This window comes from Candidatus Binatia bacterium (assembly GCA_036563615.1).
In the GTDB taxonomy this organism is placed as follows: domain Bacteria; phylum Desulfobacterota; class Binatia; order UBA12015; family UBA12015; genus DATCMB01.
Window position 1 is genome coordinate 343,571 of sequence record DATCMB010000006.1, and the last position, 56,856, is coordinate 400,426.

Annotated in this window: 49 protein-coding genes and 2 pseudogenes (2 of these 51 only partly in view); 30 read left to right on the plus strand and 21 right to left on the minus strand. The window is 71.5% G+C overall.

Annotation, left to right across the window (positions count from 1 at the left end):
- The 5 genes from VIS07_04425 to VIS07_04445 form a co-directional block, all read left to right on the plus strand.
- Positions 1 to 3,093: the 3' portion of an efflux RND transporter permease subunit gene (locus VIS07_04425; GenBank protein HEY8514745.1), read on the plus strand. The gene continues 90 nt to the left of window position 1, outside the view; the window shows 3,093 of its 3,183 coding nt (coding positions 91-3,183); its start codon lies off the left edge, out of view; its stop codon occupies positions 3,091 to 3,093.
- A gap of 190 nt (positions 3,094 to 3,283) precedes the next feature.
- Complete coding sequence (locus VIS07_04430; protein ID HEY8514746.1) at positions 3,284 to 3,868, plus strand: hypothetical protein; 585 nt, start codon at positions 3,284 to 3,286, stop codon at positions 3,866 to 3,868.
- A 40-nt stretch (positions 3,869 to 3,908) separates the two neighbouring features.
- Positions 3,909 to 4,511, plus strand: a complete 603-nt coding sequence (locus VIS07_04435) for a hypothetical protein (GenBank protein ID HEY8514747.1) — start codon at positions 3,909 to 3,911, stop codon at positions 4,509 to 4,511.
- 166 nt (positions 4,512 to 4,677) lie between these two features.
- The gene (locus VIS07_04440; GenBank protein ID HEY8514748.1) at positions 4,678 to 5,835 is read left to right on the plus strand and encodes an efflux RND transporter periplasmic adaptor subunit; all 1,158 of its coding nucleotides are present in this window, start codon (positions 4,678 to 4,680) and stop codon (positions 5,833 to 5,835) included.
- An 18-nt stretch (positions 5,836 to 5,853) separates the two neighbouring features.
- Positions 5,854 to 9,012, plus strand: a complete 3,159-nt coding sequence (locus tag VIS07_04445) for a multidrug efflux RND transporter permease subunit (protein ID HEY8514749.1) — start codon at positions 5,854 to 5,856, stop codon at positions 9,010 to 9,012.
- A 52-nt stretch (positions 9,013 to 9,064) separates the two neighbouring features.
- Here the strand turns inward: VIS07_04445 and VIS07_04450 are convergent, their stop codons facing one another.
- From VIS07_04450 to VIS07_04480, 7 genes are all read right to left on the minus strand, one after another.
- Positions 9,065 to 10,054 carry an LLM class flavin-dependent oxidoreductase gene (locus VIS07_04450; protein ID HEY8514750.1) on the minus strand — a complete coding sequence of 330 codons (990 nt, stop codon included), beginning with the start codon at positions 10,052 to 10,054 and terminating at the stop codon, positions 9,065 to 9,067.
- 47 nt (positions 10,055 to 10,101) lie between these two features.
- A complete protein-coding gene (locus VIS07_04455; protein ID HEY8514751.1) occupies positions 10,102 to 10,977 on the minus strand; it encodes a phytanoyl-CoA dioxygenase family protein in 876 nt (291 codons plus the stop codon).
- The gene (gene argC / locus VIS07_04460; protein HEY8514752.1) at positions 10,974 to 11,939 is read right to left on the minus strand and encodes an N-acetyl-gamma-glutamyl-phosphate reductase; all 966 of its coding nucleotides are present in this window, start codon (positions 11,937 to 11,939) and stop codon (positions 10,974 to 10,976) included. Before argC ends, VIS07_04455 begins: the two co-directional genes overlap by 4 nt.
- A 69-nt stretch (positions 11,940 to 12,008) precedes the next feature.
- Positions 12,009 to 13,619: an acyl-CoA synthetase gene (locus VIS07_04465; GenBank protein HEY8514753.1), complete on the minus strand. Its 1,611-nt coding sequence runs from the start codon at positions 13,617 to 13,619 to the stop codon at positions 12,009 to 12,011.
- Positions 13,620 to 13,653: 34 nt separating this feature from the next.
- A complete protein-coding gene (locus tag VIS07_04470; GenBank protein HEY8514754.1) occupies positions 13,654 to 14,037 on the minus strand; it encodes a DUF4345 domain-containing protein in 384 nt (127 codons plus the stop codon).
- Between the two features lie 126 nt (positions 14,038 to 14,163).
- On the minus strand, positions 14,164 to 15,138 hold the full coding sequence (locus VIS07_04475) for a lipo-like protein (protein HEY8514755.1): 975 nt from the start codon (positions 15,136 to 15,138) through the stop codon (positions 14,164 to 14,166).
- Between the two features lie 133 nt (positions 15,139 to 15,271).
- Positions 15,272 to 16,246, minus strand: coding sequence for an NAD(P)-binding domain-containing protein (locus VIS07_04480; GenBank protein HEY8514756.1), 975 nt, complete (start codon positions 16,244 to 16,246; stop codon positions 15,272 to 15,274).
- A 164-nt stretch (positions 16,247 to 16,410) separates the two neighbouring features.
- On the opposite strand from VIS07_04480, the gene VIS07_04485 reads away from it, so the two are divergent.
- Entirely contained in the window at positions 16,411 to 16,863 is a 453-nt protein-coding gene (locus VIS07_04485; protein ID HEY8514757.1) for a CBS domain-containing protein, read from the plus strand.
- Positions 16,864 to 16,953: 90 nt separating this feature from the next.
- Here VIS07_04485 and VIS07_04490 read toward each other — a convergent pair whose 3' ends face one another.
- Positions 16,954 to 18,408, minus strand: a complete 1,455-nt coding sequence (locus tag VIS07_04490) for a hypothetical protein (protein ID HEY8514758.1) — start codon at positions 18,406 to 18,408, stop codon at positions 16,954 to 16,956.
- Between the two features lie 268 nt (positions 18,409 to 18,676).
- Between VIS07_04490 and VIS07_04495 the strand changes: the two genes are divergently transcribed.
- The 3 genes from VIS07_04495 to VIS07_04505 all read left to right on the plus strand — a co-directional run bounded on the left by VIS07_04495 (position 18,677) and on the right by VIS07_04505 (position 23,146).
- Entirely contained in the window at positions 18,677 to 19,867 is a 1,191-nt protein-coding gene (locus tag VIS07_04495; GenBank protein ID HEY8514759.1) for a cytochrome P450, read from the plus strand.
- Between the two features lie 75 nt (positions 19,868 to 19,942).
- Positions 19,943 to 21,496 (plus strand): class I adenylate-forming enzyme family protein, encoded by a 1,554-nt coding sequence (locus VIS07_04500; GenBank protein HEY8514760.1) that lies wholly within the window; start codon positions 19,943 to 19,945, stop codon positions 21,494 to 21,496.
- 129 nt (positions 21,497 to 21,625) lie between these two features.
- Positions 21,626 to 23,146 carry an arylsulfatase gene (locus VIS07_04505; GenBank protein HEY8514761.1) on the plus strand — a complete coding sequence of 507 codons (1,521 nt, stop codon included), beginning with the start codon at positions 21,626 to 21,628 and terminating at the stop codon, positions 23,144 to 23,146.
- On the opposite strand, the gene VIS07_04510 is transcribed toward VIS07_04505, so the two are convergent.
- Positions 23,109 to 24,230: a lysylphosphatidylglycerol synthase domain-containing protein gene (locus VIS07_04510; GenBank protein ID HEY8514762.1), complete on the minus strand. Its 1,122-nt coding sequence runs from the start codon at positions 24,228 to 24,230 to the stop codon at positions 23,109 to 23,111. The genes VIS07_04505 and VIS07_04510 overlap by 38 nt on opposite strands.
- Before the next feature lie 182 nt (positions 24,231 to 24,412).
- Between VIS07_04510 and VIS07_04515 the strand changes: the two genes are divergently transcribed.
- Positions 24,413 to 25,051: a hypothetical protein gene (locus VIS07_04515; GenBank protein HEY8514763.1), complete on the plus strand. Its 639-nt coding sequence runs from the start codon at positions 24,413 to 24,415 to the stop codon at positions 25,049 to 25,051.
- Between the two features lie 96 nt (positions 25,052 to 25,147).
- Positions 25,148 to 25,408 (plus strand): hypothetical protein, encoded by a 261-nt coding sequence (locus tag VIS07_04520; protein ID HEY8514764.1) that lies wholly within the window; start codon positions 25,148 to 25,150, stop codon positions 25,406 to 25,408.
- Between the two features lie 6 nt (positions 25,409 to 25,414).
- Here the strand turns inward: VIS07_04520 and VIS07_04525 are convergent, their stop codons facing one another.
- The 4 genes from VIS07_04525 to VIS07_04540 form a co-directional block, all read right to left on the minus strand.
- Entirely contained in the window at positions 25,415 to 26,872 is a 1,458-nt protein-coding gene (locus VIS07_04525; protein ID HEY8514765.1) for a hypothetical protein, read from the minus strand.
- Between the two features lie 8 nt (positions 26,873 to 26,880).
- Positions 26,881 to 29,256, minus strand: coding sequence for a hypothetical protein (locus tag VIS07_04530; GenBank protein HEY8514766.1), 2,376 nt, complete (start codon positions 29,254 to 29,256; stop codon positions 26,881 to 26,883).
- 27 nt (positions 29,257 to 29,283) lie between these two features.
- The gene (locus tag VIS07_04535; protein ID HEY8514767.1) at positions 29,284 to 31,152 is read right to left on the minus strand and encodes a parallel beta-helix domain-containing protein; all 1,869 of its coding nucleotides are present in this window, start codon (positions 31,150 to 31,152) and stop codon (positions 29,284 to 29,286) included.
- Between the two features lie 152 nt (positions 31,153 to 31,304).
- Complete coding sequence (locus VIS07_04540; protein HEY8514768.1) at positions 31,305 to 31,760, minus strand: cytochrome c; 456 nt, start codon at positions 31,758 to 31,760, stop codon at positions 31,305 to 31,307.
- A gap of 90 nt (positions 31,761 to 31,850) precedes the next feature.
- Between VIS07_04540 and VIS07_04545 the strand changes: the two genes are divergently transcribed.
- Genes VIS07_04545 through VIS07_04570 form a run of 6 tightly spaced genes read left to right on the plus strand, consistent with a single transcriptional unit; the run spans position 31,851 to position 36,146 of the window.
- Positions 31,851 to 33,104, plus strand: a complete 1,254-nt coding sequence (locus tag VIS07_04545) for an amine dehydrogenase large subunit (GenBank protein HEY8514769.1) — start codon at positions 31,851 to 31,853, stop codon at positions 33,102 to 33,104.
- Between the two features lie 10 nt (positions 33,105 to 33,114).
- Entirely contained in the window at positions 33,115 to 33,657 is a 543-nt protein-coding gene (locus tag VIS07_04550) for a MauE/DoxX family redox-associated membrane protein (protein HEY8514770.1), read from the plus strand.
- The gene (gene mauD / locus VIS07_04555) at positions 33,654 to 34,280 is read left to right on the plus strand and encodes a methylamine dehydrogenase accessory protein MauD (protein HEY8514771.1); all 627 of its coding nucleotides are present in this window, start codon (positions 33,654 to 33,656) and stop codon (positions 34,278 to 34,280) included. The genes VIS07_04550 and mauD overlap by 4 nt, the downstream gene beginning before the upstream one ends.
- Positions 34,277 to 34,813, plus strand: coding sequence for a methylamine dehydrogenase light chain (locus VIS07_04560; GenBank protein ID HEY8514772.1), 537 nt, complete (start codon positions 34,277 to 34,279; stop codon positions 34,811 to 34,813). The genes mauD and VIS07_04560 overlap by 4 nt, the downstream gene beginning before the upstream one ends.
- Positions 34,810 to 35,295, plus strand: coding sequence for a cytochrome c (locus VIS07_04565; protein HEY8514773.1), 486 nt, complete (start codon positions 34,810 to 34,812; stop codon positions 35,293 to 35,295). The genes VIS07_04560 and VIS07_04565 overlap by 4 nt, the downstream gene beginning before the upstream one ends.
- A complete protein-coding gene (locus tag VIS07_04570; GenBank protein ID HEY8514774.1) occupies positions 35,292 to 36,146 on the plus strand; it encodes a patatin-like phospholipase family protein in 855 nt (284 codons plus the stop codon). Before VIS07_04565 ends, VIS07_04570 begins: the two co-directional genes overlap by 4 nt.
- Before the next feature lie 139 nt (positions 36,147 to 36,285).
- On the opposite strand, the gene VIS07_04575 is transcribed toward VIS07_04570, so the two are convergent.
- Positions 36,286 to 36,966, minus strand: a complete 681-nt coding sequence (locus VIS07_04575) for a TetR/AcrR family transcriptional regulator (protein ID HEY8514775.1) — start codon at positions 36,964 to 36,966, stop codon at positions 36,286 to 36,288.
- 90 nt (positions 36,967 to 37,056) lie between these two features.
- Between VIS07_04575 and VIS07_04580 the strand changes: the two genes are divergently transcribed.
- Entirely contained in the window at positions 37,057 to 38,247 is a 1,191-nt protein-coding gene (locus VIS07_04580) for a cytochrome P450 (protein ID HEY8514776.1), read from the plus strand.
- Between the two features lie 100 nt (positions 38,248 to 38,347).
- On the opposite strand, the gene VIS07_04585 is transcribed toward VIS07_04580, so the two are convergent.
- Both VIS07_04585 and VIS07_04590 read right to left on the minus strand, forming a co-directional pair.
- Positions 38,348 to 39,940 (minus strand): amidohydrolase family protein, encoded by a 1,593-nt coding sequence (locus VIS07_04585; protein ID HEY8514777.1) that lies wholly within the window; start codon positions 39,938 to 39,940, stop codon positions 38,348 to 38,350.
- A gap of 158 nt (positions 39,941 to 40,098) precedes the next feature.
- Positions 40,099 to 40,587, minus strand: coding sequence for a metallophosphoesterase family protein (locus tag VIS07_04590; GenBank protein HEY8514778.1), 489 nt, complete (start codon positions 40,585 to 40,587; stop codon positions 40,099 to 40,101).
- Between the two features lie 120 nt (positions 40,588 to 40,707).
- Here VIS07_04590 and VIS07_04595 point away from each other — a divergent pair, with 120 nt between their 5' ends.
- From VIS07_04595 to VIS07_04605, 3 genes are all read left to right on the plus strand, one after another.
- Positions 40,708 to 41,124 (plus strand): Fur family transcriptional regulator, encoded by a 417-nt coding sequence (locus VIS07_04595; GenBank protein HEY8514779.1) that lies wholly within the window; start codon positions 40,708 to 40,710, stop codon positions 41,122 to 41,124.
- A 91-nt stretch (positions 41,125 to 41,215) separates the two neighbouring features.
- On the plus strand, positions 41,216 to 41,749 hold the full coding sequence (locus VIS07_04600) for a peroxiredoxin (GenBank protein HEY8514780.1): 534 nt from the start codon (positions 41,216 to 41,218) through the stop codon (positions 41,747 to 41,749).
- A gap of 7 nt (positions 41,750 to 41,756) precedes the next feature.
- A complete protein-coding gene (locus tag VIS07_04605) occupies positions 41,757 to 42,278 on the plus strand; it encodes a carboxymuconolactone decarboxylase family protein (protein HEY8514781.1) in 522 nt (173 codons plus the stop codon).
- Positions 42,279 to 42,317: 39 nt separating this feature from the next.
- Here VIS07_04605 and VIS07_04610 read toward each other — a convergent pair whose 3' ends face one another.
- A complete protein-coding gene (locus tag VIS07_04610) occupies positions 42,318 to 43,547 on the minus strand; it encodes a CoA transferase (GenBank protein ID HEY8514782.1) in 1,230 nt (409 codons plus the stop codon).
- Between the two features lie 188 nt (positions 43,548 to 43,735).
- On the opposite strand from VIS07_04610, the gene VIS07_04615 reads away from it, so the two are divergent.
- Positions 43,736 to 45,193 (plus strand): M48 family metalloprotease, encoded by a 1,458-nt coding sequence (locus VIS07_04615; protein HEY8514783.1) that lies wholly within the window; start codon positions 43,736 to 43,738, stop codon positions 45,191 to 45,193.
- Between the two features lie 72 nt (positions 45,194 to 45,265).
- Here VIS07_04615 and VIS07_04620 read toward each other — a convergent pair whose 3' ends face one another.
- Positions 45,266 to 46,237, minus strand: a complete 972-nt coding sequence (locus VIS07_04620) for a sterol desaturase family protein (GenBank protein HEY8514784.1) — start codon at positions 46,235 to 46,237, stop codon at positions 45,266 to 45,268.
- Positions 46,238 to 46,467: 230 nt separating this feature from the next.
- On the opposite strand from VIS07_04620, the gene VIS07_04625 reads away from it, so the two are divergent.
- Positions 46,468 to 48,117 (plus strand): hypothetical protein, encoded by a 1,650-nt coding sequence (locus VIS07_04625; GenBank protein HEY8514785.1) that lies wholly within the window; start codon positions 46,468 to 46,470, stop codon positions 48,115 to 48,117.
- A 54-nt stretch (positions 48,118 to 48,171) separates the two neighbouring features.
- On the opposite strand, the gene VIS07_04630 is transcribed toward VIS07_04625, so the two are convergent.
- The 3 genes from VIS07_04630 to VIS07_04640 are packed head-to-tail and all read right to left on the minus strand — an operon-like array spanning position 48,172 to position 51,413.
- The gene (locus VIS07_04630) at positions 48,172 to 49,524 is read right to left on the minus strand and encodes a metallophosphoesterase (protein ID HEY8514786.1); all 1,353 of its coding nucleotides are present in this window, start codon (positions 49,522 to 49,524) and stop codon (positions 48,172 to 48,174) included.
- 48 nt (positions 49,525 to 49,572) lie between these two features.
- Positions 49,573 to 50,304, minus strand: coding sequence for a dienelactone hydrolase family protein (locus tag VIS07_04635; GenBank protein HEY8514787.1), 732 nt, complete (start codon positions 50,302 to 50,304; stop codon positions 49,573 to 49,575).
- On the minus strand, positions 50,301 to 51,413 hold the full coding sequence (locus tag VIS07_04640) for an LLM class flavin-dependent oxidoreductase (protein HEY8514788.1): 1,113 nt from the start codon (positions 51,411 to 51,413) through the stop codon (positions 50,301 to 50,303). Before VIS07_04640 ends, VIS07_04635 begins: the two co-directional genes overlap by 4 nt.
- Positions 51,414 to 51,654: 241 nt before the next feature.
- Here VIS07_04640 and VIS07_04645 point away from each other — a divergent pair, with 241 nt between their 5' ends.
- The 7 genes and pseudogenes from VIS07_04645 to VIS07_04675 all read left to right on the plus strand — a co-directional run.
- Positions 51,655 to 52,521, plus strand: a complete 867-nt coding sequence (locus VIS07_04645; GenBank protein HEY8514789.1) for a TIGR03619 family F420-dependent LLM class oxidoreductase — start codon at positions 51,655 to 51,657, stop codon at positions 52,519 to 52,521.
- Between the two features lie 89 nt (positions 52,522 to 52,610).
- Positions 52,611 to 52,913: pseudogene (locus VIS07_04650) on the plus strand (PaaI family thioesterase).
- 86 nt (positions 52,914 to 52,999) lie between these two features.
- Positions 53,000 to 53,239 (plus strand): hypothetical protein, encoded by a 240-nt coding sequence (locus VIS07_04655; protein ID HEY8514790.1) that lies wholly within the window; start codon positions 53,000 to 53,002, stop codon positions 53,237 to 53,239.
- Positions 53,240 to 53,468: 229 nt separating this feature from the next.
- A pseudogene (locus tag VIS07_04660) lies at positions 53,469 to 54,158 on the plus strand (amidohydrolase family protein).
- A complete protein-coding gene (locus tag VIS07_04665; GenBank protein HEY8514791.1) occupies positions 54,155 to 55,027 on the plus strand; it encodes a fumarylacetoacetate hydrolase family protein in 873 nt (290 codons plus the stop codon). Before VIS07_04660 ends, VIS07_04665 begins: the two are co-directional and overlap by 4 nt.
- A 240-nt stretch (positions 55,028 to 55,267) precedes the next feature.
- The gene (locus VIS07_04670) at positions 55,268 to 56,755 is read left to right on the plus strand and encodes a hypothetical protein (GenBank protein HEY8514792.1); all 1,488 of its coding nucleotides are present in this window, start codon (positions 55,268 to 55,270) and stop codon (positions 56,753 to 56,755) included.
- Between the two features lie 4 nt (positions 56,756 to 56,759).
- Positions 56,760 to 56,856, plus strand: the beginning of a protein-coding gene (locus VIS07_04675) for a gluconokinase (GenBank protein HEY8514793.1). The gene runs 1,406 nt beyond the window's last position; only the first 97 of its 1,503 coding nucleotides appear in the window; its start codon is at positions 56,760 to 56,762; the stop codon falls past the right edge of the window.

Consider the following 56,856-nt stretch of genomic DNA (forward strand, 5'->3'; position numbering starts at 1 on the left):
ATGCAGCTCGGCATCGACCGCTACCCCGAGGTCGACATCCCGCAGGTCCGCGTGCGCGCGATGCTGCCCGGCGCGGCGCCGCAGGAGATGGAGACCGAGGTCGCGCAGCGGCTCGAGGAGGTGGTCAACACCGTCGAGGGCCTCGACGAGCTGCGCTCGGTCAGCGGCAACGGCACCGCCAACATCATCGCGAACTTCGAGCTGTCGCGTGACACCGACGTCGCGACGCAGGACGTGCGCGACCGCGTGTCGAGCGTGCTGCGCGAGCTGCCGCCCGAGCTCGACCCGCCGGTGGTGCAGAAGTTCGACAACGAGTCGAGCCCGATCATGTCGATCGCGTTCTCGGCCGACCGCTCGCAGCGCGAGCTCACGGACCTCGCCGAGCGCGTCATCAAGGTGCAGCTCGAGCGCGCGCGCGGCGTCGGCGAGGTGCGCGTCGTCGGCGGGCTCGAGCGCGCGATCAACATCTGGGTCGACGCGGACCGCGTCGCCGCGCTCGGTCTGCCGATCACCGCCGTGCGCGACGCGATCCTGCGCCAGAACAGCCAGGTGCCGGGCGGCAACGTCACCACGCCGACGACGGAGTCGAACCTGCGCACCATGGGTCGGCTCGCCGACCCCGCCGCGTTCGACGACCTCGTGATCGCGACGCGCGACGGCGTGCCGATCCGCGTCCGCGACGTCGGCTGGGCCGAGGACGGCACCAAGGAGCAGCGCTCGCTCGCGCGCCTCGACGACGTGCCGACCGTGGTGCTCGAGATCCGCCGTCAGACGGGCGCCAACACCGTCGAGGTCATCGAGGCCGTCAAGAAGAATCTCGCCGAGGTCGCGAAGCAGATCCCGCCCGACGTGCGCATCCAGATCGTGCGCGACCAGTCGAAGTACATCTACGCGGCGCTGCACGAGATCACGCTGCACCTGGTGCTGGGCGCGATCCTCGCCTCGCTCGTCGTGCTCGCGTTCATGCGCAGCTGGCGCTCGACGGTGATCGCGAGCGTCGCGATCCCGGCGTCGACCATCGCCACCTTCGCCTTCATGTGGCTGCTCGACTTCACGCTGAACGGCGTGACGATGCTCGCGCTCGTGCTGATGGTCGGCGTGGTCATCGACGACGCGATCGTCGTGCTCGAGAACGTCTTCCGCTTCGTCGAGGAGAAGAAGATGCCGCCGATGGAGGCGGCGCGCGCGGCGACCGCCGAGATCGGCCTCGCGGTGCTGGCGACGACGCTGAGCCTCGTCGTGGTGTTCGTCCCGGTGTCGTTCATGTCGAGCATCTCGGGGCGCTTCCTCTACCAGTTCGGGCTCACCGCGGCGGTCGCGATCATGGTCAGCCTGCTGGTGTCGTTCAGCTTGACGCCGATGATGTGCTCGCGGCTGCTGCGTCCCGAGCGCGAGGGCGCCGCGGCCTCGCGCAGCGGCTTCTACGCGCGCCTCGACGATTGGTACGCGCGCGCGCTCACCTGGGCGCTCGCGCGGCCCAAGCTGGTCGGCACGTTCGGCGTCCTGGTGATCCTGTCGTCGATCCCGCTCTATACGGTGATCCGCCAGGAATACATCCCGACCGACGTCGACGAGGCGGAGTTCGAGGTCGCGGTGACCGCGCCCGAGGGCACGAGCATCGCGGCGATGGACGAGGCGATGCGCGCGGTGGCGGCGGAGATCCGCGCCACGCCGGGCGTCGAGACGGTGCTGACCACCGTCGGCGGCGGCTTCCTCGACGCGACCAACACCGGGCGCGCGACCGTGCTCTTGACGCCGCACGACGAGCGCACGCTGTCCTTGAGCCGCCTGGTGAAGGGCATCCTGACGCTCGATCCGCTCTCGGCGTTCCGCGGCAACTTCAGCCAGCGCGACGTGATGCAGGACCTGCGCGCGCGCCTCAAGCGCTTCAAGGACCTCCGCATCTCGGTGCGCAACGCGCCGGCGTTCAACCTCGGCGGCGCCTCGGTCGACATCGACTTCAACATCCGCGGCCCGGACCTCGAGACGCTCGCGCAGCTCTCGGAGGAGCTGCGCAACAAGGCGCTCGAGATGGGCGGCATCGCGGACGCGGACACGACCCTCAAGCTCGACAAGCCCGAGCTGCGCGTCGTCATCGACCGCGACCGCGCGGCCGACCTCGGCGTCGCCGTCGAGGACGTCGCGATGGCGATGCGCCTCATGGTCGGCGGCGACGACCGGGTGTCGCGCTTCATCGACCCGACGGTGAACGAGGACTACGACGTGCAGATTCGCCTCGAGGAGGGCGACCGCAACGACCCGGCGACGATCTCGCGGCTCTGGGTCGCGCGTCCCGGCGGCGGCATCGTGCGCCTCGACACGGTCGCGCGCCTCGAGCCCGCGACCACCGCCTCACGCATCGACCGCCTCGATCGCCAGCGCGTCGCCGCGGTGCGCGCGACCGTCGCGCCGGGCTACGCGCTCGGCGACCGCCTCGAGGCGCTGCAGAAGGCGGTCGAGGAGATCGGGCTGCCGCCCGGCTACAGCACCGCCGTCACCGGCCGCGGCCGCGAGCTCGAGCGCGCGTTCCGCGAGTTCCTGTGGGCGTTCCTGCTGTCGATCATCTTCATGTACATGATCCTCGCCGCGCAGTACGAGAGCCTGATCGACCCGGTGACGATCCTGCTCTCCTTGCCGCTCGCGGTGCCGTTCGCGCTGCTGTCGATCTGGCTGTTCCACGACACGCTGAACCTGTACTCGGCGCTCGGCATCCTGGTGCTGTTCGGCGTCGTCAAGAAAAATTCCATCCTGCAGATCGACCACATCAAGCAGCTGCGCGCGCAGGGGCTCGAGCGCTCGGCGGCGATCCTGCAGGGCAGCCGCGACCGACTGCGTCCGATCCTCATGACGACGCTGACGCTGGTCGCCGGCATGATGCCGCTCGCGCTCGGAACCGGCCCGGGCGCGGAGGAGCGGCGCACGATCGCGATCGTCGTGATCGGCGGGCAGACGCTGTCGCTCGTCCTGACGCTGGTCGTGACGCCGGTCGCGTACGGCATCTTCGACGACCTCGCGCTGCGCGTGCGCGAGCGCACGGCGGGGTTCGATCTGCGCGGCCTCGCGACCCGCGCGCGCACGGCGCTGCGGCTCTAGCGCGCGCACGGCGCTGCAGCGCTCGCGCCCGCACGGTGCTTCGGCGTTGACGCGCGCTCGCGATGCGCTCGCGGCGCGCGCGTTGCGCTGGCGTTTGCGCAGCCCGCGCTTCGGTCGTCGGCGCGAAGCTGGTAGAGCCCGTGCACCGCTCGCCGCAGAGAGCGCGGCGAGCCAGAGAAAAGGAGCGAACATGGTTCGATACCTCGGACGCGGCGCGCTGTACGCCGCAACCGCCTCTCTCGCGCTGCTCGTCGCCACGCCGGCGCTCGCCGATCAGGGCAAGCCGAGCGGCGTCGTGCAGGAGGGGATGGTGCAGACCAGCGCCAAGGTGCTGAAGGTCGACAAGGCGAAGCGCATGGTCACCTTCGAAGGACAGGACGGCGACCCGGTCACGATGCACGTGCCCGAGAGCGTCCAGAACTTCGATCAGATCGATCCCGGCGATCGGCTCGTCACGACGTACTACGAGTCGGTCGCGTACGAGGTGCGGAAGTCGGACGGCAGCGCGCCGTCGATCGGCACCGCCGCCGAGGTCGATCGCGCGAAGGAAGGTCAGAAGCCCGGCGTCATCGGCGCGCAGACCGTGACGCTGACCATGAAGATCACCGACGTCGACAAGCAGGAATCCGAGATCACGCTCGAGGGCCCGGACGGCACGCTGCGCACCATCAAGGTCCGCGACCAGGACAAGCTCGGCCAGCTCGAGGTCGGCGACATGGTCGACATCACCTTCACCGAGGCGATCGCGGTCACGGTCGAGCCGAGCGAAGGGTAGCGTCTTGTCTGCACGCGAGCGGGCGGGGTAGACGAGGCGGATGCGCATCCTCCGCTTGGTCTTGCCCCGCCCGGCGCGCAGAGCCGCCGTCGCCGCCCTCCTGCTCTGCACCCCGACGCTTGCGCTCGCGGACGACGCGGCCAAGCCCGCCTCCGAATCCAAGCCGGCCGCGGACGCCAAGCCGGCCGCGGACGCCAAGCCCGCCGCCGACGCCAAGACCACCGAGAGCCCGCGCGCCCCGGACGAGAGCGAGCGCGCGGCGATGCTCGAGCTGCTGAAGGTCGAGACCGCACCGGCGCGCGCCGCGTGGTTCGTCTACGGAGCCGGCGACGCCGAGAGCAAGGCGCTCGCCGACGCGCTCGCGAGCGTGTTCCGCGAGGGCGGCTGGAAGGTGCACAGCGAGCCGCTGCGCGGGCTCGTGCTCAAGCCCGGCGTCTCGATGCTGATGGCCGACGAGGAGCCGCCGACCTGGGCGCAGACCGCGCTCGAGGCCATGCAGGCGAGCGGCATCGAGGTCAAGGCGGCGACCGGCTACCGGTCGTACTACGAGGAGAAGAAGCGCGAGAACCCGAGCTGGCCCGGCATCCCGCTCGCGGACGAGCAGGTGTTCGTGATCGTGCTCGGACCGCAGCCGAAGGCCTGACGGCAGCCTGACGCAGCGACGGCCGGGACGTCTCCACGTCCGTGCGATGGCCGCGCGCCGGGCGCGATTTCCTGCGCTCGGCGTGCATGTTAACCGCTCGTGCGGCGCGCAGCCGTCGCCTCCCGCGGCGGATCTGCGCGCGCGTGTCTGGTCGCGACGTCCCGCCATGCTGCATGTCCGCTGCATCGTTCTCCTGCTCGCTGCGCTGGCGACGGCCGGATGCTTCGGCGAGCCGGAGCCGTACGTACCGCCGCCGCCCGAGGTGACGGTCGCGCAGCCCGTCGAGCGCGAGATCTCCGTCGACCTCGAGGCGACCGGGATGGTGACCGGCATCGAGACGGTCGAGGTGCGCGCGCGGGTGCAGGGCTTCATCGACGGCATCCACTTCCGCGCCGGCTCGATCGTCAACGAGGGCGACCTGCTGTTCACCATCGATCCGCGTCCGTTCCGGGCACGGCTCGCGCAGGCCGAGGCGGACCTCGCGGGCAAGCAGGCGTCGCTCGAGCTCGCGCGCAGCAACCTCGCGAAGGCGAAGGCGCTCGCGAAGAACAACGTCCTCGCCGCGCAGGAGCTCGACACGCGGGTCGCGGAGTACGACCGCGCGGAGGCCGACGTCGCGCTCGCGCGCGCCAACGTCGAGGCCGCGCGCCTCGACCTGTCCTACACCGAGGTGCGCGCGCCGATCTCGGGACGCATCTCGCGCAACCTCGTCGACCAGGGCGCGCTCGTCGGCTCGGGCGAGCCGACGCTGCTCGCGACCATCGTCAACGACGCCGAGGTGTTCGTCTACTTCGACGTCAGCGAGCGTCAGATGCAGACCTGGCTGCGCGCGAACCCGACGGCGCGCGCCGCCTCGAACGACGAGCAGCCGCGCCAGCCGGTGCTGCTCTCGCTGCCCAACGACGACGACTTCGTGCACCAGGGCGTCGTCGAGTCGGCCGACAACCAGGTCGACCGCGAGACCGGCACGCTGCGCATCCGCGCGCTGTTCCCGAATCCCGACCGGCGCATCGTGCCGGGCACCTACGTCAAGCTGCGCGTGCCGACGAGCCGCGAGCGCGCGCTGCTCGTCCCGGACCTCGCCGTCGCCGCCGATCAGGCGGGACGCTACGTGCTCGTGGTCGACGCCCAGAACGTCGTCGAGCGCCGCGACGTCGAGGTCGGCGCGCTCAGCGGACGCATGCGTCGCATCGTCGGCGGGCTCGACCTCGACGAGTGGGTGGTGGTGAACGGCCTGCAGCGCGCGCGTCCGGGCGCCAAGGTCGTGCCGCAGCGCTCGACGGTCGAGGCCGCGCTCGACGCCGCCAACGGCCGCGCGGGCTGACGCGCGCAGGAAGCCTTCGTGTCGAGTCGCTTCTTCATCGACCGGCCGATCTTCGCGTCGGTGGTGTCGCTGCTGATCGTGATCGCCGGCGCGGTCGCGTACACGCAGCTTCCGGTCGCGCAGTATCCCGACATCACGCCGCCCGTGATCTGGGTGGAGGCGCACTATCCGGGCGCGAGCGCCCAGGTCGTCGCCGACACCGTCGCCTCGCCGATCGAGCAGGAGGTGAACGGCGTCGAGGGCATGCTCTACATGTCGAGCACGAGCTCGAGCGACGGCTCGTACAGCCTGACCATCACCTTCGAGGTCGGCACCGATCCCGACATGGCGTCGGTGCTGGTGCAGAACCGGGTGAACGTCGCGCTGCCGCGCCTGCCCGACGAGGTGCGCCGGCAGGGCATCACGACGCGCAAGCAGTCGACCGGTCTCATCGCGGTGGTCGGTCTGATCTCGCCCGGCAACCGCTACGACGACCTCTTCCTCGCGAACTACGCGACGCTCAACATCCGCGACGAGCTCGCGCGCATCAACGGCGTCGGCGGCGTCGAGACCTTCCCGACCAAGGAGTACGGGATGCGTCTCTGGCTCGATCCGGAGGCGCTGAAGGCGCGCAACCTGACCACGACGGAAGTCCTCGACGCGATCCGCGAGCAGAACGTGCAGGTCGCGGCCGGCATCATCGGACAGCCGCCCGCGCCGACGGGGCAGGACTTCGAGTACACGGTGACGACGCTCGGACGCCTCGTCGGCGAGGAGCAGTTCGAGGACATCGTCGTCAAGACGGGCGAGGATGGGCGGCTCACGCGCGTCAAGGACGTGGCGCGCGTCGAGCTCGGCGCCAAGCGCTACGACAGCCTGTCGTTCCAGAACGGCGTGCCGAGCTCGACGATCATCCTCTACCAGTCGCCGGGCGCGAACGCGGTCGAGGTCGCGCGCGGCGTGCGCGAAGCGCTCGAGCGCATCAGCAAGACGCTGCCCGAGGGGCTCGAGCTGACGATGATCTACGACGTCTCGGACTTCGTCGAGGCGTCGATCTCCGAGGTGCAGAAGACGCTCCTCGAGGCCTTCGTGCTGGTCTTCCTCGTCGTGCTGGTCTTCCTGCAGAGCCTGCGCGCGACGATCATCCCGGCGATCACCATCCCGGTGTCGTTGATCGGCACGTGCGCGCTCCTGCTCGCGTTCGGCTTCTCGATCAACACCCTGACGCTGTTTGGCCTCGTGCTCGCGATCGGCATCGTCGTCGACGACGCGATCGTGGTGGTCGAGAACGTCGAGCGGAACATGCGCGAGCACGGGCTCGGCGCGCGCGAGGCGACGCTGCGCGCGATGCGCGAGGTGTTCGGGCCGGTGGTCGCGATCACGCTCGTCGTGATGGCGGTGTTCCTGCCGACCGCGGCGCTGAGCGGCATCACCGGACGGCTGTACCGCCAGTTCGCGGTCACGCTCGCGGTGAGCACGTTCCTCTCGGCGGTGAACGCGCTCACGCTGAGCCCGGCGCTGTGCGCGGTCTTCTTGCGCTTGCACGACGCGGGCTCGGCGAAGGGCGTCTTCGGACGCTTCGCGCAGCGCTTCAACGACGCCCTCGAGCGCGCGACCGAGCTCTACCTGCGCGTCGTCGCGGTGCTGCTGCGTCGTCGCGCGGTGGCCCTCGGCGCGTTCCTCGCGCTCTGCGCGGCGACCTGGCTGCTGGTTCGCATCGTGCCGACCGGCTTCCTGCCGATGGACGACCAGGGCTACATCGTCGTCGACGTGCAGCTTCCGGACGGCGCCTCGCAGGAGCGCACCGCCGCGGTCGTGCACCGCGTCGACAAGATCCTGCGCTCGGTCGACGGCATCAGCCTGGTCACGCTGCTGCCCGGCTTCTCGCCGATCAACGGCAACGCCTCGAACAACGCGTTCGGCTTCGCGTGCTTCTCGCACTGGAGCGACCGCATCGGGCGCGGACGCGACGTCTTCGCGATCATCGACGAGGTGCGCGAGAAGCTCGCGCCGATCCAGGAAGCGCAGGTGCTCGCCTTCCCGCCGCCGGCGATCGACGGCCTCGGGCAGACGGCGGGCTTCGAGATGCTGGTGCAGGATCGTCTCAACGCCGGTCCGGACGCGCTGCAGCAGGCGACCGACGCGCTGGTCGCCGCGGCCGCCGCCGACCCGCGCCTCACCAACGTCTTCAGCGGCTACCGCGCGGGCGTGCCGCAGCTCTACGCCGACGTCGACCGCGAGAAGGTCAAGATGCTCGGCATCCCGCTGCAGCAGGTGTTCGACACGCTGCAGGCCTACCTCGGCTCGGCCTACGTCAACGACTTCACGCGCTTCGGACGCACCTTTCAGGTCAACGTGCAGGCCGACGCCGCGTTCCGCGCGCGTCCGGAGGACATCGAGCGGCTCGAGGTGCGCAGCCCGTCGGGCAAGATGGTGCCGCTCGGCGCGCTGCTGAAGGTCGAGGAGCGGATCGGCCCCGCGCGCATCCTGCGCTTCAACCTCTTCCCGTCGGCGATGGTGACCGGCGAGGCGGCGCCGGGGACGAGCTCGGGTCAGGCGCTCGAGATCGTCGACCAGCTCGCGCAGCGCACGCTGCCGCCCGGGATGTCGATCGCCTGGACGGGCACGTCGTACCAGGAGCTGCGCGCGGGCGGGCAGGGGCTCGTCGCGTTCGTCCTCGGGCTGATCGTCGTCTACCTGATCCTCGCCGCGCAGTACGAGAGCTGGTCGATGCCGCTGTCGGTGGTGCTGTCGGTGCCGCTGACCGTGCTGAGCTCGCTGCTCGCGCTCCTCGTGCGCGGGCTCGACAACAACGTCTTCACGCAGATCGGCCTCGTCCTGCTGATCGCGCTCGCGGCGCGCAACGCGATCCTGATCGTCGAGTTCGCGCGCGAGTTCCGCCGCCAGGGACACTCGATCGAGGAGGCGGCGCTCGCCGGCGCGCGCGTCCGTCTGCGGCCGATCCTCATGACGTCGTTCACCTTCGTGCTCGGCGTCGTGCCGCTGGTCATCGCGTCGGGCGCGGGCGCGTCGGCGCGTCGCGCGCTCGGCACGGCGGTGTTCGGCGGCATGCTCGGCGGCACGCTGCTCGGCGTCCTGTTCATCCCGCTGCTCTACGTGGTCGTCGAGCAGGCGACCGAGCGGATCGCCGCCTGGCGGGGCGCGGCCGCGACCAGCGCGGCTGCGCCGCGGGCCTAGCCGTCGGCGCTAGCGAGTTCTTGCGGAAGCCCGCCCTCGCGGGCTCTCGTCGTCAGCCCTGGACCTTGGGCGCGATCTCGCGTGCGAAGCGCTCGGCGAGCTGCGGGCCGCCGAACCCCGACATGATGTAGTGCTTGACGCCCCACTCGCGCTCGCGCCGCTTGAGCTCCTCGATCCACTGCTCGCGCGTGCCGATCAGCGTCATCGGCATGCGCTTCACCTGATCGCCCGACAGGCCGAGCATGCCGCCCATGTTGTTCGCGAACTCGTCGCCCGCGGCCTCGGTGTCGGTCAGCATCGGCATGAACAGCGTGCTCGAGAAGGTGAGCTCGTCCGGGTCGCGTCCCGCCGCCTTGGCCTCGGCGCGCACGAAGTCGATCTTCGCCTTGAAGGCGTCCTCGGTGACCTTCGCGACCTCGCTCATCAGGATGGTGCCCGCGCGTCCGGCGTCGGAGATGATGTTGACGTGGTCCGCATGACGCGCGGCGATGCGCAGCAGGCCCTTGCCGCTGCCGCCGAGCATGACCGGCGGGTGCGGATCCTGGAGCGGCTTGGGCACGAGGAAGGCGTCCTTCAGGTGGTAGAACTCGCCGTCGAAGTTGGTGCGCGACTCGGTCCACAGGCTCTTCACGACGCGCACCGCCTCGTCGAGCATGCGCAGACGCGGCTTCACGTCGGGGAACGCGACGCCCATCATCTCGAACTCGGCCTTGGTCCAGCCCGAGCCGATGCCGAGCAGCGCGCGGCCGTCGCTCAGGTGGTCGACGGTCGCGACGTGCTGCGCGGTGGTCGCCGGGTGGCGGAAGAGGTTGCACAGCACGAGCGCGCCGATGCGCGCCTTGGCGGTCACCGCGGCGATCGCGCCGAGGATCGTCGTCGCCTCCCAGGCGTTGGCGCCGTCGTCGAGCCCGCCGCCCGCCTGACGCTCGTACGCCCAGTGGTCGGGCACGTAGAGCGCCGCGTAGCCCCACGCTTCGGCGTTGCGGGCGTTCTCGAGAATGTCTTTGGCGGGCAGTGCCGCGAGCTGCAGTCCGAAGTCCATGCGTGCTCGCTATGCGCAACGCACCGCCGTGTCAAAGAGGGGACGCGTCAGAGAGGCGCGCCGCCGCGCAGCACCGCGAACTGCCGCCCGGGCGCGTCGCAGGGGCGCTCGCCCGTCGGCGGACCGGCGCTCGGATCTCCCTCGAGGATGCGCGCGCCGGCGGGCGCGTACTGCAGAATGTACGCCTTGCGCACCGCGTCCGTCGTGTTCGGCCCGGTGAGGTGCGGCGTCAGCGACGAGAACACGACCGCGCCGCCGGCGCGCACGGCGGCAGCGATCGCGCGCTGCGGCGTCTCGAAGCACTCGAAGCCGAGCGGGTCGACGTAGCGGTGCGCGAGCGTGCCGTGCAGGTGCAGGCCGGGCGCGACCACCGGGCAGCCGTTCGCTTCGGTGGCGTCGGTGAGCGCGAGCCACACCGTCAAGTATTGCTGCGGCTCGACGTAGGTGTAGCCGTTGTCCTGATGCCAGGGGAAGCGGCGCGGCTTCTCGGGCTTCTTGTAGACCGCCTGATCCCAGTAGAGGTCGACGTCGTCGCCGACGAGGTCGTGGCAGACGTCGAGGATGCGCGGGTGCGCGGCGAGCGCGCGCAGACGCTCCGAGCGCGTGACGAGATGCGCCGAGAAGGTGATTGCACCGGCCTCGAGGATCGCGAGGCGTCCCTCCGGCAGCGTCTTCAAGTACGCGTCGGTCTGCGCCTCGAGCGGGTCGATCTCGGCGAGCGTCGCCGCGACCTCGTCCGGCGTCAGCAGGTCCTCGAGGACGACGAAGCCTTCGCGGTCGAACTGCTCCTTCTGTGTCGGCGTCAGCGCGCGCAGCGGCGCGGTGCGCACCTGCCAGGTGAAGCTTCGATTCCAGGGGTGCAGGCGCGCGCCCGGCGGCAGCTCGGGAGCTCGCAGCTCCGTCGTCTGCGCGCTCACGCTCACGCGGCGACGCCCGTCTCGAGGCCCTGCGTCTCCGGGCGCCCGAGCATCAGGTTCAGGTTCTGCACCGCCGCGCCGGCAGCGCCCTTACCGAGGTTGTCGAGCGTCGCGACCAGCAGCACGTGGCCGAGCGGGTTCGGCAGCACCCAGAGGTCGATCCGGTTGGTGCCGTTCGCGGCGCACGGGTCGAAGGCGCGCTCGTCGGCGGACACCTGCTCGCTGAACGGATGCACGCGCACGAACGGCTCGCCTGCGTAGCGCGCGGCGAGCGCCTCGTGCAGGCGCTGCGCCTCCACGCCGCGCAGCACCGCCGCGTGCAGCGGGATCTCGATCCGCATGCCGCAGCGGAACGGCCCGACCGCCGGCACGAACTGCGGCCGGTGCACGAGGCGCGCATAGCGCGTCATCTCGGGGATGTGCTTGTGCTCGCGGTCGAGCGCGTAGGGCGCCTCGTAGGGCAGCGTCGCGAGCCCGGTCGACGGATCCTCCCAGCGCTCGATCATCTGCCGGCCGCCGCCCGAGTAGCCCGAGAGCGCGTGCACCGCGATCGGCGCATCCGCCGCGAGGAGCTGCGCGTCGACCAGCGGACGCAGCAGCAGGATCACGCCGGTCGGGTAGCAGCCCGGATTCGCGACCCGGCGCGCGCTGCGGATCGCGTCACGCTGTCCCGGCGCGAGCTCGGGTAGGCCGTAGATCCAGCCCTCGGCGACGCGGTGCGCGGTGCTCGCGTCGAGGAAGCGCACCGGCGCGTCGCCGGCGAGCGCGACCGCCTCGCGCGACGCGTCGTCCGGCAGGCAGAGGATCGCGACGTCCGCCGAGCGCAGCATCTCGGCGCGCGCCTGCGGGTCCTTGCGCCGCGCCTCGTCGATCGTGAGCAGCTCGAGGTCGTCGCGCCCCGCGAGGCGCTCACGGATCTGCAAACCCGTCGTGCCGGCCTGGCCGTCGATGTAGACGCGCGCCTTCATGTCGCCCGCATCATGCCACAAGCGGCCGCGCGGCGCCGCTCCGCTCGACGGTCGTGGATGCGATCCGATTCAGCTCCGCGCCTCGCTCGCGACCTGCTTCGCCCAGCGGTAGTCCGGCTTGCCCGACGGCGAGCGCACGATCTGCTCCACGACGCAGAGCTGACGCGGCACCTTGTAACCGGCGATCTTGGTGCGGCAGTGCGCCTGGATGTCCTCGAGCGTCGTGCTCTGCCCCGGACGGAACTCGACGACCGCCGCGACGCGCTCGCCCCAGCGCTCGTCGGGAACGCCGACGATGGTGCAGTCGAACACCGCGGGGTGCGACTTGACGGCGGTCTCGACCTCCTCGGGGAAGATCTTCTCGCCGCCCGAGTTGATCGACACCGAGCCGCGGCCGAGCAGCGTGATGCGACCGTCCGGCTCGATCATCCCGTAGTCGCCCGGCATCGCGTAGCGCACGCCGTCGACGGTGACGAAGGTCTCCGCGGTCTTCTTCTCGTCCTTGTAGTAGCCGATCGGGATGTCGCCGACGCGCGCGATCTTGCCGATGCGCGGCTCGGGTCCGGGCGGGATCGGCCGGAAGTTCTCGTCGAGCACCACCGTGTTGCCGACCTTGGTCACGGTCGGGCCGCCCTTCATCTCGGTCTGTCCCGCCTGCACCATGACCATGCCGTTGTTGCCGGTCTCGGACGAGCCGATCGCGTCGATCATCATCAAGTTCGGGAAGTGCTTGAAGAACTCGTCCTTGACGGCGGGCGAGAAGGTGACGGCGCTGCTCGTGAGCAGGAAGAGCGACGAGAGATCCCAGCGCCCTGGGTTCGCGGCGAGCGTCTCGATCAGCGGACGACCCATCGCGTCGCCGGTGATCATCATCGAGTTGACCTTCTCCTCCTCGACCAGCGACCACACGCGCTCCGGGTCGAACTTGCCCAGCAGCACGACCTTGTTGCCGACGAAGCTCTGACCCATCACCGCCCACTGCGTCGCGCCGTGCATGAGCGGCGCGATCGGCAGGAAGGTCAGCGCGCCGCCCTTGCCCTTCTCGACCATGTGCGACGGGTGCTGGCAGCGCTCGTTGGTCATCGGGTCGATGCCGCCGCCGAGCGCGAAGAACACGTCCTCGTGCCGCCAGATGACGCCCTTCGGCATTCCCGTCGTGCCGCCGGTGTAGAGGATGTAGCGGTCGTCGGCGGAGCGCGGTCCGAAGTCGCGCTCGGGAGAGCCCGACGCGACGGCCTCCTCGTAGTCGACCGAGCCGATCGTCGAGGCGTCCTCGCCGCTGCCGTCCTCGATCACGATCGAGTGACGCAGGAGAGGCATCGCCGGCAGCACGCGCGCGACGCGCGGCGCAAACTGACGCTGGTAGACGAGCGCCTTCAGATCCGCGTTGTCGAACAGGTAGCGGAGCTCGTCCTCGACGTAGCGGTAGTTGATGTTGATCCAGATCGCGCGCAGCTTGAAGACCGCCCACAGCGTCTCGACCCACTCGACGGAGTTCAGCGCGTAGATGCCGACGTGATCGCCCACGCCGATGCCGTGGGCCGCGAGGTGGTGCGCGAGGCGGTTCGCGCGCTCCTCCATCTCGGCGTAGGTGCGACGCTTGCCGTCGCACACCAGGTACTCCCGGTCGCCGAAGTGATCGACCGCGTGCTCGAAGAGGTCCGCCAGGTTGAACTCCATGGCGGCGCACTAAATCACGGCTCGCGCGGCGCGCTCAACTTCGTGGCGTCTGGCGCAGCAGCGCGGTCGACAGCCCGGCGAGCGTCACCTCGAGCAGCAGCGCGCCGACCGTGTACGCCGAGATCCCGCCGCCGACGACGACGGCGCTCACGCGTCCCGTGAAGAGCCCGCCGGTCAAGAAGGCGAGGGTGACGAGCGCCGTGCGCCGGAGGTCGTGTCGCAGCGTCGCGAGCAGCGCCAGCACGCCGATCGCCGCCTGCAGACCGCCGTACATCGCGCGCAGCTCGGTGCGCCCGGTCGGCGTCGCGCCGACGACGCCGGCGATCTCGGCGAGCGCGTCGGGGCGCGCGAGCAAGTAGAGCCCGTAGGGCAGCCAGAGCAGCGCGTTGACGGCGAGGAACAGGCGTGCGCGGTCCATCGGCGCTGGATAGGAGGAGCGCGCCCGGCGCGTCAAACGGTCGCGAGCCACGTCGAGCGCCGTTGGCGCGCGGGCGCCGCCCGTCGTGCGCGGATCGTGCCGTGGCGGCGAGTCGACGAGCGGCGCTTACGCCTGCTCGACCTGCGGGCGCGCCGCGGCGACGCTCGGCGCCGCGCTCGCCGGCGCGCGCCGGAAGCGCGACAGCAGCGGCAGCGCCGCGACCGCGCGCCGCGCGACGCTCGGCCGCCGCACCGGCTCCGGCACGACCTCGCGCGCGCCCTCGATCAGGCTGAACTTGACGATCTCGAAGTAGGGCGAGAGGTCGAAGTCGCGCGGCGTGACCAGCGTGTGCGGACGGCGGCTCATGCGCAGGTGGCGCGCGAGCGGACGGCGCGACGGCCAGCTCGGCGAGCCGACGCCGACGTGGTACGCGCGGCGCTCGCCGCCTTGCGACTGCATCAGCTCCGCGACCTCCTCCTCGGTGCGCGGCAGCACCGGGAAGCCGACCGCGTCGAACGCGCGCGCGATCATCGACGAGCAGATCACCTCGGTCGGACGTCCGCTGCCGAACTCGAGCGCGTCGCGCCGGAAGCGCGCGGGGACGAGCGACACCGGCAGGAAGTAGCGCGCCAGGTCGAGCAGGTTCGTGAGATCGTACTCGCCGCCGATCTGCTCGATCACGAGATCCATCACGGTCACGACGTCCTTCGGCGCGAGCCCGAAGGGACGGCAGAGCCGCAGATGGAAGCCGCGGTACTTCGAGAGCGGCGACGCGACGACGCCTTCCTCGAGCAGCGCCTCGACCACCATGTGTTGCGCGTCCTCGCCGTAGCGCTCCTCGAGCGCGCGCGCCTGCGCCGGGTCGCGCCGCAAGAGCTCGTCGCCGACGTAGATCGCCGCGTGCGACCACGAGCTCTGCGTCAAGTATCGGATGACCTCGCTGACGCGCTGGTCGCCGCACACCAGCAGCACGTCGGCCTTGCGGATGTGGCGGCGGAGCTGATCGATGTCCTGACCCGAGCAGCGCAGGTAGGTGCCGAGCGGCGCGCTCAGGATCCGGCTTGCGTGGCGGTAGAGGAAGCGTCGCAGGCGATCGGTCACGGCGCCACGATGATGCGCCACCGACACGCCGTCATCGAGCAGAATTTTCGATGCTGCGTATCAGCAACGCTTGCGCGGCGCGTCGTGACGTTGCGTAGCGCATCTGCGATACGCGCGTCGCCGCGCGGCGACGCTACTCCCCGCGCACGCCCGGTCCGAGCCGACGCCGCAGGTCGTCCTCGAACTCCTGCACCGCCGGACCGCAGAACTGCTCCTTCAGCGCCGCGAGCCGCGGGTGACCGGCGTCGCGCTCGCGGTCCCACTCGTCGGCGAAGCGGCCGGACGCGATGTCCTGCGTGAGCTCGCGCATCTTGGCGAGCACGTCGAGGTGATCGTAGGCGCCGCGACGCGAGAGCTGACCGTACTGGCTGGTCGGCGAGTGGTACTCCATCTGCCGCGCGAAGCCTTGCTCGCGCAGCAGACGGTACGTGCGCTCGACCTCACCTGACAGAAAGAGCTCGGTGAGGATCGCCTCGAGCGGGATGTCCTGCTCGAGCATCGCGGTGACGAACGACGTGCTGACGTGTGCGAGCGCCGGCGACAGCACCTGCTCGACGGCGAGGTCGAGGATCGCTTCCTGGCGCGGCGTGAGCTCGATCCCGCCCTCGCGCAGGCCGCCGATCGCCTTCGCGATGGCGAGCGTGCGCTGCTTCGCCGTGCCGGTGACGTCGCGCTGCACGCCGACCGCGCTGATGAAGCCGCGACCTTCCTCGAAGCAGCGCCGCACCTCGGGTCCGAGCATGCGCGGCGCGACCATGCCGAGGTCGCCCGGCGGCGCGAAGCGATCGAAGGCGTAGTTGTAGCCGCTCGCGAGCACGGTGAGCGCGCGCTCCGAAGGATGCAGCGGCAGCGACGGGATCGCGTCGTCCGGGATCAGGACGCAGAGGACGTCGGCTTCGTTTGCTGCGTCGAGGTCGGACACCGCGAAGCCGTCGCGACGCGCCTGCTCGCGCGACGCGTCCGCGCGCACGCAGACCGACACGTCGAGCCCGGAGTCGCGCAGGTTGAGCGCCCACGAGCGTCCCTGGTTGCCGTAGCCGACCACCGCGATGCGCGCCTCGCGCAGCACGCCGAGGTCCGCGTCCTCGTCCCGATAGATCGTCGCCATGGCGCCCTCCCGGTCGTCTGGTCATAGGCCCGGTGGCTCGGTGCCGGCAAGACGACGGTCGTTGACTTCGCGACGCCGAAGGGGTTGCGAAGGGGTGGCGCGGTTCCTGCAGCGCAGCACGCGCAACGCTCGCCCCGGCGTGCCGGCCGTGAAGGAGGTCTGTGATGGCGCTCGAGCTCGGCAATCTCCACCACATGCCGACCATCAAGGTCGCGATGACGCCGTTCCCGTTCTTCGTCGAGATCGACGCAAGCGTGACGGAGGCGCGTGCGGTGATGCGTGAGCACGAGATCCACCACCTGCCGGTCACGGAAGACGGCACGCTCGTCGGCGTGCTCAGCGAGCGCGAGCTGCGGCTGCTCGAGGCGACGGGCCGGATCGACGTCGACGCGCCCGGCAGCGTGCGCGACGCCTGCGTGCGCGACGCGTACGTCGTCGACGTCGACGCGCCGCTCGACGAGGTGCTCTCGACGATGGCCGCGCGTCACCTGGGCGCGGCGCTGGTCGTCAAGAATCGAAAGCTCGCCGGGATCCTGACCAGCAGCGACGCGTGTCGCTTGCTCGCCGAGGCGCTGCGCGAGCGCTTTCCGGCGCCCGACGGCGACAGCGCGGCCTAGAGGCCGCGGCGCAGGACGTGAGTAAGGCGCGCGTCGGCGCCGCGACGTGATCCGCTCACGCCGCGGCGCCGCACGCGAAGGTGATGAACCTTACGGAGCGCTCCAGGCGAAGCGCACCGCGAGCGCGTCGTGGTCGCTCAGCGGCTCGCCCATCGGACCGACGAAGACGTCGGTCTCGAAGCGGTGCGAGAGCGCGCTCAGCGTGACGTCGTCGCCGCTGCGGAACGCGAACTTGTCGATGCGTCCCGGGGTCGGGCAGCCGACCGCAGCGCACGCGTCGATCAGCCCGGTCTCCGCGAGCAGCCGCTCGTACTGCGACCGGTCGGGCTCGGTGTTGGTGTGGAGGTTGAAGTCGCCGCCGACGATCACCGCGCGTCCGACGGACATCGTGTTGATGAAGTCGCGCAGCTGGCTCACGCCCTGGTCGCGCAGCACGTCGTCCTCGGGATCGCCGCCCGCCTCCATGTGCAGGTTGTAGACGTCGATCTCGACGCCCGGCGCGACCGTCGTGCGCGCGAAGCTGAAGCCCTTGAGCGCCAGGCAGTCCGCCGCGCTGTTGTGGCAGCCGTTCCAGCGCACGCGGGTCACCGGCTCGAACGGGAAGCGCGACATGCGGTTCAGGCCGTCACCGAGCAGCGCCGAGGGCCGCGTCGGGTCGGTGCCGAGCGGATGCGTCGCGGAGATCGACTTGTAGGGGTGCCGTGCGTCGGCGACCAGCAGCTCGTGGTAGACGCGCAGCGGCGCGAGCGGGTTCGGATCCGGCGTCTGCCAGCTCTCCTGGACGAGGACCAGGTCGTAGCCGTTGAGCAGCGGGCTGATGAGCGGCGTGTTGGTCGCCGGGTTCGAGCCCGAGATGCCCTGCGGCAGCCCCGCGACGTTGTAGGTGAGCGCGAGGAACTCGCCGGAGACCGACGCGGGGCACGACTCCGCGATCTGACCGGTGAGCGTGAACGAGCGCGCGTCGTTCTTCAGGATGCCGTGCGGGCCGAACGACACGCAGTACCGGTCGCCGCCGCGCAGGGACAGCATGACGTTCGCGCGCGCGCCGGGGTTCGGTGGGACGACGTCGAGCGGCGCCTTCTTGCCCGACATCACGATGCGCAGCGAGAACACGCCGTTCGGCGCCTTGCGCACGACCAGCGACGACACCGGTCCGTTCTCGCCGCGCGGGTCCGCGTAGCGGAAGCCCTGTCCCGCGGTCGCGCGCCAGAACGGCTTGCCGCTGCGCGCGGTCCCCTGCGGCAGCGGGAGCACGAGGTTCGACGGCGTCACCCCCGAGGTCCTGATCTGCAGCAGGGCGCCGCCGTCGGAGCCCGCGACCGTCGGGTCGCCGGTGAGGGTGTTCGGGCTCTGGCGCTCGCCCGCCGTCAGCACGAGGCGGCGTCGCTCGGGCTTGGTGGGCGCGGGGTTGGCGATCTCCAGGCGCTGTCCGAGCAGCGTCTGGTCCTCCGCGTGCGCGTCGCGCGCGGCGAGCGGTTGCAGGACGAGGCTGAGCAGGGCGGCGAGCGCGAGCGCGCCGCCGCGCGATCGGTCGAACGAAAGCATGCGGGAGTCCTTTCCGAAGGTCAGCGTGCAACGCGGCAAGCCGGTGGCTTGCACGCCGCAAGCAACCTCGCACGGCGGTCGCGCGGTGGTCAATTCACTCGTCGGCGGCCGCGCGGAAGCCAGCCTCCGAACCCCCGGTGACGGGACGAGCGCCGGGAAGGATCCACCCCCGCGATTTCCCGCTCGTACAGCGCGGCGAATTGGAGTATAGGTCGCTCGATTCAATCAGTTGATCGAGCGCGCGCGGCGCTCGAGCGAGGGGGCCCAGATGGAAGCGCAGGTGCAGGCCGACACCGCGACCCGCCTGTTCGGGGGCACGATCATGAGCCCGGTGCCCGATCCGTATCCGGTCTACCGGCGGCTGCGGCACGAGCGTCCGGTGGTCCCGCTCGAGGGGCCGCTCGGACGCAGCTACATGATCACGCGCTACGACGACGTCCACCGCGCGCTCAAGGACTCGGGGACGTTCTCGTCGCGCGGCAACGCGCGCGGCATCGGCCTGGTCATGGGCCGCACCATCCTCGAGATGGAAGGCGCCGAGCACCTGCGCCTCCGCCGTCTCGTGACGCCGGCGTTCTCGCCGCGCGCCCTGCGCGAGGGGCTCGACGAGGTCGTCGAGCGCATCGTGCACCAGCTGGTCGACGGCTTCGCGCGCGACGGCCACGCGGACCTCGTCGCGCAGTTCACCTTCACCTACCCGCTGCGCGTCATGGCGCACATCATGGGGCTGCCGATCGCCGACTTCGAGCAGTTCCACCACTGGGCGCTCGAGCTGCTGTCGATCTCCGAGGATCCCGCGCGCGGCTTCGCCGCGGCGCAGCGCATCGTCGACTACCTGCGGCCGATCCTCGAGGAGCGGCGCCGCGAGCCGCGCTCGGATCTGGTCAGCACGCTCGTGCACGCCGAGGTCGACGGCCAGCGTCTGACCGAGGAAGAGGTGCTGAGCTTCCTGCGTCTGCTTCTGCCCGCGGGCGCGGAGACGACCTACCGCTTGACCGGCAGCTTGATCTTCGCGCTCCTCGCGCACGACGAGGTGATGGAGGAGGTCCGCGCCGATCGCGCCGTGCTCGATCGCGCGATCGAGGAGACGCTGCGCTGGGAGTCGGCCGTGCAGTACGTGTCGCGCGAGACGACGCGTGAGGTCGAGGTCGCGGGCGTGCGGATCCCAGAGGGCGAGCTCGTGATGCTCGCGCTCGGCTCGGCGAACCGCGACGAGACGCGCTTCCCGGATCCCGACCGCTTCGACATGCGGCGGCCGAACGTCTCGGACCACCTCGCGTTCGGCTTCGGCGAGCACTTCTGCCTGGGCTCGAACCTCGCGCGGCTCGAGGCGCGGATCGCGCTCAACGTGCTGCTCGACCGCCTGCCGAACCTGCGCTTCGCGCCGGGCGAGGAGTGCCGGATCGTCGGACTCGCCTTCCGCTCGCCCGACCGGCTGCCGGTGGTGTTCGATGCTTGATGCTTGACGGCGGTCGCGCGCCGCGACGCGCGTCCTCCGCTTGACAGCGCCAGCATTGCGGCCAACGCTCGCGGCATGTCGTCGCTCTGGCCCTCGCTCTCGCAGCTGCTCGACGAGCCGCGCTCGCGTCATCCCGACAAGCTCGCCGTCGCGACGTCCGACCGCCAGCTGAGCTACGCCGAGCTCGACGATCTCGCACGGCGCCTCGCGGCCTCGTTCGCCGACGCCGGGCTCGCGGGCCAGCGCGTCGCGACGCTGCTGCCGAACGGCATCGAGCTGATCGTCTGCTACCTCGCTTGCTGGCGCGCCGGCGTGACCATGGTGCCGTTCGAGTACGTCGACGCGCCGCCGGAGATCTCCTACGGCCTCGCCGACTCGGAGTCGCGCTGGCTCATCGTGCACCACGAGAAGCTCGCCGACCTCGAGCGCGTCGAGGTCGCGAAGAGCGCGGTCGAGCGCGTCTTCGTCGCGTGCGGCGAGCCGCGTCCGGGCGACGCGCGCTTCGACGATCTCCTCGCGGCGACGCCGCGCGAGCTGCCGCCGGTCGACCCGGCGACGCTCGCCTTCATCCTCTACACCTCGGGCTCGACCGCGCTGCCGAAGGGCGTCACGCACTCGCACGCTTCGGCGGCGGGGATCGTGCGCAGCGTGCTCGCGGCGCTGCGCCGCGTCGGCGAGGAGTCGCTGATCGTGGCGCACGACTCGGTGTCGCACATGGGAGGCTGGATCCAAGCGTTCCCTCTGCTCGCGCGTGGCGCGACGGTCGTGCTCGAGAAGGAGTTCGACGCCGCGCGCTTCGTGCCGAACCTGCAGCGCTGGCGTCCGACGGTGCTCGGCGCGCACGTCGACCACCTGTGGCAGATCGTGCGCGCGTCGGGCGCGAAGCGCGAGGACTTCGCGTCGCTCGACACCGTCTTCACCGGCGGCGACGAGCTGCCGCTCGCCTTGCAGCGCGCCTTCATGGACCTCGCGGGCAAGCCGATCGAGGTCGGCTGGGGGATGACCGAGGCGATCTGGCTGACGATCACGCGCCGGGTCGAGCTCGAGCGCCGCGGCTACATGGGCGTGCCGGTCGACGAGGTCGAGCTGCGCGTGGTCGACGTCAATCCGAATCGCTTCGGCGCCGACGCGGCGACGGGCGAGGCGGGCGAGCTCTGGGTGCGCGGTCCGATGGTGTCGCCCGGCTACTGGCGGCGTCCGCAGGCGGACCAAGAGGTGTTCGTCGACCGCTGGCTGCGCACCGGCGACATGGGGCTGCGCGACGAGCGTGGCGAGTACTGGTTCACCGGACGCCTCAAGCAGATCATCGAGCGCAACAGCGAGAACATCACGCCGGGCGAGATCGAGCAGGCGCTGTACCGTCATCCGGCGGTCGCCGAGGCGGGCGCGTTCGGCGTGCCCGATCCCGACGAAGGTCAGGTGCCGATCGCCTACGTGAGCTTCAAGGAGGGGGCGAGCGCGAGCGAGGACGAGCTCAAGAGCTTCCTCGCGACGCAGATCGCGGAGTTCAAGATCCCGGTGCGCATCCTGCCGATCGAGCGCATCCCGCTGACGCACTCCGGCAAGATCGATCACAAGGCGCTCGCCGAGCGTTACGCCGCGACGGTCGGCGCGAGCGCCCAGCGCTGACGCGCGTCGCTCGACTCTTCGCGTCAGCGCGGACGCGCTGTCGCTCGACGACGCGCGGGACGCTGGTGCGTTCCGCTTGCTGTTGTCTCGTCACGGCGGAAGACTGCCGTCTTTCCGCTGGAGGAACCGATGGCGCACGATCCGATCGCGACCCCGACCGTCACGCTCGCCGAGAACCGCGAGCCGGTCTTCCGTCACCCCGAGCAGGACGACGCCGCGCGGCGCCGCATCGCCGAGTACGCGGCGCGCCACGGCGGACGGAAGCCCAACGTCCTGGTCATCTTGATGGACGACGTCGGCTGGGGCGACTTCGGCTGCTACGGCGGCGGCGTCGCGGTCGGCGCGCCGACGCCGAACATCGACCGCCTCGCGGCGGGCGGCTTGCGCTTGACGTCGTGCTACTCCGAGCCGTCGTGCACGCCGTCGCGCGCTTCGCTGCTCACCGGGCGCCTGCCGATGCGGCACGGACTGCAGCGTCCGCCGATGTACGGCGAGAAGGGCGGGCTGCAGGGTGAGGTGACGCTCGCCGAGCTGCTGTCGCGCGCGGGCTACGTCACGCAGGCGGTCGGTAAGTGGCACCTCGGCGAGAACGTCGAGTCGCAGCCGCAGCACGTCGGCTTCGACGACTTCTACGGCTTCCTCTCGGTGTCCGACATGTACACCGAGTGGCGCGATCCGTACTTCTTCCCCGAGATCGTCTACTCCGCCGAGCGCACGAAGTGGATCGAGAACCAGCCGTTCAACAAGTGCTTCGTGCACGCGCGGCGCGGCGAGGAGCTCGAGAGCGTCGAGGAGGTGACGATCCCGGTCCTGTCGTTGCTCGACGACAAGTGGGCCGACTACTCGATCCAGTTCATCCGCCGCATGGCGAGCGAGAACAAGCCGTGGTTCCTCTACCACTGCACGCGCGGCGCCCACTTCGACAACTACCCGCACGAGCGCTTCCTCGGGAAGTCGCCGGCGAAGCATCCGTACAAGGACACGCTGCTCGAGCTCGACGACATCGTCGGACGCCTGATCGACGTCCTGCGCGAGACCGGACAGCTCGAGCACACGCTGGTCTTCGTCTCGTCGGACAACGGTCCCGAGATGGAGACCTGGCCCGACGCCGCGTACTCACCGTTCCGCTGCGCGAAGGGATCGACGTGGGAAGGCGGTCAGCGCGTGCCGGGGATCTTCTCGTGGCCGGGGATGATCGATCCGGGCCGCGCGTCGGACGGGCTGTTCTCGCAGATGGACCTCTTCCCGACCGTGCTGACCCTCGCCGGCGCCGAGGAGCTGCTGCCGAGCGACCGCTTCATCGACGGCGTCGACCAGACGTCGTTCTTGCTGCACGAGTCGGGCGAGTCGAACCGCAAGTACCTGTACTACTGGCTCGGCCAGCAGTTCTCCGCGCTGCGCGTCGGCGAGTACAAGTTCATGCTCGCGTCGATCTCCGACGACGACCACGACGTGCTCAACCCCGGCGGCTTCACGGGCGTCATGCAAAAGTATCCCTACGGGCGCCTCTACAACCTCTACCTCGACCCCAAGGAGACGCGCAGCTACCTGATCCGCAAGCTCGCCTACGTCGAGGCGTTCCAGAGCGGCATCCGGAACCACCTCATGACCTTCAAGAAGTACCCGCCGAAAGTGGTCGTCGGGTTGTGAGGCCGGCGCGGCGCCGCCGCGCCAGCAGCACGAGCCCGACGCCCGCCCAGGTGAGGTCGAGGACGCGCTTCGCGAGCGCGACCGAGAGCCCGACCGCCGGATCGAGGCCGAGCGCGACGAAGGCCGCGACGTACGCGCCCTCGCGCACTGCGATCTGACCCGGCACGAAGAAGGCGAGGAACGAGATGCCGCTCGCGATCGCGTTGATCACCAGCGCGTTCGCGAACGAGCCCGGTCCGCCGAGCGCGTGCATCAGGATCGCGGTCTCGAGCGCCGACAGCAGGCACGAGATCAGATTGAACGACGTCGACAGGACGAAGCGTCCGCCGCGCAGGCGGTAGTAGCGTGCGAGCGCGCGGTCGACGTGCAGCGTCGCGCTGTCGACGCTGATCTCGCTCATGACGCGCAGGCGAGCGAGCAGCGCGCGCACGCGCGCGAGCGCGCCGCCGGTCTGTACGGCCGCGAAGCCGACGATGCACAGCGCCTCGATGAAGAGCAGCGTCACCATGCCGTGCAGCATGCGCGGGTCGAGGTGCGGCTCCTGCCACGCGAGCGCGAGGCCGAGGCCGAGGAAGAGGAACTGCGCGAGCGCGTCGCTGGTCTTCGCGACGACGAGCGACGGCACGATCTCGCGCACCCGCGCGCGCTGGCTGAGCAGCCACGCCTTGACGCTCTCGCCGCCGACGGTCGCGGTGGGCGTCGTCGCGCTCAGCGCCTCGCCCGCGAGCCGCGCGACGAACAGCTCGCGGAAGGTCGCCACGTCGTGGCGGAACGCGAACCGCCAGGCGAGGGTCTCGGACACCTGCAGCAGGATGCCCGGGAAGATCAGCAGGAGCGGCAGCAGGAAGCGCAGCCGGCGGAAGGACTCGAGGACCGCGTCGAAGCCGATCTCGCGCACGATCGCCGCGAGCCCGACGATCCCGACCACGAGCAGCGCGCGCTCGACCCAGCGCAGCAGCCGGCGTCGCCGCTCCGGCGCGTCGTGCTCCGCCGCCTCGGGCGGCGCGCCACGGCGCGGTAGCGGGATCACCTTGGCGCGTCGCCTTTCAGGCGTGTCGCGGCCCCGTTCTTCCTGCACACGCATGCGCTTTCGCCTCTGCAGGTCGCAAGATCCGCGCCCGGCGTGGTGCGCGCTCGTCGTCCCTCGCTCGCGCTCGACTGCGCCGTGACCTGACCGTCCGTTCCGGCACGGACGTTTTTGGCATATGCACTCCCTGCGGAGACGCCGCGCTTCCTGCGGCGTGCGCGGAGGAGGAGGACCACACCATGGCGGACGTGACGGTGCCGAGCGCGACCGAAGCCTACGGGATCGCGTGGCGCGAGCTGCAGCGGAGATTCCTCGAGCTCCTGCTCGTGGCCGTGGTGTGGGTGCTGGCGAGCGCACCCTCGGCGTGGCTGCAGGACAACATCCTCGGCGTGGCTTACCACGTCCTCGTCCTCGGTCCGGTCGGCTTCGGCGGCATGTACGCCTTTCTCCGCGCCGTGCGCGGCGAGAGTCCGGAGGTCGGCGACCTGCTCGTGCCGTTCCAGCGGTGCTACGTCCAGGCAGTGCTTGCAAGCCTCCTGGTCAGCGTCCTGGTCGGAATCGGCACGGTGCTCCTGATCGTCCCGGGCGTGATCGCGGCGGTGCGGCTCGCCTGGGTGCCGTACCTGGTGGTCGACGAGGGCTACGACGCGGTCGGCGCGATCCGCGAGAGCTGGGAGCGGACGCGCGGCCACGGCTGGACGATCTTCGGCATCTTTCTGATTGCGATCCCGCTCGTCCTGATCGGCCTCCTGCTGCTCGTCGTCGGCATCATCCCGGCGATGATGCTCGTGCAGCTCGCGTGGGCCGTGCCCTATGCCGCGGTGGCGAGGGGCGCGCGGCGCGCGCGCGAGGTCGGAGCCGACCTGGTCACGCCCTGATCGACGGCGCCGGCGTTGACTCGACTCTGCGGCCCGCGTAGGCCCACCGTCCGGGCGCGGGTCCAGAGACCCGGGACGCCCGTGGAGGAGGGAAGCATGCGTAAGCTCGCTCTCGCTCTCGTCGCGCTGGCTCTGGGCGTGGTCGTCGCCACCACCCCCGCCGCAGCGCAAACCGCCGAGCAGCAGACCGGCACCGTGGTCGCGGTCGAGGAGGACGTCGTCCGCATCAAGGGCTCGGACGGCAAGGAGTACGAGATCGACGCGATCGTCGTCGCCGCCGAGGACCTGAAGACCGGCGACACCGTCGAGTACGCGATCGTCGGCGAGAAGCCGGTCCGCGTCAAGAAAAAGAAGTAACGCCTCCTAGTCCGTCGCGAACACCGCCTCGACGAGGCTCGCCGCGATCTGCGCAGCCGACGTCGCGAGGCACGACGAATCCCCGCCCGGCGCGAAGCGGCAGCCGTCGAGGCCGGTCGTGTCGCGGCAGCGGTCGAGCGCCGCGCCGATCCGCGCGGTGAGCCGCGTCACCTCGGGCGCGAGCGTCGTCGCGCAGTCCACCGGGGACGCGGCGGTGACGTTCGCGAGCTCGCAGGCGGCGCGCTTCTTCTGCAGCGCGGTGATCGCCCGCTGCATGCGCTTGACGAGCGTCCGCGCGCAGCGGTGCGGCGTCGCGCCGACCACCTGCGGCGGGTCGGGCGGCGTGCTGCCGAGGGCCGCCTCGAGCATCGTCGAGGTGACCTCGCGCTGACGGCAGGCGAGGCAGTCGGCCCAGTCGCCGAGCGTGTGGACCTGGATCGCGCCGCAGCCGCCGCCGCACGTCTCCGGGAGCCCGAGCAGCGTGGGCGTGAGGCCCGCGCCGCCGCACGCGCGGTCGCGCGCGCCGCCGAGGAGGTCGCGCAGCCGGAGCTCGGCGCGCGCGATCGCCTGGTCGCGCCGCCCCGGATCGCAGGCGACGCCGCGCAGCTCGTCGAGCCAGCAGCTTGCCCAGCGTCCGAGGTGGATCCGGGTGAGCGCCTCGAAGCCGCGCTCGACGGCCGCGTGACACGCGGCGCGCTTCGCCGCCGGCGCGAGCGTGCGCACGAAGCCGAGGCCGCCGATCGGCACGTCGAGCGCGGGCTCGTCGGGATCGTCGGAGCTGATGCGCAGCACCTCCGCGAGGAGCGTCGGTCCGGTCGGCGCGAAGGTGACGTCGAGCGTCGCGCGCTCACCGACCGGAATCACGAGGGGCAGCGGAGGACCCGAGACCGACAGGCCGGCGGTCGTCCCCGGGACGAGATCGTACCCGCTCACCGTGATCGGGTAGTCGGTGCCGTTGTTGATCACCTCGACGGTGAGCGTGTCGCTGCGTCCGACCCGGGTGACGAACGAGAGCTCGATCGGCGAGACGCGCACGTCCATCGGCTCGAGGCACGACGGCACGAGCGGGGTGATCAGCGACTGGAAGTTCGCCGGCGTGTTGAGCGCGATCGCGAAGTTGTCGCAGGAGTAGCCCGGCAGCGTGCCGTAGGTGACCAGCTCCTCGACGTTGGTGAAGCCGTCGAGGTCGGTGTCGACGTTCTCGACGTCGCGGATCGCGTCGATGATCGGCTTCGCGTTGATGTAGAGCTGCTGCTCGATCGCGGTGCCGTACGGGTTGCGCGCGCCCGTTCCCTGCCAGCGCAGGTGGCAGACGCCGCACGAGTAGAGGTCCTGCTCCGGCGTGAAGCCGTAGAAGTCGACGAACGCCTGGAAGTAGTTCGGCCGCGCGAGCGCCGCGGAGGGCAGGGCGGTGAGCCACGCGAGCGTGGCGAGTACGCCCACGGCGATGGTTCGAGTCCGCATCGAGAGCCTCATGGGTACGCCACCTCCGCAAACGCCGGGACGGCCGTGCCGACCGCCGCCTCGAGACACGCGGCGACCTGCGTCGCGTCGCCGGCGCTACCGCATCCCGCGAGCCCGCTGAAGTCCTTGCACGACGCGACCCGGCTCGCCGCACGCGACTTCGCCGCCGCGACGCCGCTCGCGTTCGTGCAGTCGGTCGGCGTGCCCTTGGCCGTCGCGGTGCGCTCGCAGCGGGTCACCGCCTGGCTCCAGCCGTCGGCGAGCACGCTCGCCGCGCGGTCGAGCGACTTCTGACACGCGAGCGCCGTGCTCGGCAGCGGCGTCGGCAGGAACGGCGGCTTCGTGCCGTAGGCGGCGCCGAGCGCCTCGCGCCCGAGCGCTTCCGCCGTGCACAGCGCGCAGCTCGCGACGTCGGCCATGTCGAACAGCACGATCGACGAGCACGGCACCGGGCACACCGAGCCGTGGCCGAGCGTCTCGGGCGTCAAGTTCTTCGCGGAGCACATCGAGTCGCGCGGTCCGCCGACGCGGTCGAGCAGCTTGGCGGCCGCCTTCGCGATGCGCTGGTCGCGCGTCGTCGCGTCGCACGACAGCCCGCGCGCGCGCCGCTCGAAGCAGCGCGACCACTCCTTGTAGAAGGTCTTCCGATAGGCCGCCTGCAGCCGCTCGAGGTTCTGCCGGCAGCGCAGCACGACGCGGTCGTCCGCCTCGACGAAGGCGCGCGCCATCTCGACGGGCTCGGCGCGTCCGTGCTCGTTCCACAGATCGAAGAGGATGTTGCCCGCGGCGGTCGTCGTGTTCTCGTCGCGCAGGAACTCGACGTACTCGCGCGTCGTCGTCTGGTAGTAGAGCGTCACCTCGGCGCGCACCGCGTTCGGGCCGACGGGATAGACGATGTCGTCCCAGTACTGGCCGTCGGCGTAGGTCGCGCCCACCGGCTCGCCGTCGAAGGCGGCGAAGGCCGCGTTGGTGAAGCCGCGCGGCGGGATGCGGTTGTCCTTCAGGCGCACGTTGTTGAGCGACAGGTGGAAGCTGCGCCCGGCGGGCTTGCCGACCAGCGCCGCGACCTCCGGGCTGATGCCCTGCTCGGCCTCCCAGACGTGCAGGTACGGATCGTAGTCGGGATCGCCGGGCTCGGCGCCGTGGCCGACGAGCCGGGCCTCGGAGAACAGGTAGCGGCCGGACTCGAAGACCACGTTGCGCCGCGCATCGAGGGCGCGCACGTGCAGCCACATGCGCCGACCCTCGGGATAGCCCGTCGGCAGCTTGTGGCCGGTCTCGTTGATGACGCGCACGACGAGGTTGCCGTTCTCGATGTCCGCCTCGAGCGTCGCCGCCTTGCGCAGCATCGCGATCGAGTGCTCGATGCCCTCGGCGAGCGCCGTCGGATCGACCTCGGGGCCGAACGCCGGATGGAACGGCAGCACGCGCGGGATGAAGGTGTTGGCGCCGGCGAAGGTGTGCAGCGGCACGTCGTCGCGCGTCAAGCCAAGAGCCGCGTCCTTGCCGCTCACGTCGGGCATGTGGCAGTCCTGGCAGGTCGAGACGACCGGCTTGTTGCCGCCGAACTGCGGCGCCCACACGCCGAGCATCGCGTACTCGCTCGCCGCCCACTCGTCGTAGGTCGACTGCTCGGGGAAGCCCTTGGTCGGGTCGGCGGGCGTGTCGTGGGTGTTGAGCTCGTACTCGCCGGTCACGTCGTTGCGCGTGAACAGCGGGTTGCGCAGGTTGTGGCAGGTCCCGCACATCTCCGAGCTCGAGTGGAACGGCGACACCAGCGTCGAGCGCGTCGGCGCGTGCGGGTCGCTGCCGAGGTCGGCGAGGAGATCGAACGGTCCGCGTAGACGATCCTCCGGATCGACCACCATCATCGCGCCGCCGAAGCCCGGCACCGGCGCCTCGAGCCCGGCGAGGATCGCCGCGTCCTCGGCGGGATTCTCCGGGTCGGCGATCGGATCGACGAGACGGTGGCAGACGCCGCACTGCACGCCCTCGCGGTCGGCGGCGGTCATGCCCGTGCCGTCCTCGGGTGCGGAGCGTCCCTCGAGCCAGCCCTTCGGCAGGTGGCAGCGCAGGCACGTCTCGCCCGAGTGCGGGGCGTCCTGGTTCGACACCGCGAGCGCGGCCCACATCAGCGGGTCGCGTCCCGAATGCGCCATCATCGAGCCGCGCCAGGCGCGCAGCGGCTCGACCTGGGGCTGGCCGTAGCCCGAGTGGCACGGCGCGCAGACGTCGGGCGTCGCGATCGGCTGCGACAGCGACAGCGGCTGCGTGCCGGGGAGGCGGAAGTCCTCCCGCGTCGACGGGAGCGGGGTCGCCCCCGCCGCGACCGCCAGAGCGGCGGCCGCGGCGAGGGCCGGAAGAACCAGGACGTGTCTACGCATGGTGATGACGTCGGTGGTGTGGCCGCGTTAGGGCACCGGCGGCGCCGGACACGACGGGAACGCCGGCGGCGGCAGCGTGCACGTCGGCAGCAGCGTGAACAGGAACTCGTTCTCGAAGATGTTGCCGCTCTGGCAGTTGCTCCCCGGCGCGCCGGCGAACAGCGACAGGGCGTCGGTGCCGAGCGCGAAGTCGGGGTCGCTGCCGTTGCCGAGCAGGATGTTGTTGAAGATGTAGTTCTGCTCCGGCAGCGAGTCGGCGCTGAACGGCGGTCCGAACTCGGCCGTCTGCTGGTCGACGAACGCGAGACCGAACGTCCGGTTGTTGCGCGAGATGTTGTGGTGGATCGGCGTGGTGTCGTTCGAGATCACCAGCATGCCGGTGCCCGCCGGAACGTTCGAGACGGTGCCCGAGCCGAAGTTCGGCGTGTTGTTCGCCTCGAACAGGTTGTGGTGCACCTCGTGGCACTGCGAGAGCTGCACCGGCAGCGAGCCGTCCTTGAACACCAGCAGGCCCGCGGTGTTGTTGGTCGCGTAGTTGCCGTAGACCTGCGCGTTGCCGCAGTTCTCGACCTCGATGCCGGCGACGCTGTCGCGCACGTCGTTGAAGCGCACGATGATGCCGCTCGACTGCCCGACGTAGAGCGGGGCGTCGTCGACGCGCGTCACCTTGCAGAGCTCGATCACGACGTTGTTGCTGGTGATCGGGAAGATCGCGTACGCCGACTGCAGGTTGCCGTCGCCGATGATGTCGCGGAAGGTGACGCCGTTCGCGAGCGAGACGCGGATGCCGTCGTTTGCTTGACCGAAGGTCTCGAGGCTCTGGAAGAGCAGGTCGTCGACGCCGTTGGCGCGGATGGCGCGTCCCGCGACCTCGGGGCTCGGCGGGACGATCCGGGGACGATCGTTGGTCGCGCCGCCGCAGCCGACGAGCTTGAGACCGTGCGTCTGGATCAGCACCTCCTCGGCGTAGGTCCCCGAGGCGATCAGCAGCTTGTCGCCGGGCGAGGCCGCGTCGACCGCCGCCTGGATCGCGCCCGTGCCGTGCGCAACGAACTTGCCGGTCTCGGAGTACTGCTGCTCGAGCGCGTCGACCGCGCCGCCGAAGCCGTTGCACACGACGCAGTTCTGCAGATCCGCGACGCTCTTCGCGCCCGGGCACGCGAACAGCGTCTCGAGCTGACCGAGCGACGCGACCGGGCCGCACTTCTTCGCGATCTTGCCCTCGATCTGCGCGAACAGCTTGGTCATCTTGGCCGCGGTCTTGGTGTCCGTCGGCGGGACGTAGTTGCCGCCCGAGAAGCTGCCGACGCACACCGGCGCGAGGTCACCGCCGGCGCCCTTCTTCATCTGCGTCTTGATGCAGTTGCTCGCGTGCTTGAGCGCGAGGTCCGCGACCTGCCATGCGGTCTTGTTGAGCTCCTTGATGCAGTTCGCGCGCTCCTTGCCCGTGCCGGGCCACGGCTCGGTCGTCGCGCCGTTCGCGTTGGCGACGATCCACTCGCCGATCACGTTGTGCTGCGAGAGCATGCAGCTCGCGATCGGCGCCGGGTCGGTGAGGGTCGCGTACGACGACGTGAGGCCGGCCTGCGCGGCGTCGTCGCCACATGCCTTGGCGATCTTCGCCGTCGCCTGCGCGGCCGCCTTTTCGATCTTCTCGACGTCCTTCGCGGTCGGACAGCTGCCGGTCGGCACCTTCTTGTTCACGCGGCAGGCCGACAGCGTCTTGAGCTTGGCGCGCAGGAACTTGGCGCCCTCGGAGGCGATCGTCTCCTGACACTTGCGCGCGGTGGGCGCGACGGAGGTGATCGGAGCCGGCGTGCGATCCGTGCACACCGCCGCCAGCGCGGCAGTCGGGAACACGAGTGCCACGCAGACGGGCACGAGCAGTCTTTGCATGGAGGTCTCCTGTGGTCGGTCGCGAGTCGTCTGGTTTGCTTTCCGCTGCGGGGAAAGCGCGGGCGCGCGACGTTTAGTCGGGCCGTTCAGGAGCTGTCAACGCGCGAATCGCGCGTTGCTTCGCAGGGTGAGAGGCGTGCCGCGGCGCGGCGTCAGTGCTTCGCGTGCGCGCCGAAGCCGCGGATCATCGCGCGCAGCGCGGCGACCACCTCGGGCTTGTTCGCGAGGTCGGGGTTCGCCGGCATCAGGGCGCTCTTGCCGACGGCAGCTCCGCCGTCGACGATCGCGCGCTCGATCTGCGCGTCGGTGACCTGCTTCTGCCACGCCGGATCGGCGAAGTCCGCCGGCTTCACGGGCAGACCGGTCGCGGCGAGACCGTCGCCGGCGCCGTTGGCGCCGTGACACGTCACGCAGGTCGTCGCCCACACCTCGCGCGCCTGGGCCTGTACCGCCGTGGACGGCTGCGGCGCGCTCGCTGCCGACGTCGGCGCGTCGGCGAGCACGGGCGAAGCGAGCAGGACCGAGCTCAGAAGGCCGAGCGCCGCGACGGACGCCGGCCGAAGCACGCGCGACGCGAGCGCGCGGGACGTGGTGCGAGGCTGCGGCATGGCGACGCTCCCTTTGCAGATCCGCGGCGCGTCGCCAAGGGTCGCGCGACGGTTCGCGCCGGACGCGACCTCTGCTATGAGCGGCGCGTGATGCGCCGCCTGGCCGGTCTCCTGCTGATCTTTTCGCTGGCGTTGCTGCCGGCGCTGCCGCTCGGTGCGTACGCGGAGGACGACGTCGCGGAGCCGGTCGGCAAGGTGTTGACGCTGCCGGCGAAGCCCGGTCCGCACTGGTTCTGGCTGAGCGACGTCATCCTGCACCGCACGGCGCTCTACGACGGCGACAGCGGCAAGATGCTCGGCACGATCAACGCGGGCACGCCCGGCGTCGGCTTCACGATCTGGCCGCTGTTCTCGCCCGACCACCGCGAGATCTACATCCCCGAGAGCTACTTCTCGCGCGGCGTGCGTGGCGACCGCACCGACGTCGTGACCATCTACGACGGCCAGACGCTGATGCCGACCGCGGAGATCCCGATCCCGCCGAAGCGCGCCGAGTACTTCCCCGGCGTCGCGCCGAACGCGATCTCCGACGACGGACGCTTCGTCGCGATCTTCAACGTGACGCCCGCGCAGTCGCTGAGCATCGTCGACGTGGCCGAGCGCCGCTTCACGACCGAGATCCAGACGCCCGGCTGCAGCCTCGTCTACTCCGCGGGGCCGCGCCGCTTCTTCATGCTGTGCGCGGACGGCGCGGCGCTCGTCGTGACGCTCGACGACGCCGGTCAGCAGGTGAGCGCCGAGCGCACCGAGCCCTTCTTCGACGCCGAGCAGGATCCGGTGTTCGAGGCTGCCGGGCGGCACGGCGACGGCTATCTCTTCGCGTCGTTCGAGGGCTACGTCCATCCGGTCGACGTGTCCGGCGAGAAGCCGCGGTTCGGCGAGAAGTGGTCGCTGCTCAGCGACGCCGAGCGCAGCGCCGGCTGGCGGATCGGCGGCGGGCAGCCGGTCGCGCTGCACGCCGCGACCGGACGCCTCTACCTGCTGATGCACGAGGGGCCGAAGGACTCGCACAAGCAGCCGGGCACCGAGATCTGGGTCTACGACGTCGCGACCCGCAACCGCGTCGCCGAGATCCCGGTGAACAACCCGCTGTCGAACTTCCTGCGCGGTCAGATGCGCGTCGGCCGTGAGGGCTTCCGCGATCGTCTGCTCGTCTGGCTGCTCGACGCCGTGCTGCCGAACACCGGCGCGGAGGCGATCCTGGTGACGCAGGACGCGCAGCCGGTGCTGGTCGTGATGTCGATGCTGCCGCCCGCGCTGACGGTGCACGACGCGCAGACCGGCGCGATCCTGCACGAGATCGCCGAGCCCGGGATCGCGGGCAGCGTGCTCGTCGCGCCGTGAGGCCGCGCTCGTGGATCCCGTCGTCGTCGTGATCCTGCGCGTCGCGCTGGCGCTGCTGCTCGCCGCCGCCGCGGTGCACAAGCTGCGCGACGTCGACGCCTTTTGCGCCTCGGTGACGGCGTACGAGCTGTTGCCGCACGCGGCGCTCGGCGTGTTCGCGCGCGTGGTGCCGATCGCCGAGCTCGCCATCGCGGCGGCGCTCGTCGTGCCGGCGACGGCGCGTGCGGGAGCGCTCGCCGCGGCCGCGCTGCTTGCCCTCTACGCGCTCGCGATCGCGATCAACCTCGCGCGCGGGAGACGCGACCTCGACTGCGGCTGCTTCGGCGCGAGCGCGCGCCAGACGATCGGCCCGAGCCTCGTCGCACGCAACCTCGTCTTGATCGCGGCGGCGCTCGCGACGCTCGCGCCGGTCGACGCGCGGCCGCTCGCCTGGCTCGACTGGGTCACCGTGGCGCTCGCGGTCGCGACGCTCGCCGCGCTCTACGGCGCCGCGGACCGTCTTCTCGCGCAGGCGCCGGCGCTCGCGCGGCTGCGCGCGGAGTCGCGCGCATGAGCGACGCGCTGCTGGTCTCGAACCTCGTCCTGTGGGCGGTCGTGCTCGTGCTCGCCGTGATCGTGGTCGCGCTCGCGCGCCAGGTCGGCATCCTGCACGAGCGCATCGCGCCGGTGGGTGCGCTGACGATCGGCCGCGGTCCCGCGGTCGGGGAGCCCGCTCCGATCGTGCCCTCGACGACGCTCGACGGCGCGACGCTCGCGGTCGGCGCGCCGTCGGACGACGGACGCAGCACGCTGCTCTTCTTCCTCTCGACGTCGTGCCCGATCTGCAAGACGGTGCTGCCGGTGCTGCGCGCGCTCGCGCACGCGGAGCGCGCGCGGGTGCGCGTCATCCTCGCGGGCGACGGCGACGCCGAAGAGCACCGGGCTCTCGTGCGCGAGCACGGGCTCGAGTCGCTGCCGTGCGTGCTGTCGCCGGTGCTCGGCGCGACCTGGCAGGTGCCGCGCGTCCCTTACGCAGTGCTCCTTGACGCAGCCGGAACGATTCGTTCGAAAGGGCTCGTGAACAACCGCGAGCATCTCGAGAGCCTGCTCGAGGCGGAGCGGCTCGGCGTCGCGACGCTGCAGGACTACGTCGAGCGCGAGCAACGTCGCGCCGCGATGCACGGAGGTCACGCATGAGCCTGCGCACGCCCCGCACCGCGATCGATCGCGTCGCCGAGAAGCTCGCCCGCGGTCTCGCGCGCACGACGTCGCGCCGCAGCGCGCTCGCGCGTCTCGGCGCGTGGCTGGTGGGCACGGCCGGGCTGCCGCTGCTGCCGGTCGCGCGCGGCTACGCGGCGATTCCCGACGACTCGCTCATCGAGGGCGAGGCCGGCGATCCGACGAGCTGCAACTACTGGCGGCACTGCGCGATCGACGGCTTCCTGTGCTCGTGCTGCGGCGGCACCGTGAACGCGTGCCCGCCGGGCACCGAGATGTCGCCGATCACCTGGATCGGGACCTGCCGCAACCCAGCGGACGGCAAGGACTACGTCGTCTCCTACAACGACTGCTGCGGCTCGACGCTCTGCATGCGCTGCCAGTGCATGCGCACCGAGGGCGAGAAGCCGCCCTACGTGCTGTGGAAGAACAACAGCCTCCTGTGGTGCTTCGGAACCAAGAGCCGCGCCGTGCACTGCTCCGTGTCGGTGGTGATCGGCGTCGCCAAGTGACGCGCGCGGCGCTCGTCGCGCGCGCTCTCGCCGTGCTGCTGCTCGGCGCGTCGGTTCCGACGGCGGAGCCTGCGCGCGCCTACTCGCCGGAGGTCAACTACGCGCTGCATTGCCAGGGTTGTCATCTCGCCGACGGTCGCGAGACGCCCGGGCTCGTGCCGGCGCTCGACGGGACGCTCGGCCGCATGATGCGCGTGCGGTCCGGTCGCGACTACGTCATCCGCTTGCCGAACGTCACCGGCGCGCAGCTCGACGACGCGGAAACCGCGGAGCTCGTCACCTGGGTCGTCCGTCGCTTCGGCGGCGACGAGGTGCCCGCGGACTTCGCGCCCTACACCGCGGAGGAGGTCGCCGCGGCCCGGCGCGCGCCGCTGATCGACGTCGAGGGCGCGCGGCGCGCGGTGCTCGCCGAGGTCGCGGAGGTCGTCGCGCGCGAGCGCACGGCGGCGGAGCTCGCGGCCGAGCGGACAGCGGCGCGATGAGCCTCGCGATCGTGCTCGCCGGCGGCGGCTGCCGCACGGCGTGGAGCGTCGGCTTCCTCGAGGAGGTGCGCGCCGAGCTGCCCGAGCCCGTCGAGTGGGCCGGCGTGTCGGCCGGCGCGTGCATGGCGGTCGGGCTCGCGGCGCGCTCGGTGCCGTCGATGATGGACTGCTTCCTGCGCCTCGCGGCGGCGAACCGGCGCAACTTCTACCCCGAGCGGATCGGGCGCGGCCGCGTCTTCCCGCACGAGCCGATCTACCGGCAGACGGTCGCGAGCGGTCTCGCGGACTGCGGTCTCGAGCGTCTGCGCGAAGCGGGCCCGGTGCGCATCCTGCTCGCCTACGTCGAGCCGCACGCGCGCTTCCTGCCCTCGCTGTGGGGCGCCCTGCGCGGCTACCGCGAGCGCAAGCGCGGCGGGATCCTGCACGGTCCCGAGGCGCCGCCGCCGGGGCTCGGCGTCGAGGTGGTCACCGCGCAGCAGCTCGGTGGCGCCGCGGCGATCGAGGACGCGGTGATCGCGTCGTCGGCGACGCCGTTCGTCACGCGGCTGCCGCGCGACGGCGGGCGCACGTACGTCGACGGCGGCTTCGTCGAGAACGTTCCGGTGCGCGCGCTGTCGGAGAAGGCGCGGGCGGGGAAGGTGCTGGTGCTGCTCACGCGCCCGGCCGCGGCCGACTCCCTGCCGTCGAGCGCGCAGCGCTTCTACGTCGCGCCCGAGACCGACGTGCCGATCGCCAAGTGGGACTACGCGAGCCCGGCGCGGCTCGAGGCGACGTACGAGATGGGACGGCGCGACGGCCGCCGGCTGCGCGAGCGCGTGCTGCGCTGGGCGGACGCGCGGCTCGCGTCCTGACGTCGCGCGGCACGGGTCCGGCCGTCCGCGTGCGCCGGATTCCTTCAGTCAATGGGGTGTCGCGCGGCGTCGCTTGCGGCGCGCGTTCGGTCACGGCCCGCTCGCTCCGCCGCGTCGGGGCGGCGGCTCGGCTTCGCGGCTAGCGTCGCGCGCGCGCCGCGCGCGAGCGTGCGGCGGCGAAGCCCTCGACCAGCGCGCCGACGCCGCGCGCCGTGTCGCGCACCGCTTCCTCGCGCGTCAGCACGCCGTTGCACCAGAGCTCGAGCGCCGCGCGCCCCGCGGCGACGATCATGCGCGCGAGCGTCGCGGTCTCGCGCGGCGACGTGCCGGCGGCCTCGGCGATGCGCTCCTTCCACGGCTCGACGATCGCGTCGAGGATCTCCTGGCCGCGGCGCGCGATCGCCGGATCCGGTCCCTTCGCGTCGAGCAGGTGCCACGGGCCGGCGCCGCGCTCCTCGATCGTGTCGCACACCGCCTCGACGAAGATGCGCGCGGCCTCGGCGTTGCTGCCCGGGATGCGCTGCATGGCGCCGCGTCCGAAGCGCTCCGCGAGCTCGGCCGCGAAGTCCTCGAGCACCGCGATGATCAGCGCCTGGCGGCTCTCGAAGAACTTGTAGACCAGCGGCCGCGTCACGCCGGCCTCGGCGGCGACGCGCGCGAACTGCACCGCGTCGACGCCCTCGCGCGTCAGGATGTCGCCGGCGATGCGGATCAGCTCGCGCCGCCGGTCGGCGGGCGCGAGGCGACGGCGCCGTGCGGGGCGATTGCGCGTTCGCGTCGTCGTGCGGCGTGCGCGCTCGGTCTTGGCCCTCGTTGACATCGCGTGAAGAGCTAGTTTACAAAGCGTCACCAGCGGCCGCAGCCCCCTCGGCCCGCTGCGGTCCTCTATCGCTTCTCGAGGAAAGAGACCATGACGCCGGACATGACCGACTCGAGCCTCTACGCGGGCGACCCGCACCCGACCTACCGCTGGCTGCGTCAGAACGCTCCCGTCTACCGCGATCCGAAGTCGCAGCTCTGGGTGCTGTCGCGCTACCAGGACGTGTTCGACGTCTCGAAGAACCCCGAGGTGTTCTCGGCCGCGAAGGGCGTGCTGCTCGAGAACGACGCGATGGTGTCGATCATCTGCATGGACGACCCGCGTCACCAGCGGTTGCGCAAGCTCGTCAACCGCGGCTTCACGCCGCGCATGGTCGGGCTGCTGCACGAGCGCATCCGCGAGCTCGCGAAGGAGATCGTCGATCGCGTCGCGCCGCGCGGCGAGTGCGATCTCGTGCGCGACGTCGCGGTCCCGCTACCGCTCTACATCATCGCCCAGATGCTCGGCATCCGGGAGGAGGACTTCGACCGCTTCCACGACTGGTCGGACCGTCTGATCGGCGTCGCGGGGAACTACGACGACCCCGTCAAGATGAACGACGCGGTCACCGCGTACGCGGAGTACGGCAACTACCTGAAGGAGGTCTTCGAGGATCGCCGGCGCAATCCGCGCGAGGATCTCGTCAGCATCCTGGTCGCGGCGCAGGAGGAGGGGATGCTCGCGCCCGACGAGGAGTCGATGGAGAACGACGAGATCATCATGTTCATGACGCTGCTCCTCGTCGCGGGCAACGAGACCACGCGCAACGCGATCTCGGGCGGCATGCTCGCGCTGATGGAGAACCGCGACCAGCTCGAGCTGCTGCGCGCGCGTCCGGAGCTGCTCGACGGCGCGGTCGAGGAGATCCTGCGCTACGTCTCGCCGATCATCTGCTTCCGTCGCACGGCGACGCGCGACACCGAGATCCGCGGTCAGAAGATCGCGGCCGGCGAGGGCGTGCTGATGCTCTACCAGAGCGCGAACCGCGACGAGGAAGTCTTCGCCGACCCCGATCGCTTCGACATCACGCGCAACCCGAACCCGCACCTCGCGTTCGGGATCGGGCCGCACTTCTGCCTGGGCGCGAACCTCGCGCGCCTCGAGCTCAAGGTCATGGTGCGGGAGCTGATCTCGCGCCTGCCGGACATCCAGCCCGCGCCCGGCACGACGCCGAAGCGCGCGGCCTCGACGCTGGTCGCCGGGATCGAGCACTTCCCGGTCGTCTACAGCGCCGCCGCGTAAGGAAAGGAACGGGCGGGCACGGCACGCGCGCGGAGGGCTCGCGCGCGTGCCGTGAACGACGCCGGTGACCCGAGCCGGCGTCGCGCCCGCCCAAGCCGCGTCAGAACGCCGGCGGCGTCGTGGTCGGCGGCGTCAGCCGGCCGCCCGCGCGCATGCGGATCACGAACGCCGAGCGCGCCGCGCGGCGGATGATGGTGTCGATCGGGAAGCGCAGGATCTTGCCGCCTCGCTTCACGAGGCGTCCGTCGCACAGCACCGTGTCGACGTTCGCCACGCTCGCCGACATCACCAGCGCGCACTCCGGATCCGCGGCCGGCACCATGTTGAGGTCGTCCGCGCGCACGCAGGCGATGTCCGCGCGCTTGCCCGGCGTCAGCGACCCGGTGACGTCGCCGAGGCCCATCGCGACCGCGCCGTTGATCGTCGCCATCTTCAGCACGTCGCGGAAGGTGAGCGCCGGCAGCTCCTCGCTGGTCGTCCCGAGCCAGGGGATGCCGATGTTGTAGACCACGTTCATCGCCTGGAAGTGCGAGATCGGGCCGAGCGAGTTCGCGTCGCACGACAGCGACACGTTCACGCCGTCGGCGACCATGCGCAGGATCTGCTCCTGCTGGTTGCCGCGCGTGCCGAGGCGCAGCTCGGAGTGGATCGAGTAGCTCAGCGAGGCGCCGGTCTCGGCCATCGCGGCGCGGTCCTCGGAGGTCGCGTGGACGTAGTGCACGAGGATCGTCTTCGGTCCGAGGAAGCCCAGCGAGCGGAGCTGGGTCGCGTCGATGCCGCGTGCGCTCTGTCCGGAATGCGTGATCAGCGGCAGGCCGAGCTCGACCGCGATCGACGTGTCGACGTTGAACGTGTCGATGTTCGACGCCGGGTTGCGGAAGCCGATGCCGAGGTCGGTGAGACCTTCGAAGGGCGACGACGACGAGAACCACTTCGCGTGGATGCGGCGGATCTCGTCGATGGGCAGCGGCACGTTGCCCGGCTGTCCGTCGATCGTGCTCCAGTTGTAGCGGCCGCGGATGCCGGCATCGAGGTGCGCCTGCAGCTCCGCCTCGACGTGCTCCGTGGTGCGCGTGTTGTGCGCGTAGTTGTTGACCGTCGTGATGCCGGCGTTGAACGCCTCCATGAACGACAGCATGTCGCTGTTGTAGAAGTCCTCGGGCGTGTAGTGCGGCGCGGTCGCGGTCTTCGCCGGGAAGTACTCGAAGCCCGGCGCGAGCAGGTTGCGCTGCAGCCCGTTCCACACGTGCCAGTGCGTGTCGACGAAGCCCGGGATGACGATCATCCGCGAGGCGTCGATCACCTGCGCGCCGCGCGGTCGCAGGCCCTTGCCGATCTCGAGGATGACGCCGTCGCGCACGAGGACATCAGCGTCCGGAATGTTGCCGATCGTGTCGTCCATGCTGACGACGTAGCCGCCACGGATGAGATACGTGCCGCGCTTCGCGGGCTCGCGACCGCGCAACGGGAGCTTGCCCGCGGCCTCCGCTTCGGATCCCTTGCCGAGCAATCCGAGCAGACCGGAGGTCGCGAACGGTGTCGCCGCGGCGAGCCCTGCGGCGCGCGCGAGCAGCTTGCGGCGCGACAATCCAGGGATGCGCTCGCCGCAGTTGTCGTAGACGGCGTCGTCGTCGTGCACGTCGCACGACTCGAACTCGGGTTCGTTGGTGGGGTGATCGTGGTGTCGGCTCATGCCCGCGGAAGCAGTGCCTGTGCCACGCACGAGAGCGCGCACGAGCGAGCGTTTCATGGCACTCGAACGCCGCGCGTTGACGAAGACGTCGGCAGAGCGCTGCTCACGGGCGGCAGCGCAGAGCGCGCGAGACGATCGAGCGAGTGATCAAGATGCGCTCACGCGTGCGGCGTGAGCTCGACGATCCACGCGTCGATGCGGCCGTCGTCCGCGACCGCGAGACGCGCGAGCGCGATCGGCAGACGGAAGCGTCGCGGGCCGGCGCTGCCCGGGTTGAGATGAAGGACGCCGTCGATCCGCTCGATGCTCGGTCGGTGCGAGTGCCCGCACACGACGGCCGCGAAGCCAGCCGCGCGCGGATCGAGGTCGAGCTCGTGACGATCGTGCAGCACGAGGACGCGCGCGCCGCACAGCTCGACGACGGCGCGCTCGGGCAAGCGATTGGCCCACGCCCCGCGATCGTTGTTGCCGCGCACGGCGGTGACCGGCGCGATGCGCGCGAGCGCGTCGAGCACCTCGGGCTTGCCGACGTCGCCGGCGTGAACGATGCGCGCGACGCCGGCGAGCGCGTCGAGCGCCTCCGGACGCACGAGGCCGTGCGTGTCGGAGAGCACTCCCACCTCGAGCGAGGCCCGGCTGCGCGACATGGCCGACACGGTAGGGCGTCCGGCGCCGGCGCGCCAACGCCAGGCCGGGCCGCAACATGCGGCCAAACGCGTCCACAGGGTTGACTTCATCTGGATTTAGACTTAGTCTAGACCTAGACGATGGATCGACGGGTCATGGAGCTCCTCGAGAGCCGCGGCATTCAGCCCTCGGCGCAACGCGTCGCGGTGGCGGAGTACGCGCTGCGCGCGACCGACCACCCCTCCGCGGACGTCGTGTTCGCCAAGGTCCGCGAGGGTTTCCCGCTGGTCTCGCGCGCCACCGTCTACAACACGCTCAACCTGTTCGTCGAAAAGGGCCTCCTGCGCCCGCTCGTGCTCGCGGAGGGCAAGGTGGTGTTCGATCCCAACGTCCAGCCGCACCACCACTTCATCGACGACGTCACCGGCGCCATCTACGACGTCCCCTGGGACGCGGTGACGGTGAGCCGCCTCGAGCCGCCGGCCGAGTTCGAGGTCCGCGAGTACGCCGTGGTCATGCGCGGTCGCCACCGCGCGAAGAAGCGTCGCAAGAGCTGATCCGCGGCGCGCCCGTAGCGTGATCGTCGCTCGTCCGCGTCGATCCGTCTGCGTTCAACAACCGAGAGAAAGAAAGGAAGGAAGAGAAAGCATGTTGACCGTTGGTGATCGTCTCCCCGACTTCAAGGTCCGCGCCGCCGTCTCCCTCGAGAAGGGGAAGGAGTTCAAGGACGTCACGAACAAGGACTTCCCGGGCAAGTGGATCGTCCTGTTCTTCTGGCCGAAGGACTTCACCTTCGTCTGTCCGACCGAGATCGCGGAGTTCGGCCGTCGCACCAAGGACTTCGCCGAGCGTGACGCGGTGGTCCTCGGCGGCAGCACCGACAACGAGTTCTCGCACCTCGCCTGGCGCAAGGAGCACCCGGATCTGAAGGACCTGCCGTTCCCGATGATCCACCTGACGCCGAAGCTCGCCGAGCAGCTCGGTGTGCTGCACCCCGAGGCGGGCGTCGCGCTCCGCGCGACCTTCATCATCGACCCGGACGGCGTGATCCGCTTCGTGTCGGTGAACGACCTGTCCGTCGGCCGCAACGTGAACGAGGTGCTCCGCACGCTCGACGCGCTGCAGACCGACGAGCTCTGCCCGTGCAACTGGGAGAAGGGCCAGCCGACGCTGAAGGTCTGAGGTAACGATGTCATCTCTGGAGACCCTACGAGAGTCGCTGCCCGACGCGGCACGCGACCTGAAGATCGGCCTCCAGTCGGTGCTCGGGGCGGAGTCTCTGACTCCGCCCCAGCGCTGGGGGGTCGCGCTCGCGTCCGCGTACGCGGCGCGCAACCCGGCCCTGCGTGACGCCGTGCTCGCCGACGCGCGCGCCGCGGGGATCGACGAGGCCGTGATCGACGACGCCCGAGCAGCCGCGCTGCTCATGGGCATGAACAACGTCTTCTACCGCTCGAAGCACATGCTCGGCGAGGCGTACGAGAAGAAGCCCGCTCGCCTGCGGATGCAGCGCATCGCGCAGCCCAAGGGCGAGAAGGTCGACTTCGAGCTGATGTCGCTCGCCGTGAGCGCGATCAACGGCTGCGAGGTGTGCCTCGGCGCGCACGAGAAGACCGTGCGCGAGGGCGGCCTCTCCGAGGACGCGGTGATGGACGCGGTGCGCATCGCCGCGGTCATCCACGGCGTCGCGGTCGCGCTCGAGACCGCCTGACGTACGCCGGTCGAGCGGCCGACGCGCGGTCTTCGCGCGTCAGCCGCCGATCACCTTCTTGTCGCGCAGCGCGCGCAGATCGTCGTCGCGGAGCCCGAGCTCGCTGCGCAGGACCTGATCGGTGTGCTCGCCCAGCGTCGGCCAGCGACGCGGCGGGCGCTCCGGCGTCTTCGACAGCTTGATCGGGTTCCCGACGACGAGCATGGGCTCGTCGGAGTCCGGGCGCGGGATGCGCAGCAGCATGTCGTGGCTCGCGACGTGCGGGTCGCGCAGCAGGTCCTCGGTGTCGAAGCACGGACCGGCCGCGATGCCTTGCTCGGCGAGCTCGCTCGCGGCTTCGAGCTTGGTGCGCGACGCGGCCCACGCCTCGATGCCCGGACGCACGACGTCCTCGATGTGCTCGCGCCAGCCGTCGCGGGTCGCGAAGCGCGGGTCCTCGAGCCACTCGGCGTGTCCGACCGCGCGCGCGAGCTGCGCGAGCTGGTGCTCGCGCACCGCCTGCACGACGAACCAGCCGTCCTTCGCCTTGAAGCCGTCGAAGATGCCCGGCGTGCGTCGCTTGCCGCGCACGCCCATCGACCAGAAGTGCGGCACGATGTCGGCCATGGCGATCATCGCGTCGAACATCGCGACGTCGACGTGCTGCCCGCGGCCGGTGCGGTCGCGCTCGCGCAGCGCCGCGAGCAGCCCGATCGCGGCGAACAGCGACGAGCCGATGTCGCCGAGCGCGCCCGCCGGGCTCACGGCCGGCGGTGCGTTCTCCTCGCGCCGGTACTCGTAGAAGCCGCCCATCGCCTCCGCGATCGGCGCGTACGCGGGCCACGAGCTGTAGGGCGACGGCAAGAGGTTCCCGAAGCCCGACACCGACACGTAGACCAGCCCGGGGTGCAGCGGCTCGAGGTCGCGGTAGCCGAGCCCCATGCGGTCCATCGTGCCCGGCTTGAAGTTCTCGCCGAGGACGTCGAAGCGCGGCACGAGACGCTTCACCAGCTCGCGTCCCTCGGGGTGCTTGAGGTCGATCGCGACGCTCTTCTTGTCGAGGTTGTTGCGCAGGTAGGTCGCGCCGACGCTGCGCCCGTCGACGTCCTTGACCGCGGGCAGCGCGCCGCGTCCCGAGTCGCCCGTCACCGGGTGCTCGATCTTCACCACCTCGGCGCCCATGCGCGCGAGCAGCTGGGTCGCGAACGGCAGCGCCTGCATCTGCTCGATCGCGAGGATGCGCACGCCGGCGAGCGGACCCGCCGCGGCCGTCTCGTTCGATTGCGTCATTCGACGTCCTCCGTCCGCCTGTCCTAGCGCCACCCTCGCGACCGCGGCAACGCTTGGCGGCGCTCCGCGGCCGCGGCTTTGGCGTTTTCGGGGCCGCGCCGGTGGCCTCGCAGGTCGCGCGCCGCGGCTCCGCGTTCGGGCGCCGAGGCTTGCGACGCGCGCGGGACGGGAGCACAAGAGCGTCGCCCATGACGAGCACGCCCGAGACGCTCGCGCCGCCGTCCATCCCTGGGCCGGTCGAGCGCGTGCCGTTCTTCGAGGCGCAGCGCCGGCACCGCCGCGGCAGCCTCGTGCTCACGGCGCTGTGCGCGCTCACCGTGCTCGCAATGGGCGGTGCTGCCGCGGTGCTCGCGACCCCGGCCGTGGTCGTGACGCTCGCGATCGCGCTCGGCGCAGCACGGCTCGTGCTGCCGCTGCCGCAGGCGCTCTGGGCGCCGATCGAGGGCTACATGGACGCGTACGGCATCGCGCTCGCGGGCGAGCCCGGCGAGATGGGCCGGCTCGCCGCCGCGGTCGTCGTGCTCGCGCCCGGCGTCGTGGTCGCGCTCGTCGTCTGGCTCGCGCTCTGGCGCTGGCTGCTCGCGTCCGGCGTCGACGGCATGGTGCACGCGCTCGGCGCGCGCGAGCTGCGTCCCGGCGACCTCGAGGAGCGCCAGCTCGCGAACGTCGCGAGCGAGGTCGCGGTCGCCTGCGGCGTGCGCGCGCCGCGCGTGCTGCTGGTCGACGGCGCTGCGGCGAACGCCGGCGTGATCGGCACCTCGCCGGACGACGCGACCGTCGTCGTCGCGCGCCGCCTGCTCGACGAGCTCGACCGCGCCGAGACGCAGGCGGTCGTCGCCCACCTCGTCGGCTCGGCGGCGAACGGCGACCTGCGCGGCTCGCTGCTGCTGGTCTCGGTGTTCCAGACCATGTCGGTCGTGCTGACGCTGCTCGATGCCCCGATGAGCGCGCCGGCGCGCGCGGCGCTGCGCGAGGTGTGGACCAAGGTCTGGCGGCGGCGCGCCGCCGATCCGGCCGACGTCGAGCGCGTCGCGCGCGTCCTCGCCGAGCGCTTCGACGCCGGCACGATGGACGAGGTGACGCGCTTTCTCGACTTCGAGTCGGCGCGCGGGATCCGACGTCCGCTGAAGCTCGCGCGCGCGATGCTCTTCCTGCCGCTCGCGCTCTTCGGCACGCTCGCGAAGGTGCTCGTGCTGCTCACCGTGCTGTTCGTGCTCGGGCCGCTGCTCGCGCTCGCGCTGCGCAGCCGGCGCTACCTCGCCGACGCGACCGCCGTCGAGCTGACGCGCAACCCCGACGCGCTCGCGCGCGCGCTCACCGACCTCGCGGCGCGCGGCGGCGTGATCGACGCCGGTCGCTGGCTCGAGCACCTGTTCATCGTCGGTCCGGAAGCGGTGTCGGCGCGGCTCGCCGCGGCGCACGCGCAGGCGCTGCAGCAGCTCGCGACGGCGCACGCCGAAGCGCCGCTGTTCGAGCGCGCGCTGCGCACGTGGGAGGACGCCGCCCGCCTGGCGCGCGAGCACGGCGAGCGCCACGAGAAGGCGCACGCGGGCGGCTTCGCGCGCCGGCACGGCATCGTGGTCGCGCTGCACCCGACGCTCGAGCGGCGGATCGCGCGTCTCGCCGCGCTCGGCGCGCGCCGGTGAAGCGCGTGCGCGCGCACCGGTGGAGCGCTCGCGCGCGCGTGGCGCCGCACGGCGGAGTCGCGACGAGCGCGCTCACGACGCGCCGGCCGAGCGTTGCTTGACGTCGCGCCAGCGGAACGGCGCCGCGAGCTGCCCGAGGTAGCCGCTCGGGAAGCGCGGCATGTCCGGGATGCCGACGTCGGTCGGCGGGGAGACGTCGGGCGGCAGGTAGTAGGTGCCGAAGACGACGTCCCACACGGTCAGGTTCGAGCCGTAGTTGGTGTTCGCCTCGACGAGCTCGCGCGAGTGATGCCAGCGGTGCGGCTCCGCCATGCTGAAGACGCGGTTCAGCGGCCCGAGACGAACGTCGAGGTTCGCGTGCTGCAGCATGCCGAAGACGCCGTCGAACAGCAGGAAGAGCGCGAGCACCTGCTCCGGGCAGCCGAGCGCGATCAGCGGCACGTAGCCGACGGTGTAGAGCAGCGCGATGTCGACCGGATGAAAGCGTGCCGCGTTCAGGAAGTAGAGCCGCGGCGCGCTGTGGTGCACCGCGTGGAAGCGCCACAGCGTCTCGTGCTCGTGCTGCAAGCGGTGCAGCCAGTACTGCGGCAGCTCGGCGACCAGCAGCGCGAGCGCGAGCTGCGCGACGAGCGGCCACGAAGTCGGCCACAGCGTCACCCAGCCGCCGACGCCGAGCGCCGCGAGCCAGCCGGCGACGACGACGGCGATCGCGTCGAGCGTCGGCCGTACGAGCTGCGCGACCGTCACGCCCGAGACCGCGACGTGCGCGACGTCGGTCGCGACGTCGCCGTGCGAGCGCAGCCAGGTGTCGGTGTACGGCATGGCGCGCTCGGCGGCCGCGATCGCGAAGAGCGCGAGCAGCTCGAGCAGCAGCAGGGCGGGGGCCGTGCCGAGGAGCGGCATCAGCACCACCGCTGCCGCGAGCGGCGCTCCGAGCAGCAGTGGGAACGCGAGCCAGCGCAGCAGCGTGCGACCTGGCGACGCGGAAGGGGCGCTCGGGTCGAAGGTGTCGGCGGGGGCAAGCGGGTGCGCCGGGGAGCCCACGCGCGCCTCCTAGCGCAAAGCGCGGGCGTCGGGGAAGCGTCCCGCGCAGCGCGTCGAGCCACTGATCGAGCGCAGCGCTGCGCCGCATGCGTCGCGGCGAAATATGCAGCGCCTCCTTCTCCGTGAGTGGGCGCGGAAACGCCGGATCGTTTGAAGGCCCGACCGCGAAGGCATAGTCCGCGCCGACGTCCGCCGGACGCAGCTCCTCCCCGACACGCAGAGGATCCACGATGCCCCATGCGCTCCTTCGCTTGGCTCTGGTCGCTTCGGCTCTGCTCGCTTCGGTCTCCACGGCGCAGGCGCTGGTGACGCTCACCGGCGGCCAGCGCCTGACGGCCGTCGACGGCGCCCAGCCGCGACAGGATCGCATCACGTTCCGCTTCGCGAAGGACCCCGCGCTGCTGTCCCTGCAGAGCCCGCTCTGCCCCGCGCAGACCGAGGTGCGCTTCGTCACGAACGGCAGGGTGACGGCCGAGCAGATCCTCGACTGCACCAAGTGGAAGGCTTCGGGGCCGGGCTTCCGCTACGTCGACAACCCCGTCAAGCCGGGCAGCGTACGACGCATCCACTATCGCCCCGGCACGCTCGCGGTGACGCTGCAGGGCGTGCCGTACGCGAACGACCCGCTGACGGGGCCGGTCGAGTTCCTCGAGACCCACGTCACGATCGGCTCCGCGGAATACTGCGGGCGCTGGGTCGAGCGACCGGGGCGCTACGTCAAGAATACGACGAACCGCATCGTCATCCGGGGACCGACGACGGCGTGCCAGGCGAGCGGCGGCGACGGCCCGGGCGACGTCTGCGACGGCTCGTCCGGATCGTCGCTCGACCTCGCGACGTTCGCCGCGCCAGGTCCGTATCCCGTCGGCGAGCGGACGCTCGTGCTCGTCGACGCCTCGCGCTCGACCGCCCCGAACGGCAGCTACCCGGGCTCGCCCGAGCGCCGTCTGCCGACGCGCGTCTGGTATCCGGCGCAGACGGCCAGCACGAACGCCCCGCCGAGGACGAGCGACGGGCCGTTCCCGATCGTCGGCTGGGCGCACGGCTTCACGAGCGGCAACGGCGAGGCGATGCCGATCGGACGCCACCTCGCGAGCCACGGCTACGTCGTCGTCGCGCCGACCTTCCCGCTGTCGAGCGGCGGCGCGCCGGGCGGACCGACGGTCGGCGACATGGCGAGCCAGCCGGCCGACGTCGACTTCGTGATGGACCAGCTCGGCGCCGGCGCGGCGGGCCAGGACCTCGCGGCCGTGATCGACGCCGAGAGGCGCGGCATGGGCGGGCTGTCGCTCGGCGGCGGCACGGTGCTGATCGCGGCGTACCACCCGCACTGGCGCATCGCGGACCTCGACGCCGCGGTCGCGCTCGCGCCCGCGTCGTGCTTCTTCGGACCCGACTTCTACTCCGGATCGGTGCCGATGCTGATCGTCGCCGGCGACGCGGACATGCTGGTGCCGCTCGCCGATCCGCACCGCGCCTTCGAGCGCGCGGCGCCGCCCGTCACGATGGTCACGCTGCACGGCGCGAACCACATCGGCTTCATCGGCATCGACGTGCCTGGCGTGATCAACTCGGACCTCGCGATCGCCTGTCCTGCCGTCGGCGCGGCCGGCTCCGTCATGGACCCGGGCGGCATCGCACGGCTCGCGGCGGAGCTCGCGGTCGGCGCGGGGCCGGGCGCGGTCGACATCCTCGCCTGTGGCGCGGTTTGCGAGACCGAGCTGCCGCAGACGATGAGCGGCGAGCGCCAGGTCGAGCTCACCCGCGCCGCGGTGCTGGCGCACCTCGAGGCGGAGCTGCGCGGACGCCGCGAGGCACGGTGCTGGCTCGCAGAAGGGCTGCCGGCGAGCGACGCGGCGATGACGTTCGAGACGCGCTAGCGGCGCGGGCCCGCTCGACGCCCCCGGACCGTCCGCGGCGCGGCCGCGCGCTCGCTACGTCCGCGTCGTGCGCGCGCCCGGCGCGCGCAGCACGAGCAGCGCGATCTCCGGCGGGATGCCGACGCGCATCGGGTAGCCGTAGTAGCCGACGCAGCGGGTGACGAACATCCGCATGTCGCCGCGCTCGAAGACGCCCTGATCGGGGATGCCGACCAGCCCGACGAGCGTGATCGCGCGGTCGCGCGTGACCTGCACGCCGACGTGGCCGCCGTGCGTGTGGCCCGAAAGCACGAGGTCGGCGCAGCTCTCGGGGATCTCGAGGAAGGCGCGCGGGTCGTGGTTCAGGAAGATCCGCAGCGTGCCGTCGCGCTCGGGGAAGGACGACATCAGGCGCGCGTAGATCTCCTCGCGGCGCTCCCGAGCAAACAAAAAGTCCGCGCCCACGATCTCGATCGGCACGCCGCGCACCTCGATGCGCTCGGCGCGGTTGCGCAGCACGTGCACGCCCGCGGCGGTGAGCTTGCGCTCGAAGCGCTCCGGATCGTCGAAGTCGTGGTTGCCGAGGCAGGCCCACTGCCCGTAGGGCGCGCGGATCAGGGCGAGCGCGTCGTAGAGCGGCGCATCGAAGTCGCCGCTGCGGTGCGTGAGGAAGTCGCCGGTGTGCGCGACGAGATCGGGCTCGGACGCGTTCACCAGCTCCGCCATCCGCAGGAGCCGCTCGCGCGTCATGACGCCGCCGACGTGGATGTCGGACAGGTGCGCGACGCGCAGGCCGTCGAGCTCGGGCGGCAGGTTCGGCAGCTCGAGCTCGCGCTCCTCGACGCGCAGGTCGTAGGACAGCGGCACGCTCGAGAGCGAGACGAAGAACGGCACACCGGCGCCGACGAGCCCTGCGCGCTGCAGCAGCAGCCGCCGCTCCGGCGACACGAGCCCGCCCGCGAGGTCGTCGCTCGCCGGCGGCACGACGAGACGCCACAGCGCGCGCGCCGGGCGGCGCAGCAGGCGCACGAGGCCGAGCGCGGCGTAGCCCAAGAAGAGCAGCGCGTGCGCGCTGAACCACACGGGACCGGCCCAGTTGATGCCGGTGCCCTGCAGCAGCGCGAGGCGGTCCGAGCCGCGCGTCAGGAGCTGCGCGACAAGAACAAAGTCGAGCGCGACGCCGAGCCCCGCGACCACCGCGAACACGCGCGGCAGCCGCGCGAGCGACTGCTGCAGCAGGAGGTCGAGGCGCAGGCGCGCGTAGGAGAACGGGACGATCGCGATCGGCACCAGCGCCGCGAGCCAGAGCGCGCGGCGGTTCAGCGTCAAGCCCAGCGCGAGCGCGATGCCGAGGATCCCCACGTTCAGCGTCGCGAGCCAGATCACGAGCCAGCGACGCGCGCGGGGGTAGGGTACTGCAACGGACATCGACTCGAGCTTACCGGATGTCGCGACGCTTTGCCGCCGCGCGTCCGGTCAAGCAGCGAAGACCTCCTCGAGAAACGCGCGCATCGCCGCCCAGGAGCGGCGCGCGGCGTTCGCGTCGTAGACGATTCCACGCTCGGGGAAGTACGCCCCCTCGAAGGTGAAGGCGTGCATCGCGTGACCGTAGGCGTGGAGCTGCCAGTCGGCCTTCGCCTCGGTGAGCTCGCGCGCGATCGCGAGGACCTCGGACGGCGGCGCGAGCGGATCCTCCCAGCCGTGCAGCAGCAGCACCTTGGCGGTGATCGGCGGCTGCGGGCCGAGGTTCGGCGGCTGGAAGACGCCGTGGAAGCTCACCACGCCGAGGAGATCGGGCGGCACGGCGCGCGCGAGGTCGAGCACGCAGAGCCCGCCGAAGCAGTAGCCGATCGCGGCGATGCGCCGCGCGTCGACCGCGGGATGGCGCTTCGCCGCTTCGAGCCCGGCGAGCAGGCGGCGGCGTAGCAGCGCGCGGTCGGCGAGCATCGGCGTCATGAGCGCGGTGTTGTCGCCGGTCTCCTCGCCGCGCACGCCCTTGCCGTAGACGTCGAGCGCGAACCCGACCCAGCCGAGCGCCGCGACGCGCTCGGTGATGGCGCGGATGCTCTGGTTCTGACCGCTCCAGTCGTGCGCGACGAGCACGCAGGGGCGCGGCGCGTCGAGCGCCGCGTCGTGCGCGACGTATGCCTCGCAGACCGTGTCGTCGGCGCGGTAGTCGAGGAACTCGGTGCGCAGACCGGTCGTCATCGCGCCGCCACCCCCTGCGCCGTCGCCTCGGCCTGCTGCGCGAGCGGCGGCACCGCCTTCAGCTCCGGCAGCACCTCGCGCGCGAAGAGACGCATGCTGCGCACCGCCTCCTCGTGCGGCATGCCGGCGTAGCTGAACGCGGCGACGAAGCTCTCCGAGCCCGTGCGCTGCCGGTTCTCGAGCACGCGCTCGTAGCACTGCTCGGGCGTGCCCCAGACCTGCAGCGAGAGGAAGAACTCGGTGAGCGCGTCGGCGCCGCCGCTGCGGATGATCTCCTGCAGCCTGGCGTAGGATTCGTAGCCCTTGATGAAGGCGAGGTGCTCGCCGCGTAGCTCGTAGTGCTTCATCACCGTGCGCCAGTAGCCGCCGATGTAGCGCACCGCCATCTCGCGGGCGCGGTCGGCGCTCTCGTCGCAGAACGTCCAGCCGGCGACGATCGGCGGCGGCGCCTCGGCGCCGTTCACGTCGCGGTAGATGCGGCGGTACTCGGCGAGCTCGGCCTCGACCTGCTCCCACGGCTTCTGCGGAATGATCAGGATGCCGACGCCGAGCTGCGCCATGAGGCGCGAGGATTCGGGCGACACGGCGGCGGCGTACGTGCGGCCGCGGAAGGTCTTGAAGGGGCGCGGCCGGATCGGCGCCCGCGGCTGCTGGAGGAACTTGCCGCGGTACTCGCAGTAGCCGTCCTCGAGGCCGCGCAGCAGCATCTCCGCCGCCTCGACGAAGCGCTCGCGCGACTCGCCCATCGGCACGCGGAAGCCCTCGAACTCGACGCGCCCGAGCCCGCGTCCGATGCCGAGGATGAAGCGGCCGCCGGACATGGTGTCGAGCATCGACACCTGCTCGGCGACGCGCAGCGGATCGTGCCACGGCAGCACGACCACCATCGAGCCGATCTGGATGCGCTCGGTGCGCGCCGCGACCCAGGTGAGGAACTGCAGCACGTCGGGGCACATCGTGTAGTCGGTGAAGTGGTGCTCGACGCCCCACACCGAGTCGAAGCCGAGCGGCTCGGCGAGATCCGCGAGCCGCAGGTCGTCCGCGTAGACGTCCTGGTCGGGACGTGCGTCCTCGGGGTTCTGGAAGATCGCCGTCATGCCGACGTGCATGGTCGCCCTCCTTGGTTCGCGTCGACGCTAGCGCAGGCGCCGAGTGGGTTGAAGCGAGGCGCCGCGTCGTGCGCGACGTCGTGCCGCGGCGCGGCAAGCGCCTCGCGCACGAGCACCCGCGCGGAGCACGCGCACGAGGCACGTGCACGCGGGGGCCGTCGCGACTTCCTGCGCGCCACCCGCGCTGCGCACGTGCTCGCACCGGCTTGCGCTGCGTCCCCGAGCGGCGCAAACGAAGCGGATGCGCTTCTCGTACGCCGAGTCGATGTGCGATCCGCGGCACTACGTGCCGCTCGCGAAGGCCGCGGAGGAGGCCGGCTGGCACTCCTTCGTCGTCCCCGACAGCATCTGCTACCCGCGCGACTCGGACAGCCGCTATCCCTACACGCCCGACGGCGACCGGCGCTTCCTCGAGGACAAGCCGTTCATCGAGCCGTTCTCGCTGATCCCGGCGCTCGCCGCGGTGACCGAGCGCCTGCGCTTCGCGACCTTCGTCGTCAAGCTACCAATTCGCCATCCCGTGCTGGTCGCGAAGTCGGTCGCCTCGGTCGCGGTGATGAGCGACGGCCGCTTCGCGTTCGGCGTCGGCACGAGCCCGTGGCCCGAGGACTTCCAGGTGACGGGCACCGAGTGGAAGACGCGCGGCCGCCGCATGGACGAGATGATCGAGATCGTCCGCGGCCTGACCAAGGGCGGCTACTACGAGTTCCACGGCCGGCACTACGACGTCCCGGCGATCAAGATCTGCCCCGTGCCCGCGAAGCCGGTGCCGATCCTGATCGGCGGGCACGCGGAGGCGGCGCTGCGTCGCGCGGCGCGCATCGGCGACGGCTGGATGCACGCGGGTAGCGGCGACCTCGACGCGCTGCTCGTGCGTCTCGCGGAGCTGCGCCGCGAGTACGGCCGCGAGCGCGAGCCGTTCGAGGTGCACGTGATCTCGCTCGACGCCTACACCGTCGACGGCGTCAAGCGCCTCGAGGACCGCGGCGTGACCGACGTCATCGTCGGCTTCCGCAACCCGTACGTCGAGCCGATCGACTCGCAGACCCTGCAGCAGAAGATCGACATGCTGCGGATGTATGCGGATCAGGTGATCGCGAAGGTGTGACGCCGCTCACGCGCGGCGCAACTGGCACCACGTGCACGCGCCGAACTGGCTCTTTCTCGGAGCCGCGCACGACCTCTAGACGCGCGACCATGATCGACGTCTCGACGCTCGAGCAGCGCCTCGCCCCGCTCTTCCCGGGGCTCCTCGGCATCCGCTTCGTCGACGCGTCCCCCGAGCGCGTGCGCGCCCGGCTCACGGTGCGCGACGAGCTCTGCACCGTGCCCGGCATCCTGCACGGCGGCGCGATCATGGCGTTCGCCGACACGCTGGGCGGCGTCGGCACCGCGCTCAACCTGAAACCCGGCGAGAGCACGACGACCATCGAGTCGAAGACCAACTTCCTCGCGGCGGGGAAGGCCGGCACGACGATCGAAGCCGAGGCGACGCTGCTGCACCGCGGACGGCGCACGATGGTCTGGCAGACGCGAGTGACCTCGCCCGAGGCAAGACGATCGCGCTCGTCACCCAGACGCAGGCGGTGCTCGAGGCCAAGTCTCCCGAGGCGAGCGCGTCGCCCGCGGACGCGCTGGCGGCGCTGTTCGCCGGCAAGCCGCCGCGCGAGCAGCAGGCGTTGCTCGCGACGCTCGAGCGCTCGGGGGCCGCGCTCTACCGAGCGCTCGCGGCCGAGGCGAAGGATCCGAGCGTGCGCGCCGAGCTCGAGCGCGCAGCCGAGCGCGAGGAAGAGAACGCCCGCACGCTGGAGCGCTTGCTCGGCTGACCGCGCCGTAGCAAGCGTGAGACGTGCAGGCGGTCATCGACACGCACCAGCACGTCTGGGACCTCGCGCGCTTCGATCTCCCCTGGCTGCACGATGAGCCGCGCTACGCGGCGCTCGCGCGCCGCTTCGGCGTCGCCGACTATCTCGCGGACGCGCGCGGCACCGGCATCGAGCGCTCGCTGTACATGGAGATCGCGGCTGCGCCCGCGCAGCAGGAGGAAGAGGCGCGCGCCGCGCTCGAGCTCTGCGCGCGCGCCGACACGCCGTTCGCGGCGCCGTGCTCCCCGGACGTCCCGGCACGCCGGGCTTCCGCACGCACGTCGAGAGCTTTGCGAGCAACCCGTTTGCGAAGGGCGTGCGCCAGCTCCTGCAGGTACCCGGCGCGCCGCCCGGACGCTGCCTCGAGCCCGCGTTCGTCGACGACGTGCGCTGGCTCGGCGAGCAGAATCTCTGCTTCGACCTCTGCATGCGTCCCGGCGAGATCGCCGACGGCGCGGCGCTCGCGCGCGCCTGTCCCGCGACGCGCTTCGTCCTCGACCACTGCGGCAACGTCCACATGATGCCCGCCGACGAGACGCGCTGGCGGCGCGACCTCGCGGCGATCGGCGCGCTGCCCAACGTCTGGTGCAAGGTCTCCGGGCTCACGGTGCTCGACGGTCCGATCGCCACCGCTGCGGCCCACCTCGCGCCGCTCGTCGACCACGCGCTCGACTGCTTCGGCGCGGAGCGCGTGCTCTTCGCCGGCAACTGGCCGGTGTGCCGCCTGCAGGGCGGGCTCGCGCGCTGGGTCGAGACGCTGCGCACGATCGTCGCGCGTCGCGCGCAGGACGAGCAGCGGCGGCTCTTCCACGACAACGCGGTCGCGTTCTACGGCCTGCCCGCGCAAGCGGCGACGACGACGGCCGAGGAGGAGCGATGAAGCTCGCGACCTTCACGCAGGCGGGGCGCCAGCGGATCGGCGTCGTCGAAGGCGACGCGGTGTGCGACGTCGGCGCCGTCGACGCGACGCTGCCCGGCGACATGCTCGCGCTCCTCGCCGCGGGACCCGACGCGCTCGACGCGCTCCGCAAGGCGGCGGCGCGCGCGCCGCGGCTCGCGCTCGCCGACGTCCACCTCGACGCGCCGGTGCCGAAGCCACCGAAGTTCCTCGCGATCGGCCTCAACTATGCGGCGCACGCCGCGGAGACCGGGCGCCCGAAGCCGGAGTTCCCGGTCTTCTTCAACAAGCAGACGAGCTGCGTCACCGGACCGTACGACCCGATCCACCGACCGCGCGTGTCGGAGGCGCTCGACTACGAGGGCGAGCTCGCCTTCGTCATCGGTCGACGCTGTCGGCACGTGCCGCGCGAGCGCGCGCACGAGGTGATCGCGGGCTACCTGATCTGCCACGACGTCAGCGTGCGCGACTGGCAGCGCAAGGCGCCGACGATGACGCTCGGCAAGTCGTTCGACACCCACGGTCCGCTCGGGCCGTGGCTCACGACGTCGGACCAGGTTCGTGACCCGCACGCGCTCGAGCTCAGCACGTACGTGAACGGCGAGCGTCGCCAGCACGCGAGCACGAGCGACCTGATCCACGACTGCTTCGCGCTCGTCGCGCTGCTCTCGACCGTGTGCACGCTCGAGCCCGGCGACGTCATCAGCACCGGCACGCCGAGCGGCGTCGCGGCGGCGATGACGCCGCCGCGCTGGCTCGTGCCCGGCGACGTCGTGCGCATCGAGATCGAGGGGCTGGGCCACCTCGAGAACACCGTCATCGAGGAGCCGGAGTCGACGACGCTCTACTGACGCGCCCGCGCACGACGTGACGCGACGCGCCGCACGACCGACGGACGCCGCGGTGGACCTGCGCGTCCGAAGGCGGACCCGCTTCCCCGCGCGGCGCGCGTCGTGCGAAAGAAGAGAATGCGCACGGCGTCCATCGATGGCGTGGACACGACCGCGAGCAGGCAGGGGCAGAGAGTCCGGACCCCGCGCGCACGCTCTCGATGGAGCGCGCGAGCGTGCTGTGCCAACGCCGTCCTGGGCGTGGCGGCGCTCCTCCTCGGGAGCGTTTCGGCGGCGCACGCGCAGGGCGCGCTCGACCCGACGTTCGGCGACGGCGGCATCGCCATCGTCCCGCAGGACGCCTTCTTCTCGGTGGTGCGCGGCGGCGTCCTCGTCGCGCCCGACGGCGGCGTCACCGCCGTCCTGCAGGACCGCGTCGTCGCGGGCGGCGCGGACGCGACGCTCGTGCGGCTGCGTCCCGACGGCAGCCGCGACGCGAGCTTCGGCGAGGACGGCGTGCTGCGACCCGCGACGGGCTTTCGCGCCAGCGCCGCGGCCGGGCTCGTCGACGGACGCTTGCTGCTCGGCGGCCGGCTCGAGGACGAGCCGGCGCTCGTGCGTCTCCTCGCCGACGGCTCGCCGGATCCGTCGTTCGGCGACCAAGGCGTGCTGCGCGGCCGCACCGCAGCCGACCTCGAGATCCTGCCCGACGGCCGCATCCTCGCCGCCGACGTCGGCGTCTGGCGGCTCCTCCCAGACGGCAGCCCGGACCCGAGCTTCGGCGACGGCGGCTTCGCCGACCTGCCCGATCCGCCGATCGGCAACGGTGGAAGCCGCGCCACCGCGGTCGCCGTGGCGGCGCAGCCGAGCGGCGGCGTGCTCGTCGCGATGAACCTCGAGGCGGCGATCGTGACCGCCGGCCTGCTGACGCGCTTCACCGCGGACGGCGACTGGGACTCGAGCTACGGCGGCGACGGCATCGTCGACGTCGGCTCGACGGCCGTGCGCGACCTCGTCGCGGCCGGCGACGGCGCGGCGCTGGTCCTCGACCGCTTCGCGGTCGCGCGCTTCGACGCGAGCGGCCGGCGCGATCCGTCGTACGCGCCGCCGATCGACGGCAGCGGCTCCGGTACCGCCGCGATCCTGATCGACGGCAAGGAGCGGCTCGTCGCCAGCGGCAGCCGACTGGTCCAGTCCGCCGGCGGCGATCGTCACGTCGTGCTGCTGCAGCGCTTCCTCGCCGACGGCGAGCCCGATCCGGCGTTCGGCGGTGCGACGGGTCTGGTCGTCGATCCGCCCGGCTTTGGCGCGCAGGGGACGGGCTTCGAGGCCGTGAGCCTCGCGAGCGACGGACGGATCGTCGCCGCGGGTTCCGTCTGCGCGGCGCCGAACCGCTGCGACCTGCTGGTCGTGCGCGTCGCCGGCGAGCGGATGTCCGGCGTGCAGCTCTCGCCCGACGGGCTCCGGCAGATGGTCGTCAAGGACGTCGGCGCCGAGCGCTGGTCGATCGTGCGCAACCTCGACGACGGCACCGTCACCGGCAACGTGTACGTCGCCGGGCAGGAGCCGCAGTTCCTCTGGTGCTCGCCGTCGCCGGGCCCGACGCCGCCGGAGACGGTCGCGCTCGACTGCTTCGCCGCACCGCCGTGCGTCGTCGCGCCGTGCGGCAACTTCGCGCCCGCGGGCCACGTCGAGCTGCCGGAGGCGTTCTTCTTGCCGCCGGACGCCGGGGGCGCGCCGGGCTCGTGAGGGCATGAGCGCGCCCTCCGAGGTGGTGATCGGCCTCGACGCCGGGACGAGCGCCGTGAAGGCGGTCGCGTTCGGCGTCGGCGACGGCTGGCAGCACGCCG

Bases quoted from the DNA above. Each gene is read 5' to 3' on its own strand.
- VIS07_04530 (HEY8514766.1), bottom strand. From the start codon at position 29,256: ATGCGTAGACACGTCCTGGTTCTTCCGGCCCTCGCCGCGGCCGCCGCT.
- VIS07_04575 (HEY8514775.1), bottom strand. From the start codon at position 36,966: ATGTCAACGAGGGCCAAGACCGAGCGCGCACGCCGCACGACGACGCGA.
- VIS07_04580 (HEY8514776.1), top strand. From the start codon at position 37,057: ATGACGCCGGACATGACCGACTCGAGCCTCTACGCGGGCGACCCGCAC.
- VIS07_04615 (HEY8514783.1), top strand. From the start codon at position 43,736: ATGACGAGCACGCCCGAGACGCTCGCGCCGCCGTCCATCCCTGGGCCG.
- VIS07_04465 (HEY8514753.1), bottom strand. From the start codon at position 13,619: ATGGAGTTCAACCTGGCGGACCTCTTCGAGCACGCGGTCGATCACTTC.
- VIS07_04605 (HEY8514781.1), top strand. From the start codon at position 41,757: ATGTCATCTCTGGAGACCCTACGAGAGTCGCTGCCCGACGCGGCACGC.
- VIS07_04595 (HEY8514779.1), top strand. From the start codon at position 40,708: ATGGATCGACGGGTCATGGAGCTCCTCGAGAGCCGCGGCATTCAGCCC.
- VIS07_04435 (HEY8514747.1), top strand. From the start codon at position 3,909: ATGCGCATCCTCCGCTTGGTCTTGCCCCGCCCGGCGCGCAGAGCCGCC.
- VIS07_04535 (HEY8514767.1), bottom strand. From the start codon at position 31,152: ATGCAAAGACTGCTCGTGCCCGTCTGCGTGGCACTCGTGTTCCCGACT.
- mauD (HEY8514771.1), top strand. From the start codon at position 33,654: ATGAGCGACGCGCTGCTGGTCTCGAACCTCGTCCTGTGGGCGGTCGTG.
- VIS07_04525 (HEY8514765.1), bottom strand. From the start codon at position 26,872: ATGCGGACTCGAACCATCGCCGTGGGCGTACTCGCCACGCTCGCGTGG.
- VIS07_04500 (HEY8514760.1), top strand. From the start codon at position 19,943: ATGTCGTCGCTCTGGCCCTCGCTCTCGCAGCTGCTCGACGAGCCGCGC.
- VIS07_04640 (HEY8514788.1), bottom strand. From the start codon at position 51,413: ATGCACGTCGGCATGACGGCGATCTTCCAGAACCCCGAGGACGCACGT.
- VIS07_04490 (HEY8514758.1), bottom strand. From the start codon at position 18,408: ATGCTTTCGTTCGACCGATCGCGCGGCGGCGCGCTCGCGCTCGCCGCC.
- VIS07_04430 (HEY8514746.1), top strand. From the start codon at position 3,284: ATGGTTCGATACCTCGGACGCGGCGCGCTGTACGCCGCAACCGCCTCT.
- VIS07_04545 (HEY8514769.1), top strand. From the start codon at position 31,851: ATGCGCCGCCTGGCCGGTCTCCTGCTGATCTTTTCGCTGGCGTTGCTG.
- VIS07_04470 (HEY8514754.1), bottom strand. From the start codon at position 14,037: ATGGACCGCGCACGCCTGTTCCTCGCCGTCAACGCGCTGCTCTGGCTG.
- argC (HEY8514752.1), bottom strand. From the start codon at position 11,939: ATGAAGGCGCGCGTCTACATCGACGGCCAGGCCGGCACGACGGGTTTG.
- VIS07_04570 (HEY8514774.1), top strand. From the start codon at position 35,292: ATGAGCCTCGCGATCGTGCTCGCCGGCGGCGGCTGCCGCACGGCGTGG.
- VIS07_04625 (HEY8514785.1), top strand. From the start codon at position 46,468: ATGCCCCATGCGCTCCTTCGCTTGGCTCTGGTCGCTTCGGCTCTGCTC.
- VIS07_04510 (HEY8514762.1), bottom strand. From the start codon at position 24,230: ATGCGTGTGCAGGAAGAACGGGGCCGCGACACGCCTGAAAGGCGACGC.
- VIS07_04630 (HEY8514786.1), bottom strand. From the start codon at position 49,524: ATGTCCGTTGCAGTACCCTACCCCCGCGCGCGTCGCTGGCTCGTGATC.
- VIS07_04480 (HEY8514756.1), bottom strand. From the start codon at position 16,246: ATGGCGACGATCTATCGGGACGAGGACGCGGACCTCGGCGTGCTGCGC.
- VIS07_04505 (HEY8514761.1), top strand. From the start codon at position 21,626: ATGGCGCACGATCCGATCGCGACCCCGACCGTCACGCTCGCCGAGAAC.
- VIS07_04610 (HEY8514782.1), bottom strand. From the start codon at position 43,547: ATGACGCAATCGAACGAGACGGCCGCGGCGGGTCCGCTCGCCGGCGTG.
- VIS07_04635 (HEY8514787.1), bottom strand. From the start codon at position 50,304: ATGACGACCGGTCTGCGCACCGAGTTCCTCGACTACCGCGCCGACGAC.
- VIS07_04590 (HEY8514778.1), bottom strand. From the start codon at position 40,587: ATGTCGCGCAGCCGGGCCTCGCTCGAGGTGGGAGTGCTCTCCGACACG.
- VIS07_04665 (HEY8514791.1), top strand. From the start codon at position 54,155: ATGAAGCTCGCGACCTTCACGCAGGCGGGGCGCCAGCGGATCGGCGTC.
- VIS07_04485 (HEY8514757.1), top strand. From the start codon at position 16,411: ATGGCGCTCGAGCTCGGCAATCTCCACCACATGCCGACCATCAAGGTC.
- VIS07_04600 (HEY8514780.1), top strand. From the start codon at position 41,216: ATGTTGACCGTTGGTGATCGTCTCCCCGACTTCAAGGTCCGCGCCGCC.
- VIS07_04495 (HEY8514759.1), top strand. From the start codon at position 18,677: ATGGAAGCGCAGGTGCAGGCCGACACCGCGACCCGCCTGTTCGGGGGC.
- VIS07_04450 (HEY8514750.1), bottom strand. From the start codon at position 10,054: ATGGACTTCGGACTGCAGCTCGCGGCACTGCCCGCCAAAGACATTCTC.
- VIS07_04520 (HEY8514764.1), top strand. From the start codon at position 25,148: ATGCGTAAGCTCGCTCTCGCTCTCGTCGCGCTGGCTCTGGGCGTGGTC.
- VIS07_04440 (HEY8514748.1), top strand. From the start codon at position 4,678: ATGCTGCATGTCCGCTGCATCGTTCTCCTGCTCGCTGCGCTGGCGACG.
- VIS07_04585 (HEY8514777.1), bottom strand. From the start codon at position 39,940: ATGAGCCGACACCACGATCACCCCACCAACGAACCCGAGTTCGAGTCG.
- VIS07_04560 (HEY8514772.1), top strand. From the start codon at position 34,277: ATGAGCCTGCGCACGCCCCGCACCGCGATCGATCGCGTCGCCGAGAAG.
- VIS07_04515 (HEY8514763.1), top strand. From the start codon at position 24,413: ATGGCGGACGTGACGGTGCCGAGCGCGACCGAAGCCTACGGGATCGCG.
- VIS07_04645 (HEY8514789.1), top strand. From the start codon at position 51,655: ATGCGCTTCTCGTACGCCGAGTCGATGTGCGATCCGCGGCACTACGTG.
- VIS07_04540 (HEY8514768.1), bottom strand. From the start codon at position 31,760: ATGCCGCAGCCTCGCACCACGTCCCGCGCGCTCGCGTCGCGCGTGCTT.